This window comes from Bacillus sp. AFS073361, assembly GCF_002567005.1.
Classification (GTDB): domain Bacteria; phylum Bacillota; class Bacilli; order Bacillales; family Cytobacillaceae; genus Neobacillus.
Genome location: NZ_NUZU01000015.1, coordinates 115,343 through 173,013, shown reverse-complemented (window position 1 = coordinate 173,013; position 57,671 = coordinate 115,343). Strand labels below are relative to the sequence as shown.

Sequence of the window (57,671 nt, the reverse complement as noted above, 5' to 3'; positions counted from 1 at the left end):
TAATTATATGGAACTAAGTGTCTCCAATGATAATGAAACAGCCAAAATTGGGGCAACCGTCTTAAACGGGTATGGAGCGAGAATTCTAAAAATCAACCAATACCGAATTGACGTAAAACCGGAAAAATTTTTATTATATATCAAACATCGAGATGTTCCAGGAATGATTGGCAAGGTTGGTTCACTCTTAGGAGAGCATCAAATCAATATTGGGACGATGCAGGTGGGGCGTACAGAAGTAGGCGGTGAGGCAATCATGGTATTAACTGTGGACAAAACATTAAATGCCAACGTCATTCATATCTTAAAATTAATTGATGGACTCGAAGAAGCACAAGTACTGGAGTTATCGAATGTGGATACATTTGAACCTGGGCGAGTGGAATTAGAGAAGATCGAAAATATATAGATAAGAATTGAGGGATTGCGACGGGGCAATCCCTTTTCTATATTTATCATAATATCCTTTTCAAATCGAGGACCGTATCAAGAATGTAGTCTGCTTTATGTTTTTCAAAGTCACCCCTGGCATCTTTTCCTGAAAGGCCGGTTAGAACAGCTGCAAACTGACAGCCAAGTTTTCTTGCCGCTAATAGATCGGCCAAGGAGTCCCCTACGACTAAAACCGTCTCAGCATTTTCAAGCGGTAGTCTTGTATTTAAACACGCTTGAATAGGTGTCTCCTTCCCAAGGAGTCCCATGATATATGTAAATGGATGGGGCTTCGATAGCGACATTCGTTCTGGCAGCTCTAATTCCGCCTTTAGCACATCATCAGCGGTTACGATTCGATTTTCATCAAATTGCTTCAACCAATCTAAATGTTGAAACGGCTGAATAGTTTCCAGTTCTGGTCTGCCTGTCCCGATACCAATCATGTATCCTGATGAGTTCAGGAATTGGAATAACTCGTCAATTTCTTGTCTAGGGGCTAATGTTGTTTCATTGGCCAAGAAGCCCTTTTTCCCATGTTGAACGGATGGCCTTCCAGTCGAAGCGAGGACATGTTCATCCCCCACATACCACTCTTGGGAAACATGCTCACAAACGGACCAAAGCTCACCCTTGTTAAAAATAGAAGTTGCAACCCCCATTTTCTCTGAGGCTAGTTCGTTCAAATAACTAAACAACTCCTGCTTCGTTGCCTCTGAGCGTGCAAACTCCTGCTCAAACAAACTGAAATCTAGTTTCACATGGTAGTTACTTAACACCTTTCCCATCTCAACTAGGGTTTCACGATCGATTGGTGCCTGACACCAGTTTTTAATTTTCTCCAATTCAGTATCTTTAATTTGCGAGAGCAGGTGGATCAGCTGGTGGCTGAATGATAGGTAGATCATGTCCCAGTTGGCGTTTAGGCCGCGTGATTTCATAAACTTTAGAACTTTATCGTTTTCAAATACTAATTCTCTTATTTCCTGAATTTCCTCATCATTATAGTCTGTTTTAAACTGCATCGGTTCGAGCCCTAAGTAATTAGGGCTGATCAGCATTTCCCAAACAGTTAAAGCAGAAGCATCAAAATAATGTTCTTCGCTTAATAGTACCCCATCAACGTCAAATAAAATGGTTTTAATCAAAAAATCTCACCCTCATTTCCTCTTTGCTTTATTACGTTATCGTAACACAGTAGGACAACTTATTTGAAGTAAATTATTTAATAATACAATAATAGTAAAAGAACAAGCCGTGTACCAGTTTTCCAACTGTACGGCTTGTTCTTTTTAAATAAATTTACCCTTTTATTAAACTTTCTTCAAACGGCCAGGCTGGAAGCATCTTCCTTAGTGGTTTATCCTCACGATAGCCTAGGGCATATTCTCCCTGCATGATGGTATGGATTTCTCTTGTTCCTTCATAAATTACAGGTGCTTTGGCATTTCGTAAATAACGCTCCACTGGGAATTCATTGGAGAAGCCGTACGCCCCGTGAATTTGGACCGCATCGTTTGCAGCCTCAAAGGCGGCGTCACAGGAAACCCATTTGGCTAAAGACGTTTCTTGGGTATTCCGTTTGCCCTTATTTTTTAGCCAGCCAGCCTTAAAGACTAGCAAACGTGAAATCTCTAGATTAGCGGACATTTTTGCAATCATTTGCTGAACGAGCTGATGTTTGCCAATTTCTTTGCCAAAGGTCTTCCGCTCCTCACAATATTTGACGCTAGCTTCCAGCGAAGCCATAATCGTACCACAAGCACCTGCAGCTACTGTAAAGCGGCCATTGTCGAGGGCGGACATGGCAATCTTAAAGCCTTCTCCTTCATAGCCCAACAAATTCTCTGCTGGAACCCTTACATGATCTAAGAATATCTCCCCCGTATTTCCTGCCCGAATTCCCAATTTCCCTTTTATGGCTTTAGTGGAAAGCCCTGCAAATGACCGTTCTACTATAAAACAAGAAATCCCATGATGACCAGCTTTCGTGTCTGTTTTTGCAAAAATTAAAAAGTGGTCAGCCACATCACATAGAGAGATCCAAGTTTTTGAACCATTTAAAATATAGTAATCTCCATCTTTGACGGCTGTCGTTTCCATGGCCGCCACATCGGAGCCAGCATTCGGTTCTGTTAATCCAAAAGCACCTATTTTATTACCGGCTGCTTGTGGAAGAAGGTATTTTCGTTTCTGCTCCTCAGTCCCCCACTGTAATAATGTCATACTGTTCAAACCAGTATGTACTGATACCGCGGTTCGGAAGGCCGTGTCGCCTCGTTCTAGTTCCTCACAAACAATGGCGAGGGTATTATAGTCCATGCCCACTCCGCCATATTCCTCAGGAATACATACACCCATTAACTGTAATTCTGCTAATCTTTTTAAAATATTAATTTCAAAATGACCTTTTTCATCCCACTCCTTGATATAGGGCAGAATTTCTCGGTCTACAAATGATCGAACCACCTTTCTAACGCTTTTTTGCTCTTCAGATAAAGAAAAATTCATAATGAGTACCTCCCCTAGATAATATGATCTTGTTTCATTTTTACGATTTCATGCTTGGAATAACCCAGTTTAAACAGGATTTCATCTGTATGCTCACTGTGCAATGGCGGATGCCTATCGATTTTTATTGGGGATTTTGAAAACTTTAATGGTGAACCGACAAGTTTTAAGTTAGAAATCGTTGGATGCTTTATCTTCACAACCATTTCCCTTGCGATCGCTTGTTCAGAATCCAAAGCCTCCATCACATTGTTAATCGGTCCATTCGGGATCCCAGCTTCATCAAGTAACACTTTCCACTCTGCCCTTGATTTCGTTTTTAATTTTGCCGTGATGACTTTTTCCAGTTCATCCTTTTTTTGCAGGCGCCCTGAGTTTTTTTTATATTGGTCACTTAAAAGGATTTCATCTTCCAGCAGAATTGCTAGCTTCTGATATTGCCGGTCATTTCCAACAGCAAGGATAAATTCGCCATCGTTTGCAGCAAACACTTGGTATGGAACTATGTTTGGATGTGCATTACCGAGCCTTTCAGGGATCCTCCCAGAGCATAAAAAATTACTGGCAACATTCACTAACGCAGCCAACTGGGAATCAAATAATGAAATATCTATCTCTTGCCCCTCACCAGTCCTATTGCGATGCTGGATGGCTCCTAAAATACCGATACAGGTGAAAAGACCGGTGAGTACATCTGCTATGGCAACACCGACCTTTGCAGGCTGCCCATCCTTTTCACCTGTAATACTCATCAAACCTGACATGGCTTGAATAATATAGTCATAACCTGGAAGATGGGAATAAGGGCCAGTAGCGCCAAAACCACTGATTGAGGCTAAAATAATTCCTTCATTCACCTTTTTCATTTCCTCATATCCGAACCCTAATCTGTAGAGGGTTCCCGGCTTAAAATTTTGGACAACCACATCAGCATCGCTCACAAGCTTTTTTAAGATTTCAAGGCCCTGAGGGGTTTTTAAGTTTAAAGTAATCCCCTGTTTATTACGATTAGCACATAAATAATAGGCGCTCTCTCCTTCTAAAAAGGGCGGTCCCCACCCCCGTGTTTCATCCCCAATTTCGATACTTTCAATTTTGATTACTTCTGCGCCCATATCGCCTAAGATCATCGTGCAATTAGGACCGGCTAGCACACGTGATAAATCGACAATTTTTAATCGGTGGAGCGGCCCAGGCATTTTTCTACCTCCTTTCTTTTAAATTGGTAGAGTGATTCTATTAAAAAGACTATTAATTTTCATAATAGAGAAATAAATATAAAATCAGCAAAAAGCATTCCTAAGTCCAAAAAAAGCCAGCGCTAACAATCAATATTCAGAAATACTTTGATTGTGCCACTGGCTTTTAGTCATGTCCGTATCTGGATGAAAAAAGGTCTACTAAATATCCAAACCTATCGATATATATTTTACTTCTAAAAACTCTTCAATGCCGTAGTGTCCACCTTCGCGTCCTAGACCACTCTCCTTAAAACCACCGAATGGGGCTTGAACGACTGAAGGCAGGGCATCATTTAGGCCAATAATACCGTACTCTAGTTGTTCCGTTATCCTAAAGGAACGGCTTAAATTCTCTGTATATACATAGGCAGCCAATCCGTAACAAGAATTGTTAGCCCGTTCAATAACTTCTTCTTCGGTACTAAAAGTGGAAATCGGAGCGAGTGGGCCAAATATTTCATCTTTCATACATTCCATCTCATCATTAATATTGGTCAAAATTGTGGGTGCATAGAAATATCCGTTATTTTCAGCTGGGGTAAGCCCGCTATAAATGACCTTTCCACCTTTCTCAACTGCGTCCTTAACCAGCCCATCTACTTTTTTATAAGCGGCATGATCAATTAATGGACCAATATCCGTTCCCGCTTCCAGTCCGTTGCCGACTTTAAGCTTTTCTAATTCTGCTTGAAAAAGCTTAGTAAATTCATCTGCAATCCCTTCCTGTACATAAACACGATTTGTACAAATGCAGGTTTGACCAGCATTTCGAAATTTTGATTGTACAAGTCCTTCAGCGGCCTTCGCTAAATTTGCATCACCCATTACAATAAATGGGGCATTCCCACCAAGCTCGAGGGAAACCTTTTTGACAGTATCAGCGGCCCCACGCATTAACGTCTTTCCAACCTCGGTTGACCCTGTAAAGGTAATCTTTGTTACGCGTGGATCCTTCAGCCACGCTTCGCCAATTTCTGACGACCTTCCAGTAATCACGTTCAGCACCCCTGCAGGAATGCCTGCTTCTTGGGCTAGCTCAGCCATTTTTAATGCTGTAAGAGGCGTTTGGTTTGCAGGCTTCACAACAGCCGTACAACCTGCTGCTAATGCAGGTGCTACTTTTCTCGTAATCATGGCCGCCGGGAAGTTCCACGGTGTAATCGCTGCAATTACGCCAACCGGTTCTTTTCTAACTAGTATTCTTTTATTTGGATGGGCGGCTGGAATCGTTTCACCATATACTCGTTTCCCCTCTTCGGCATACCAGGAGATAAAACCATTTGCATACTGAACCTCACCGAGTGCTTCTTTAAGTGGTTTACCTTGTTCAATTGTCATAATTCTTGCAATTTCATGTTTGTTTTCCTCAATTAAGTAAAACCATTTCATCAAGAGTTGATAGCGCTCATCCGCTGTTTTTTTCGACCAGAGTTTAAAGGCTTTATAGGCAGCATCCACTGCTTGTTCTGCTTCATAAGCACCACCTGTTGGAACAGCACCAATTACTTCTTTTGTAGCTGGATTATTTATTTCAGTTAAAACCTCATAATCATTGCCAACCCATTCCCCATTAATATACATGGGATAGATTTGATAATTTTTATTTACAATATCCATTTTTATTCCCCTCCAACCGATAAGGCAGGATCATTTGTATACACTGCTTCTACCGCCTCTTCCATAATTTGCAAACCTTCTTCGAGTTGATCATCTGTGATGGTAATTGGCATGAGAAGGCGAATCACATTGCTATAAATCCCAGCACTTAGTAACATCAGGCCGCGTTCTCCAGCAGCTTTTACAATTTTCCCCGTCGCCTCTTTATCTGGTGTTTTGGATTGTCGGTCCTTGACTATTTCCATCGCACACATCGCACCAAGACCGCGGACATCACCAATCCCCTCGAAACGCTCTGCAAGAAGATGCATTTTTTCTACGACGCGATTACCAATTTTTCTTGCCCGGTCATTTAGCTGTTCATTTTCAATAATATCTAATACTGTCAGTGCTGCCCTGCACCCGAGCGGGCTCCCAGCATAGGTTCCACCGATTTCACCAACCTCGGCAGTATTCATAATTTCCGCCCGGCCAATCACGCCGCTGATAGGGACACCTGCACCCATTGATTTCGAAATCGTAATTAAATCAGGTACCACTCCAAAATGGTCAATTGCAAAGTACTTTCCTGTCCGAGCGAACCCAGTTTGTATTTCATCGGCTATAAACAAGATACCATACTGTGTGCAGATTTCTCTGACCCGTTTAACAAAAGCGGTGTCAGGCACTATAAATCCGCCTTCTCCCTGCACAGGTTCCATCACGACGGCAGCAATCGTTTCAGGTGCAACTTCTGCCAGTAAAAATTGTTCAAATTGGTCGATCATCATAGCACTATATTGCTGTTCATCCATTCCTTCAGGGCGGTGGTAAGCATATGGGTATGGCGCCTTGTATACTTCTGGAGCGAATGGTCCAAAGCCGAACTTATACGGCTTCACTTTACTTGTCATTGTCATGGTCATTAACGTCCGGCCATGGAACCCCCTTGTGAACGAGACAATTCCTTGGCGCTTTGTATATTTCCTGGCAATCTTTACAGCGTTCTCAACCGCTTCGGCACCACTGTTAAAAAAAGCAGCCTGTTTGTCAAAGTCACCCGGTGCAAGCTGACAAAGCCGCTCGGCTAAAGCGATATACGATTCATACATCATTACATTAAAGCCAGTGTGGATAAATTGGCTTGCTTGTTCCTGAAGGGCTCTAACTACTCTAGGATGAGAGTGACCGACGTTTATCGTTCCAATAGCACCAGCAAAATCAATATAACAATTACCGTCCACATCTTCTACCAGAGCTCCTTGTGCCTTTTTAACAAAGGAATGGCAGTTATTGCTGATTCCTTTTGGGACATATTTATTTCTTCGCTCCAAAATTTCCTTGGATTTAGGACCGGGTATTTCTGTTTGGAGCTTGACGTATTTCTTTTCCACTACTGTGCTCCCCCTTTTAAAAAAATTATTAAGCCTCTAATTGTTCTAAGACGGTTTTGAAGGTGCTAACTACTTTATTAACCTCTTTATAGCTTATGGTCAATGCTGGTTCGATACGAATGGTTTTTGAATTAATTAATGTCCCAGCTACGAGGATTCCTCTGTCAAACATTCCTTTTGAGACCTCGTATCCAATTTCATCTTGATGGAATTCGATGCCAATCATTAAGCCTTGACCACGAATCTCCTGAACCCTATTTTCATGGCCTTGTGCTGCCTTTTTCAATTCTTCAAGGAAATAGGCCCCCACTTCCGCTGCTCTCTCTGGTAACTTATCTTCAATTAATACTCCAATTGTGGCAATCGCTGCGGCACATGCTAACGGATTTCCGCCAAAGGTGGTTGTATGCATAAATGGATTATCAAACCAGCTCTTAAATACTTTTTCACTAGCTACAACAGCCCCAGCTGGCATCACGCCTCCGCCAAATGCTTTTGCTAGACAGATAATATCTGGAACTACTTCATACAGTTCTGCGGCGAACATTTTCCCCGTTCGGCCCATTCCTGTTTGTACTTCATCAAATATAAGCAAGGATCCGTATTGGTCACATAGTTCACGAACTTGCTTTAAGTAGTTTTCCGGTGGAAGAATAATTCCGCCTTCACCTTGAATCGGCTCTAAAAGAACAGCAGCGACATCTTCACCAACCGAGGCACAGACCTCAAAGGTTTTTCGCATCATATCAATATCGCCAAAAGGCACATGACGGAAGCCCGGGATTAATGGTAAGAAGGGTTTACGGAACATCCCTTTCGCGGTACCTGACAACGAACCTAAACTTTTCCCATGGAACGCACGAGTCGTAGAGATAAACGTTGTCCGCTCGCTGTACATTTTGGCAAGTTTCAGGGATGCTTCAACGCTTTCTGTTCCGCTGTTTGTAAAGAAGGCATATTTTAAATCCCCTGGGGTAATATCTGCTAAAATTTTTGCTAGCATTGCACGAAGTGGATCTAGCAAATCCTGACTATGGAGCGCTTGACGTTTTAATTGGTCAGTTACTGCCTTAACCACCTTTGGATTACGATGACCTACATTATAGATGCCAAATCCGCCTAGGCAATCGATATATTCTTTGCCATTGACATCCTTAAAGCACGAGCCATTATCAGACCACTCCACTGCTGCGAATTGGCCGCCTTCAGTAACTGTTTTGCGGTATTCTAAGAATCCTGGATTTACGTGTTCACGGAAGCCGTCAACGGTTTCTTTGGTTATCCAAGCCGCTTCCTCACTATTAATTTCCTCTTTTTCTATTAAGTTTAAAACCTTATTAATATATTCACTAACCTTTTGATTTTGCTCACTTTTTAATTCATTTTTTAAATCGATACTCATAATTTTATTCCTCCTATTAAATGATTAATTAGAAAACCAGCCAATTGGTTCAACCTGTAAATTAATATTTATCTGTTTTATTTCTTGAAACTCTTCAAGTCCAAACGTTCCAAGGCTGCGGCCAATTCCGCTTTGCTTATAACCGCCCCACGGTGCCTCGTTATAGGTAGGATGATAGGAATTTACCCAAGTAATCCCTGCACGCAGCTTTTTAATAACCCTTAGTGCCTTTGCACCATTATTAGAAAATACACCACCGGCTAACCCATAAACGGTACCATTGGCAAGTTTAATAGCTTCTGCTTCGTCCGTGAACTTCTGAATGACTACAACGGGACCGAAGATTTCCTCCTGAACAATTCTCATCTCTTGGGTGACATCGACAAATACCGTCGGTTCAATAAAATAACCTTTTCCTAACCCGTTAGCGACAACCCGCTTTCCACCGCAAGCAACTATCGCACCTTCTTCCTTGCCAATTTCAATGTAGGAAAGGACTTTTTCTAAGTGCTCCTGACTGACAAGCGGACCCATTTCCGTTGCAGGATCATCACCAGGTCCTACTTGAATTTGTTTTGCCCTTTCAACAAAACGCTGGACAAATTGATCATAGATGCTTTCTTCAACAAGGATCCTGGAACCAGCGGAACATACTTGACCAGAACCTGCGTAGATTCCAAATAACGCATAATCCACTGCCGTTTCAAAGTCAGCATCAGCAAAAATGATATTCGGCGATTTACCGCCTAGCTCTAACGAAACTTTCTTCATCGTGTCGGCAGCTGTTTTCATAATATGCTTGCCAGTTTTGGTTCCACCGGTAAACGAAATCATATCAACCTCAGGATGGGAAGCGATTTCATTTCCAACAACTGCTCCAGCTCCCATCACCAGATTAGCTACCCCTTTTGGCAAACCAACTTCTTCAAGAATTTCGAAAAGCTTTTTCGGTGTAACTGGCGTCACTTCGGACGGTTTAAAGACGATTGTATTTCCTGCAGCTAGGGCTGGGGCAATTTTCCAAACACTCATTAACAGTGGATAGTTCCACGGAACAATCAAACCGCATACTCCTACCGGTTCGCGAACAACCATGGCCTGCATTGGATCGGCGACATGATAGGTCTGTCCATCAGGCTTAGTAATCAGTCCTGCATAATAGCGAAAACAGGCGGCTGCATCACCGACATCAAAGCCCGATTCTCTCAATGGTTTCCCATTATCCATCGTTTCCAAATAGGTCAATTCATCGGCATATTCATCAATTTTGTCAGCAATTTTTAATAAATACGAGGATCGTTCCTGTGCAGAAATTCCAGACCAGACACCTTCTTCGAAGGCCCTGCGTGCTGCATAAATTGCTGCACGGGCGTCAGCTCTTGTTCCTTCTGGAGCATATGATATAACCTCACCACTTGCAGGATTTAATACTGGGCGGGTTTCTTGATTTTCGGCATCTTTCCATTCACCATCAATGAACATCTTCAGGTTTACCACTCGTTTTTTTACCTCGACCATTTAAATTCCTCCTTTATTCACCCTCATTAACTATAATTGCAAGAAGCGTGCCAACTTTTAAAACCTGCCAAAATAAATATCTCTCAAGAAATTTGATTGATTACTATTCAAATTTGCATAACCCTATGATTGATTGAATAGGTGAAAAATAGTACGCCTATATTTATTGTTAATTAAAAGGCTGTGTTAAAGGTTAATGTTGATTTTGGAACTCTGTTGATTGGAGAGGAAGGCACGAAGACTCCTGCGGGAGTACGGGGCAGGGGAGACCCCGCAGGNNCCCGCGGAAAGCGAAGTGCCTGGAACGGAAATCAACAGACTAGTTTAACACAGCCAAATAAAAAAGCTGCTTCAGATCATTAGACCTGAAGCAGCTCAATTAAAAAGGTGATAGGTTTTCCATTTTAATATTTTTCTCATTTACTATTTTTTGATACTTTCTACTAACAGATGACTGACTGATTCCTAGGGCCTTTGCTGCTTTCGTTGTCGTTTTGTATTGGTTCATTGCCATCACAATTAACTGCTCCTCGACATGGTCGATAGCCTCCTGTAACGGAATGACCCTTGTAAAGACTGGCTTCATTTTTTTATGTTCCAAGCCCGTGGATAAAAATTGGCTGACGAACTCCGCATCAATCGACGGATGTTCGGCCGTGACTACTAATCTTTCAATAATATTTTGAAGTTCCCTGACATTACCCGGCCACGGATAAAACTCTAGTACATTAATAGCATCAGGAGTTAGATGGTAATTCCGATCATATCTCTCATTCAATTGCTGGAGGAAATGAAAAGCAAGCAGCGAAATATCCTCTGTCCTTTCCCTTAAGGCCGGGATCTGAATCGGTATGACATTCAAGCGATAAAATAAATCTTCACGGAATGTCCCTTCCTCAACCATTTTTTCTAATTTTTTATTCGTAGCTGCAATAATCTGCACATTCACCTTAATGGGGGTAGTACTGCCAATTGGAATAACTTCCTGCTCCTGAAGAACTCGTAATAGCTTCACCTGCAAATGAATTGGCATCTCACCGATTTCGTCTAGAAACAAAATACCGCCATCTGCTTGTTTAAAGTAGCCTTCTTTTCCATTTTTATCAGCACCGGTAAAAGATCCCTTCGCATATCCAAATAGTTCACTTTCTAGTAAACTTTCCGGAATGGCCCCGCAATTTAATTTAAGAAAGGGCTTTGCCTGGCGTCTGCCTAATTGGTGGATCGCTTGAGCAATTACTTCTTTTCCAACCCCAGATTCTCCGTTCAAAAGGACGGTGGAGGAAAAATCAGCAATTTTCTTGGCCTGATTAATCACCTTCTCCATTTTCGGACTACAATAAATGAGCTTTTTCAAAAAACGGTCCTTACTCTTAAAATCATCTAATTCCTTCTTATATTGTTCTGAAATCTTTTTCATTTCCTGCAGTTCACTTTTTAGTCGGGTGGTTTCGGTAATATCACGAGATGCAATGATAATCCGGTCAAGTTCATTTTGATCATTGAAGACCGGATTTCCGACGGCAAGAATTTTTCTTCCCGTTTTGGTTTCTTGAACAACAGAGACTTTTTTTCCTTTCTCCAATACAAGTCTTGTGACCGAAGGAGTAAACAACCCCTGGTCTTCCAGTTCAAGAATATTTTTTCCAATCAACTCTTTTAAATCAACTTTCCAGAAATCTTGGATAATGTTTTCACTAAACCTGATTAGCTCTCCTTTGTTGTTCACCACGAGAATTTCATCATAGATACTAGACAAAATCGCATGCAGGTCCTTATTTAAATCTTTAATATATTCAATTTCCATAGCCATTTCTTCGACCATTGGCAAATCCTGGGCAACAATGATGATTCCATCGACTTCATTCTCATAGTTCAAGATAGGGCTATAATCGACGAGAATCCCCATTTCATTCTTGATAACCAAATGGTTAAGAAGCGTCTTACCGGTGGAAAATACCTGTTCAAGATGGGTGCGGCTAAAAATCTCTCCTGCTGGAAGATTCATAACCTTTTCTGCGGTCGAACGAATCATTTTTAAACCAGCTTCATTATAATTGATGATTCGCTTTTCTTTATCCAATACAAAAATGCCCATCGGAATCGAGGTCAGAATAATTTTAAGTAAGTCGACACTTTTATTTTCCTGTTTAAAAAGCTCAGCAAGAACATCTTCTCTGCTAATGTAACCAGCTGGATGACCATCCACATCTCTAATAATCGCAAAAGGTTCGCCAATAATTTGGAACAGCGCAGGCAAAGAGATTTGTTCACTAAGATAGCAGATGCTCTCTAGAGATTTCGCTTGTTCAAGTAAGGATTCAATCGAGGCATGCTCTTTATTATTGTTTTCAAGCATGACATACGCGTATAAATGATTTTTTCTTTTTAAGAACAAAAAGGGTTCTTTAAGGTTATTAAAGGTTGATTGAAAAACTACTTCACTTTCATCCACGTCTACTGAAATAATTGGTTTCACTTTTTCTTTGGCAACAGAAAACATCGTTTACTTCCCCCTTAACACCTAATCTACCTAATACTATCATTTTCTTTGCAAAATATTAATTTAAATATGACACAAAAAAGAAGATGAGCGACCCATCTTCTTTTTCAAGCCATTAATCACTACCTGTGACAAATAAATCTTCCTTTATATACGCAAGAACCATCCCGGGAATAACATAATCTCCTTCCTGTACTTCGAGCGATTTTACTTCACCACTTAAACATGTCTGAACCGTTTCCTCCTTTCCTGATTCGGAAGTAAGGATAAATAGGGTTTCCCACTCATAAATTCTCGACTCACTCTTGATCCTAATCCTTTCCACCTTGCCAAAACATGGGCTTAGAACAACGCCATAATACATGGAATCTCTCTCCTTTTTCGTTTACTAATATTGCTCGTGAAAAGGTCCTGTCTGTAATACTTGACTAAAAAATTCCTGAAATTCTGGGATATCCTCCGCCTCGATTCCCAATCTTTCTGACCAATGATCGTCTGATGTAGTGTCTTCTTGACATAATAAAACCATGTTCCCTGACTGAATCGAAGTGACCATTGCTTTCCCAAAGAATTGCTCTGAATAGCCAATCATCAAATCGTAGCGGTGGTTATGTGAAATTAAACAAAAGTAATGTAATAGCTGCTGTTCTTTTTGTTCGGCCAATATATCCAGCTTCATTAAAAACTTCCTCCTTTTTCTGGTTCATGTTTTAATATTTCAACCAGCCACGAAGCCTGGAAGCCTCCGCTAGTTTTTGAATTCCTTCAATATAAGCAGCAATTTTCATATTTACACCAAATTTTTTAGAAGTATGGTAAACCTTTAAAAAGCTTTCTGTCATTTTCTCCTTGAGACGTTCATCAACTATCTCCTCGGTCCAGTAATAGCCTTGATTGTTCTGACACCATTCAAAATAAGAGACAATGACACCGCCGGAATTGGCGAGGATATCAGGGACAACAAGGATTTGCTGATCATCGAGAATTTTTAACGCTTCTTTTGTGGTAGGCCCATTGGCAGCTTCAATAATAATGCTGCAGTTAAGTTTACTGGAATTATACTTATTGATTACTCCTGAGATTGCAGCAGGAATAAGGATATCACATTCTTTTTCTAATAAATCTTGGTTAGTAATGGAGCTAGTAAAGCGATTAGAAACAATGCCAAAGGAATCTCTATTTTCAAGTAGAAATGGTATATCTAGTCCGTTCTCATCATATACACCGCCAAGCATATCACCGATACCAATTACTTTTGCCCCAATCTCATATAAATACTGGGCAAGATAACTGCCGACATTTCCAAACCCTTGAATGATGACACGAGTATCTTTTAACTGCATTTTCTTTAATTCACAAACCATTTGCAGCGTATATAAAACACCTTTTGATGTTGCTGTTTCCCTTCCCTTAGATCCCCCGAGTGCAAGTGGCTTTCCGGTGATAAAACCAGGGGAGTCGAATTCACGGATATGGTCGTATTCATCGAGCATCCATGCCATAATTTGCGAGTTTGTATACATATCAGGTGCAGGAATATCCTTTGTGGGACCCACAAGTTGACTAACCGCCCTAACGTAGCCACGACTCAACCTTTCCAATTCATCTAAACTCATTTTACGAGGATCACAGATAATTCCCCCTTTAGCACCGCCATAGGGAAGGTCGGTTATACCGCACTTTAAGCTCATCCATCCGGCCAATGCCTTTACCTCATCTGGCGTGACATCTGGATGAAAACGGATACCTCCTTTAGTTGGACCAGAGGCATCATTATGCTGAGCACGGTACCCTTGGAATATTTCTGTCTGACCATTGTCCATTCGAACAGGGATGCTGACTTCTAAAAACCTCATTGGCTTCTTTAGAAATTCGAATACCTGGGGTGGGTAATTCAGGATGTTCACTGCTTCTTTTAAAATTTCTTGAAACTCAACAAGGGAATTATCCTGTTCTATTCCTTTCATATTCTTTAAATCTAGTGATTCGACTGCCATTCTAACACCTCATTTTTTATTGTTACTTAAGGTAAAAGCAAGTTTCGTGCCAACTTAGAAATAGCGGTTTGAATAGATAATCTAGTAAAAAAAGAAGAAGTCCTATGAAGAAATGAGTCAAGTATTCAATTCTGCATACAAAACTCTTTTGAACAATAAAAAGCCAAGCGTTATCGCCTGGCTCAAGTTAATTTTTATAAGGTAGAGGTTTTCTCCGCATCATCGATATTTAAATCAGCTATTTTGATTTGGAAAAACTTTGTTTGGTAAAGCATATACACTACACCAATAACGATCCATACAATCCCGCCAATGAGCGCATCAAGTTGTAAGTTCGCCCACAAAATTCCTGTTAATCCTGCTCCAATAACCGGCATAATGAGATAGGAGAAAATATCTTTCGCTGTTTTATATCGCTTCTGGCGAAAAATAAAATGAGCGATGACCGATAAGTTTACAAATGTAAAAGCAATTAATGCACCAAAATTTATAAATGAAGAAATGAGCTCTAAACTTGGAGCAATCGCAAGTAATGAGACGCCCCCAACCAAGATGACATTAAAAACCGGTGTCCGGAATTTGGGATGAACATACCCAAACACCTTTTTGGGCAAAACCCCATTTCTCCCCATAACGTACAAAAGTCTTGATACACTGGCATGGGAGGCAAGCCCAGAAGCTACAGTGGCTGCAAAAGCACCGGAAAGGAAAACCAGTTTAAAAAGGGTTCCACCCACAAACAACCCGATTTCAGGTAGTGTGTCATCGGTTACCTTGAAGCCCGAAATATCTGGAAACAGCGCTTGGGCGAAATAGCTGCAGGTGAAGAAAATGGCGCCGCCAATAAAGACCGTTAACATAATCGCTCTCGGCATCGTTTTTTGATCGATAGCCTCTTCTGCATACATAGTTACTGCATCAAAACCAATGAAGGAGAAACAAACTACCGTAGCTCCTGTCAAAATGGCTCCGAGGTGAATATCAGAATGGAAGAGAGGTGCTGTTGTGAAAATGGTTCCTTGTCCCATTCCTTTAGAGAGCTGAACAAAAGCAAGAACGATAAAAGCCGCAATTAAAACCACTTCAAAAATGACAAGCAGGGAATTTAAACTCGATGTTTTCCCCATGCTCCAAGCGTTAATTGCCGTGACGATCGCAACATATGCGACAACCCAGATCCATGCTGGCACCTCTGGAAATACTGAAACCATATATATACGAATAATTAATGCATTAACCATAGGAAGCAAGATATAATCAAGCAACGCTGCCCAGCCGACTATGAATCCAAGATGAGGACTGATGGTCTCTCGTGTATACGTATAAGCCGATCCCGCACTTGGAAACACTCGGACCATTTTCCCATAACTAATTGCCGTAAATGCCATAACTACTAGTGCTGTGAGGTATGCGAGTGGGACGACCCCATTCGTTTCTTCAGAGACAATTCCAAATGTATCAAACACGATCGTTGGTGTCATATAGCCCAATCCAAGCATAACGATTGCCCAAAGCCCAAGTGAACGCTTAAGAGTAGTATTCTCCAATTTTACCATCTCTCCTTTTATATCCGGCTATTTGTTTATTAGCAAGAATTTGTAAGCACTTTCATTTTGTTTTAGCAATGAAAAACTTAAATCACTAAAATAATTGTAGATCTACTCCTCCTTCCATTCTACCTACTAATCTCACTATTTAAAATAGTTGCAATTTTCATGCCAATCATCTTTCCTTTTAAATGTTATCTTTAATCAAAATTTTTATGAAAAAATGCATAACCTACTCAGGTTTGAATAGAAGGACGCATGTCTTGACCTTAATCGAGTCGATTAACCCGCAAAAATAAAATAAACGGAGATTTTCCGGTTAATTTCAGAATGGCGCTTGTTTTGTGGTAAATAAGGGAAGGTTTTCCGGTTATGCAAAGCAAAATCTCACATTTTTGAATTTTCCGAGTAAATAGGCGGAATCTCTCCGCTTATTTACGCCTTTTTTAATAATAATTACAAAATAAGCGGAATTTTTCCGTCTATTGATCCACTCGGGCGTTAACCTGATCTCCCTGGCGTAATTGCGGACCCTTTTATTTTGTAGAAACCCTGATAAATAAAGAAAAGACGTATGCCAATTCATACGTCTTTTGAAACGTTGCAAATCATCCGATCTCTAACTGATTTTCACTTTATTGGTTTTGACTTAGTCGAGGTCTTGCCGCCATATGATCCGACTCAGATTACATCTTTACTGGCTGCCACCATCATCCACGAATTCGCTAGTCTCGTTGCATTAAAAATTAAACAAGGTTCGTAGGTCTATAAAAAAAGCAGTGATTCCATTTTTAGGAAATCACTGCTTCTTTGTTTAGTTTACAATTTTTTTGAAATACTACTATATACTAGCTTTTATTTCGCGAATCTGTGGTTACCAATCGTTACCGTTACTGGTCGAGAATAGACCCACTTACTTACGGCTGTTTTTGGATTATAGAAAAATAATGATCCGTTTCCTTGTCCTCTAAAGGCAAGTGCTTCATTTACAGCTCTTTTTGATGCAGCATCAGCTGTTTTGTTAATGGTGCCATTTTTTACAGGCGTGAAGGCATAGTACCCATTCGACTTTTCATAAATAACACCTTTTACGGTATTAGGGAAATCTGGGCTGGAAACACGGTTAAGGATTACCGTTGCAACAGCCACTTTCCCTGCATACGGCTCACCCACTGCCTCAGCACGAACTAGACGTGCCATTAAATCCTTTTCTGCTGCTGTAATGGAAGAATTCGGGATTACTAGATTAGATCCCGCATAAAGAAGATTACTAGTTTTGTTGTTTGCTTTTTTTAAATTATTAACTGTCACACCATATTTCGCGGCAATTTTCCAATAAGTTTCACCTGATTGTACCTTATGTGTCGTTGTTGCCGCTTCAGTCGTTCCATTTAAAGTAAATGCTGACATGGATAGGATAAGTCCGGTCGCAATTAGTAATTTTTTAAATTTATTCATATTTTATTCCCTCCAATATTTGTTCCGCGCTTGTCATACTAATAAGGCTAACAGTTGTTACAATCGGATTCATTACCCAAAAAGTGGTAACGAATATTGGGATTAAATAGTGCCCAGCATGAAGGGATTTGTCTACTAAAAGGAATTATTCCCCATCAATATATAAATTCCATTAGATGGACGGCATGGAAAGGATAGGTCGAATTATTACAAATTATTTCAGGCTTGTAACAATAAAAAAGAGCGTAATACACTTAAAACCAATGATTCTTCACAAAATTGACAACAAATTCCTTAAATTCATACAGGATTGGACCTCCATCTTTGGTAATAATATAAGTAGAGTTAAAAAAGGAGGCTATTTATTATGGAAAATCAATTAGTAAACGTACTTAACAAACAGATTGCAAACTGGTCTGTACTGTATACGAAGTTACATAACTATCATTGGTATGTGAAAGGTGGACAATTTTTCACCTTACATGTCAAATTTGAAGAGTTTTATAATGAGGCTGGCATTCATGTCGATGAACTAGCCGAACGTTTGCTAGCAATCGGCGGAAAACCCGCTGCTACAATGAAAGAATACCTTGAAATCTCTTCAATAAAAGAAGCGTTCGGTAACGAATCTGCAGATGAAATGGTTGAATCAATTATCAAAGACTTCTCAATTATTATTGGTGAATTGAAAGAAGGCATGAGCTTTGCCGATGAGAATCATGATGAAACAACAGGAGATATGCTGCTTGCGATACATTCTGATCTTGAGAAACATGTATGGATGCTAACGGCTTTCTTAGGCAGATCCATCTAAATTTTAACTAAGAGCCCACAGTTCAATCCACCATACTCACCAAAAAAGACGGCATCTGCCGTCTTTTTTCATGCATCTTATTCATTTCTAAACGAGAATGGTTTCCTTAGTCACTCCATTGATTACGTATAAAGGTGCTTCTCCGTTTAACACCTTTACAATGTTACTGGCTGCCATAATCGCCATAGCATCGCGTGCTTCATAAGTAGCATTTCCGATATGTGGAGTTAATACAACGTTTTTCAGCTTTTTCAAACCGTCACTAATTTCAGGTTCAAATTCAAATACATCAATTCCTGCTCCCTCAATCTGTTTCTCTGATAAGGCCTGGACCAGTGCCTCCTCGTCAACGATTGGGCCACGGGCGCAGTTAATTAAATAGGCAGTTGATTTCATCATTTCAAACTGATTTGTACTGAACATGTGTTTTAATGTTGGATTATACGAACAGTTTATCGTAATAAAATCTGATTCTGCTACTAACTCATCAAAAGATACGTAGGTCGCGTTTAGGGCTTGTTCAACTTCTTGGCTTTTTCGATTTGGACCTGTATATAGAACCTTCATATCAAAGGCAGCTGCTCTTTTTGCAACCGCTTGGCCAATTTGACCAAATCCAATAATTCCGATAGTTTTCCCAGTTACTTCTCTTCCTAGAAAATAAAGAGGGGCCCACCCATTAAAACCAACTGTCCGACAGACATCATCCCCTTCAGCTACTCTCCTTGCTGAGGCAAGTAAAAGGGCAATAGTCAAGTCTGCTGTTGCAGCAGTAGACGCCATAGGCGTATTGGTAACCGGGACTCCTTTAGATGCCGCATATTCAAAGTCAATATTATTAAATCCAGCTCCATAGTTTGCTATGATTTTTAGGTCAGGGGCTTGGTCAATTACCTCTTTTGTTACCGGGGTAGATAATAAACTGAGAAGAGCATCCTTATCTTTGATTCGCTCTTTTAATTCTGTATCAGATATCAATTTCTCTCCTGAAAATACTTCAACCTCGTGATGTTCTAACAACATCTCTAACCCATTTTGCGGGATCTCACCTGCTACTAAAACTCTTGCCATAGCCTAACACCTCTCCTTAGAAAAATGACTTCCTTTTCCAATAATCCAAATAACTGTATATAATTATACTACAATAAAAAGTTCTATTAAATTATTTATTTATCAAAATTCTGCAAACGTTTTTTCTCAATAAATTAATTTCTTTTCTAGTAGTCAACGTTTGTCCATTTCAGCTCCTTCCCTTCTGACATACATTGTAATAACTCAGCAATGGAGGAGGTGATTACTATGGGACATGGAAATAACAGCAGCTTCGCTTTAATTGTTGTGTTGTTTATTTTATTAATCATTGTTGGCGCATCCTTTATGTACTAATTGATGCTTTGCTGACAACTGAAAAGAGCGGGAAACCTTTTGGTTTCACCGCTCTTTTTTATTGATCCCTATTTTCCTCTTTGCTGCGAGAGATAATGATTAAGCAGATTGTAATAACCATAAATGCAATCAAAGCTAATAACGGAATAGTAACAAAGCCAAGCCAGTTAATATAATCCTTGGAACAAGGCACTCCGGTTGTACACATTTCAAATTGCTGTAAATATGGTATTTTCTGTAATAAGGTATGGTATCCAGCGATTAGAAGACCGATGATTGACAACGGAAGCGCGTATTTATAGATACCTTGGTCATTCCGGTAAACTGCCACTCCGAGGATGATCGCCAACGGGTACATAAATATCCTTTGATACCAACAGAGCGTACATGGTATGAAGTGCATCACCTCACTAAAGTAGAGACTGCCTAGCGTGGCAATGATGGCTGCTATCCAGGCAAGAAGTAAGGACTTATTCATGCTTATTCACCCTTTGCAGCTTTTTCAACCATGTCTTTTAAATCATCAATGGTTTGTCCTTCAAACTTTTCCCCATTAACGTAAAGGGTTGGGGTACCTGTAACACCTAATTTTTCAGCGTAATCCATATCTTTTTGCCAAGCATCATTGGATTTCTTAGCATCAAAGTTCTTTACAACCTTGTCAACATCGCTATCGCTAGCCACTTCTTTTAAGGTATTAGTCAAAAATTCTTCTGTAAAAACGTCCATTTTCTCATATTTGGTATCTTCGGGCTGTTTTTCGTAAAGGAGCTCATGGAATTTCCAAAACGTATCATTGCCAAGTTCCGCGAATACGGATTCCGCAAATTTTGCTGATCGTTCGGAATCAACGTTAATAAACGAATCATTCATAAAATAAAACTTTGCTTTACCGGTATCAACTAGTTCCTTCTGAATAATAGGTACAACATCCTTGCCAAAGTTTTTGCAATTAGGACATTTATAATCACCAAATTCAATAATTGAAACAGGCGCTGATTCCTTACCAATGTATGGCTGATTGCTATAATTAATTTTTGTGGATGTGGATTTATCTTGTTGTTTAGAGTGATTGCCTAAAAAAATGAAACCTAAAATAAAAACGGCAACCAATCCAATCATCCAAAAAGTAAAGGCAGATGATGATTTTGCTTCTTTTTTCTTATTTTTATTTTGATTTGCCATTGCTAATCTCCTTCTTAATTTAAACTTTACCTAGATAGTATAACTATTACTTATCCATCTGTATAATGCAAATAAAAGGTTTTCTTATGTATTAGACTTCTTACGATACTCTCGTGGAGCTTGGCCGGTATATCTTTTAAATTGCTTGTTAAAGGCACTTAATGACTGAAATCCGCTTGCAAAGGCGAGATCAATCATACTTTTATTTGTGGTCCGAAGTAAATCGCTTGCACTCTGTATCCGAAGCCGATTGAGAAACTCATTGGGAGTCAGGCCTGTCAACTGGCGGAACTCTTTAAAAAACATGGTTCTCCCTAATCCTACCTGCGATGATAGTTTTTCAATATCAAGAGGCAGATGATAATGATCAAGCATGTACCCCACGGCTTCAACAATTCCAGAAGGCGGCAGTTTGTGAACGTCCGTAGATTGAGATTCTTTTACATACTGATTCACCTGTAACAAAATATCAATCAAATGCATGAATTGATGAGTCACCCAGGCTTCCTTCCCCTGTTCCTGAGCTTCCACAGCTAAAGTCGCTGCTTTACTTATTGTTTTTGCAAAATTCGTGTTAGCAGGTATTAAGGGCTGAACACCTTTCGTGGTGTAGAAGGGCTTAATCAGCTGATTACCATCTGGAATTTTATGGACGGAAGAGGGTGTGAACAGAACTAGAATACATTCGAACGGTTGATCAGGTTTAGAAAAACTCCAATGAGGCTCGAAAGGACGGCACAAGAACACGTCTCCTGGCCTGCCAATGTAAGTATGATCATTAAACTGATATTTCAACTCATTTTTAAGCACAACCCCAATTTCTAAACAATCATGAATATGTAAATCATGCTCTTCATCTGACCCCCAGACTCGGCAAAATGCAAACGAGCGTTGTAATTGTAAATGTTCAACGTACATTTTTCACCCCTATACTATTTTAACAAATTTTCCTCTGTACAATTTGATTAGTTTTTATCCTAATTGGAGGAGAATCTAATTTTTTGATTATGTTAGAGTGGAACCATTAATTCTAACTGAGGTGATTGTTTTGAGATTATATATTATAGGCGCGGGTGTCATCGGTCGTACACATGCAGAAACGGCAAAGAAACTTTCCGAACCGGTTAAATTGAGAGTGGCTGATACAAATCCTATCGCGCTGGCTGCTTTCTGTGATCAGTTCCCTGATGCAATTGGTTTTACAAACATGGAAGAAATGCTTAACTCTGAAGCGGCCGAAAATGATGATATCGTAATCATCTGCACCCCTCCATTGGCGCATTTAGATCCAGCAAAGTTGGCACTCAAGTCTGGCCGCCATGTCCTTTGTGAAAAACCTCTTGCTATGAATCTATCACAAGCCGAAGAGATGGTGGAGCTTGCAGAAAAGCATGATCGGTTACTAGGCTGCTGCAGCGTACGCTTTAAGGGAATGCCTCACATGGAAGCAGTCAAAAATATCATTCGCTCCGGCTGTCTCGGAGATATTTATCATGTTACATTTGTAAACAAATGGGAACGAAGCCGTTCCGGAATTGAATACCAGCCTGTAAGCCGCTGGTTTCTTGATTCAACCCAAAGCGGCGGAGGTGTTCTAATGGATTGGGGACCTTATGACTTTGCCACCTTGAATGACATACTCCATCCGGACGTTATTGAGGTAAACTCCGCTTGGACGGCCAAACCCATAACAGAAATTGACCCCTCTGATACACCATTTGATGTGGAAACACATGTTGGAGCATCTATGACATACATCTCCGATAATCATCCTGTCCATGTTCATTATGAACGAGCCTCATGTGCTCATGGTGAGGAATACGTACGGGCGGAAATCGAAGGGACATTAGGCTCAGTTCGCTGGACGCCATTCGATTCACGACAGCCTGTCTTCAGACGATACGATAAGCAGGGAAAAATTGTTGAAGAACAAGTTGAAACCGGACCTCGAAGTGAGTTCACTATTTTTGAAAACCCTCTTCTTCACTTTTATCGAAAAGTGAGAGGACTTGACTCACACGCAAACGTCAATCAGCAGGTTCTGAATAATTTCCACTGTATTACCTCCCTATATAATGCCGCGAGAATGAGTGAAAAACAAACGATTAATTTAATTCAGAAGGGGGTAATTATTTGAACATTCGAGGATTTTCATCAAATATGTATGGCTGGGCTGAGCGTTGGAAAAGAGATGGAAAGACACCTGAATGGGATGAACTTTTCCGTGCTTGTGCTGAAGCAGGACTAGATGCTGTTGAAATTGATGCTGATACAGAAAAACTTAAATTAGCACGTTCCTATGGTTTGGCAGTCTCAGCCTCCTATATTGGCCTCCCATTACATGTACCATTTAACACTCTTGATGTGGAGCGGTCTGTTTTGCCAATCGCCGAACGTTTAGCAGCAGCTGAAGGTTCTGATTTGTTACTAAATGCTGACCCTATCAATTGGAAAAATGTTATTGCCAAGTCGTAGGACCATTTTAAACAGCAAGGTGAAAACTTATCCCGTATTTCTGAACTTGTTTCCCCGTTGGGGCTAAGGGTTTGCTTGCATAATCATGCTGCTGACAATCACAATGCATCAGGTGACCTGCGATCGGTCGTCCAATATGCAGATATGAGTGTAGGACTTTGCGTTGATACTGGCTGGGCTTTTGTTTCTGGATGCAATCCGATTGAGTGGGTCAACACCTATCCAGAAAGGATTTATGCTTTTCATTTACGTAATCAACATGGGAACCTGCCATCCGAAGACTTGCTTGAAGGAGATATTGACTTCTCTTCGCTTATGACTTCTGCAGATTCCATTCACTATAACGGTTGGCTGGCACTCGAACTATGGCATCCCGACAGTATTCAGCCGCGCCGGACGATGGGTGAGGATGTTCAACGTTCGATAGACTATTTACGTGGTTTTATTTCCTAAATAATAGGCATGAATCCAGCTAAGTGGATTCATGCCTGTTCATCGTGAAAGTTTCTCTAATTTCGTCTATAGACCATTTTTCCATTCACAACAGTCCACAACACTTCGAATTGGTCATTCATAAGGACTAAGTCCGCATCTGCCCCTGGGTCAATCCTGCCTTTATTGGACAATCCCAAAATATCTGCAGGTGTCTTTGTTGCCATTGTAACAGCATCTTTTAAAGGGATTCCCGATCGAACTGCTTTCTCTACTGCTTGATTCATTGTGACAGTACTTGATGCAAGTGTACCGTCACTTAATGTAGCAACTCCGTGACTCACCTTCACCTCATGCCCTCCGAATAAGTAGGTTCCATCCCCCATCCCCATAGCCTGAAGAGCATCTGTAATGAGCACCATATGATCTGGGCCTTTTTCCCGATACATTAACCTTACAATGGCTGGGTGGAGGTGCACATCATCAACAATAGCTTGTACACTAACAGCACTATCCTCAAAAGCAGCGATGACCGCCCCTGGGTCACGATGATGAATAGGCCGCATTCCATTAAAGCAATGAGTTACATGGCTGGCACCAATTTGAAATGCAGCTTTTGCTTCTTCATAGGTTGCGTCAGAATGAGCAATCGACGCAATGATTCCTTGCTTCTTTAAAAAACGGATCATTTCAAGACCGCCCGGCAGTTCCGGAGCTAGGGTCACCATTCGCAGCAATGAACCAGATGCCTCTAAAATGATTTTCATTTCATCCAATTCAGGATGCCTTAAATATAGCTCATTTTGCATTCCTTTACGCTTCACATTTAAATAGGGTCCTTCTATATGGAGGCCAACGATCCCGGCGCCGGGTTCTCTCCCGGCCGCCTCTTTTACATTTCTTATCATTTTAAGCAGGTCATGTAATGAAGACGATACGGATGTTGCTAAGAAAGACGTACAGCCTGTTCGAGCGCAGGCTCTGGAAACGGCTTCCACACTACCGATGTTGCCGTCCATCATATCAAAACCATCCGCCCCATGTATATGTACATCAATCATGCCAGGGATCAGCAATTGCTCATTTCCATCAATGACAGAATCAGCCTTACGAACTAAGGATTCTTCATCATTATGGATCGATTCAATTTTACCATTACGAATAAGCAGGGATTTACGATTAAGTTCAGGTTCGTTTACGCAACGAACATTACGGATTAATATAGTACTCATAATTTCATAGCCCCTTATACATAGTTTAAGCCTTCAGGGAATGGAAGCGGTATGGGAAAAATATCGTTTAAATAAGCGTCAAGATTTGGATCGCCTTGAAGGATTAATTTTTCTAACGAAACATTATCTAAGACTACTGACTTCTGGTTAAATATTAGTTCTTTGCTTCTCATATCATGATTTATTATTTTGATTTTTCCATGAAGGAAAGGTTGTATTTGTTTTAATAACAAATCTAGGTCCATAATTTTACTAGTGCCTGGAAATGGTGCTGCAGTTTTCTCAATCGTGTCTAGGAGTCTATTAAGCTCTTTTTCGTATGCAGGAATGGAAAATTTCAATGAACTTATTCCTTTCCCGAAGGCTTGAGCTAAAATAGCTTTAACCGCTTCCGGCTCCCCTCCCCATTCAATCACCCGTGCTGGCTGCTCTCCAGATTTTGATGATGAATTTGGAACACCAAAAACGATAAAACCCTTTAATTCATTTTCAGATTCAGCAGCCAAAATCTTGTGTTCCATCTTAAGGATACTGGCAAAGCCAGCCGCCTTATTCAGGATAGAAAAATCATTTATACTTTGTTCAAAATAAACAGGTCGAGATTGACCTAATTTCCGTAAATAAAACCAATCAAATGGGGATAATTCTCTTATTAAGAAGTCACCCCTTACTTGTAAATCTCCCTTATTTATTTCATATTTATTTAATTTACCGTAAAAGGAACAGCCAGCTTTTATATATATTGGTAAACTGCCTGATACAAATAAAATGGAAGCATCCGCCCTCTGAACATGTGTAAACACCTTATCTAAAAGCATGCTGGCAAAGCCTTTTTTACGATAGCCTGGATGGGTACAAACGGCACCTATTAAATAGGCCTGAATCTCAGCAGCATCTAGATGAATCACTGAAGGCACTAGCCCAATAAAGGAGACTAGTTCATTATTAATGAATACTCCATATGATTGATTTAGTTCAGGTGAAAATACTAGGGGGAAGGCCTCCCCCATTGAGATATGATCCTCATCCCGGAAGACTCTATCCGCTAATTGAATCGCTTGTGCGTACTCGAATTCCGATTTTAGTAATCTTAATTCTACCATCGTTGTCTCCATTTCTATTTTGACTTTCATTTTAAGTTAGAACCAGATTTTAAATGTCTTAATTTCATATGGAGAGACAGAGAAAGAAAGGGTCTGATTCTGATATTCTGCTTCCTTTTCTTCTTCTTCAATTAAGTTGCATTCCACAGCTTTTTTAATTGTTTTTGCAAAGGAGACATTTGTTTGATTCCTATATTGCTTATATTCATAGAAACGTACAATGATTGCTTCATCATCCTCCGCTTTTTTGACGGTTTCCAGGAGAACATGGTCATTGTAAATTTCTACAAATTGATGTGTTGCTGGTAAGCTCCCAGTCTGATTCGCTTTAAGTTCACCTGCTAATAACGGAACATTTAGGTTATACGCTTCTTTCACAATATTTCCTTCGCGCCAATCCCCTGTATGCGGTACTAAGCTATATGTAAATTCATGAATGCCACGGTCCGCTGTCTCATCAGGGCTGATCGCAGATTTGATTAATGTTAACCGTAAAACATTTTCTTTAACATCGTGACCATATTTACAGTCATTTAATAAACTCACCCCGAAATTCCCTTCGGAAAGGTCCACCCATTTATGTCCGACCACTTCAAACCGGGCATGGTCCCAGCTGGTGTTCCAATGAGTAGGGCGTTCTATATTCCCAAACTGAATATCATAGGTTGCTTTGGTTGAACGAATATTAACTGGGAACGCTGCTTTTAATAAGGTCTGTTTTTCCTGCCAATCCACCACCGTGCGGAAATCAATTCTAGGAGAATTTTTATAAACACTTATATATTGTGTAATAGTAGAATCATAGAATTTCCAAATGAATTTTAAGCTTCCGCGAACAGGACCTTCTTCATGAACCTCAACTGCCGCTAAATTATCAACCTCGCGCATTTTTTCTTGGTAATAAAGATCAATATCCCAAGCATCAAAATTCATCGGTTTATCTTCAAATGTTTGTAGGATGTTCCCCCTTGCACCTTCAGCAAGAACTTCTCTGGCTGCGCGTTTATCAAATAAGGAAATAATCTGGCCTTTCTCATTAAAACGAATCTGATAAAAATCATTTTCAATATAATCCTTCTTCACCACAATTCCAGACTGTAAAATGGAACCCTTGCTTAATTTAAAGGTTTTATATCCTAGTGCTGGTACGTTATTCGCATGAATTAACACCTTTTGTGTATTCGCCTCTTGGATTACTTGTGCTGGGAGTGCATTTCCTGCTTCATCAACGATGGTGGTTTCTTCTGTAAAGAATCGTGACACTGGCAATTCAATGAACCCATCACGTTGATAAGAAAGAGAATTGTAAACCACTATGCCGTCCTGCTCTATTTGAATGTTTTGTTCAATCGAACTTTTGGCTTCATTAAGAACCTTTTCCCCAATATTTTGGACAATAGCATAATCCTTCCGCGCATCCTCATTCACTTGACGAATGGATGAACCTGGCAATATGTCATGGAATTGATTAAGAAGCAACATCTCCCAGCCTTCATTTAATGCTGTATGTGGATAATTTGACTGATGAGTTAATTGATCAGCAAGGACACTTAACCATTCCGCATTGTGATAGGTAAACTCCGCTTTTCGGTTAGCCCGTTTTAATGACGCTTGCGATGTATAGGTCCCCCGGTGATACTCTAGATATAATTCCCCATCCCAAACTGGTATTGTTTGATCCTTCACACGGTCTCTTAACCTTTTGAAATAGGGTTCAGCTGTATCCATTTGAACTCTTGGAAGACCCGGCAGATTTTTCATAGCCTCGGCTGCTTCGATCATTTCTTTTGTTGGTCCGCCGCCGCCATCCCCCCAGCCAAAGGCAAGTAATAGCTCATCGTTTACTTCCTTTTGCTGGTAGGCATCCCAAATCCCTTTCACGCTGGCCGGTTCGACCATGCCATTATACGTATACTGCTTTGCCCCCTCTTCAGGTGTGGTAATAAAGTGAGTAAACATTTCTGTTCCATCGATGCCGCGCCAATTAAACGTATCAAATGGGAATCGATTATATTGACTCCAGCTAATTTTTGTCGTCATGAAGCTGTCAATTCCACTCTTTTTCATGATTTGCGGTAATGCCCATGAGTATCCAAACACATCCGGAAGCCAAACGACCCTTGTATCAACCCCAAACTCTTCTTTCATAAACCGTTTCCCAAACTGAATTTGACGGATTAAGGACTCTCCATTTGGTACATTTGTGTCGGGCTCGATCCACATACCACCTGTTATTTCCCATTCACTGGCGGCTATTTTCTCTTTGACTTTCGCATAAATTTCAGGGTAGTCTTCTTTCAAATATTTGTATAATTGCGGAGAAGTATGGATGTATCTGTAATTAGGATATTGGCGCATTAAATGTAATACCGTTGAAAATGTCCGCGAAGCTTTTTCACGCGAATGAACTAAACGCCATAACCATGCCATGTCAATATGTGAATGGCCAAGTGCTGTGACTAATGGCTTTAATTCATTCAATTCCCCTAATTGATCGACCTTTGATTTTAGAAATTCATATGCTTCCTTAATCGATTGATAGAAGAAATCGGTGCCAGGCTTTAAGAAATCAACCTTTAACATCGATTGATTTAATAATTGAAGCATTTTTGTTCTTCTTAAGTCATGTTCATCCAAAACTTTCACCGTATTTACGAGAGTGTGCGCTAAATAATAGTATTTTTCTGTTGCTGCATCGACACAGGCGAGCTTTGCTGTTTTAAATCTTCGGCGGTCAGGTGGATTTAACACCCCGCTCCAGGCTTTAATAGCAATTTGAATTTGATTGTTTTGCAGAAGCTCTGGCGGCAGCCATGCTTCTTCGTGCCATACATCAATGCCTTGTAATGGAATACCATTCACATATAATAATGACTCAGCTGTTGACCCGCCGCCGTCACGAGGGCCGACTAATAAGTGGATGACTATTCGTTCATTCTTCCATTCTTCAGGTATAGAGACGGTAGTACGAAACCAAGCAGATTTATCATAGCCGCCCCAGGAATCTCCAATTTGAAAATTCCCCCAGTTTTTGTCATCAAAATCTGTTTTGTAGGCATATTTATCCTCTTCACCAAATTCCCACTCTTTATATTGAAAAACCGGAATTGCTTTTGTTTCTTTGTAAATATAACCCTTCAATTCTCCTAAATATTTCTCGATTTTTTCAATTGTAAAATACAAACAAAACACTCCTGTCATCGTTATTCAGCAAAGGTCAGCTTCCTACCCTCATTTATATTACGAATGATATTGAGATCAACTTTAGCCTGTCGGTCATAGGTTAATAGTCCATTGATTTCTTGCTCGATGTCTGTGAATTGGGTATAACAAAAACCTTGGACTAGTGGAGACTCCAACAATGCCGAGACCACATGATAGTACCGTCTAATAAAATCATCAGCATTTGATGCTGCGGTATAACCCCACCCCTGCCAGTCGCTTTTCTGATAGGCGATTCCGCCAAACTCCGTTATCATAATAGGCTCATTATGATATTGAAAGCCGTTTACATATAAAGAACGATCCGCTGGAGTATACTTTAAGACATTCTCCAATGCTGAATAACGTTCTGTTAGAACTTCCTTTTCCCCTTCATAGTCATGAATGGTCAGGATATCTGAAATGGTATGCTCCCAGCCATCATTTGAAATCACTAAACGGGAGGAATCGATCGATTTTGTTAAGGAATACATGCTGACTAAATGATGGGCTTGGCGCGGATCCCTTTTTAGTCGCGGTACTCCCCAGCTCTCATTTAACGGCACCCAGGCAACGATAGACGGATGGTTATAATCCCGTTCAATAGCTTCTTGCCATTCCGAGGCCAAACGTTTTACTGACCTGTCTGTAAAGGTATGACTATTGGCCATTTCCCCCCAAACCAGCAGTCCTAATTGATCTGCCCAGTATAAGTACCGCGGTTCCTCAACCTTTTGATGCTTTCTGACCCCATTAAAGCCCATTTCCTTCGTTAATACGATGTCTCTTTTTATATCTTCATCTGTTGGGGCTGTTAGCAGGCCTTCAGGATAATACCCTTGATCAAGGACAAGTTTCATATAATATGGCTTATTATTGAGCTCAATTTTTCCATCCTGTATAGATATTTTTCTCATCCCGATGTAGCTTTGCACTTTATCTAAAAGTACATCATCTTCTTTGAGACGGAATTCTACATGATAAAGATGTGGAGTTTCTGGACTCCATAACTTACCTTCGCCGTTTGCAAAATCCACAAGAGAAACTATGTGCTTGTTTTTCCGTTGAACCAAATGAACTTGGACCTTATCATTGACAACAATTTGGCCATGGGATGTAATTTCGATTTCAAGTTCTTGTTTGCTCTTCCTATTTTGGACAATATATTCTATCGAAACTTCACCTGTATCAATATTCGGAGTAAGTTTCACACGGTCAAGGTAGGATGGACTTACCGGCTCAAGCCAAACTGTCTGCCAAATACCTGTTGTTCTTGTGTAAAAGATTCCGCCAGAATCGACTTCCCAATATTGTTTCCCCCGCGGCTGTTCCAAATCAGTGGAACTATCCTCTGCCCTTACAACTACTCTATTTTCTCCGCTAATTAGAGCGTCAGTAATATCGGCATAAAACGATGTATGCCCGCCTTCATGGGCACAAACAAATCTTCCATTAATCCAGACTGTTGCCCGGTAATCAACCGCTCCAAAATGAAGATGGATCTTTTTTTCCTGCCATTCTTCAGGAATGGTAAAGCACCGTTCATACCAAACAACATCATGGAATTCTTTCGTTTCAATACCGCTTAATTTTGATTGAAATGCATATGGAACGATAATTTTATTAGAAAAATGGTGATTTAAATACCATTCTTCTCTTAAACCACGATTATGATCATCAAAATCAAAGTTCCATGGTCCGTTAAGATTGAGCCATTCATTTCTTGTGAAATCTGGTCTTGGATATTCCGAGCGGGGAGTTAGTGATGTCATTTTATCGCAGCCTCCGCCAGTAAATGTTTAAGAGTGTCTACATTTATCGCAAGACTTTCATAAGGATCACCTTCAAATTCTTCCTGCTCAACTGTGAACCACTCCACACCATATTCATTCGCTGCTTTAATAATAGAGGCATAATCAAAGATACCCCTGCCAACTTCTGTGCCGGCCTTCTTACCGTTTACAATTTTCATGTCTTTGATATGGAGTGACACGACTCTATCTCTATACTTTCGAATAATTTCTATCGGGTCATATTCTGCGAAACTAGCCCAATAGCAATCTAGTTCCATTTTTACCAAATCAGGCTCTGTGTTACCAAATAGCAATTCAAGACCCGTTCTATCTCCAAATTTCTCAAATTCAAAGTCATGGTTATGATAACCAAAAATGAAGCCCGCTTTTTTGCATGCTTCCCCAATTTTGTTTAATGATTCTGCTGTTCTCTTATAATCATCAGCGGTCTCGCGCATTTCCTTTGGAATAGCCGGGCAAATAATTAAGTTATTTCCAATGGTTTGATGATAGTCAAAAATATTTTCTAATCCTGGTTGTAATAGTTGGTGAATCCCTACATGTGCACCGGCAGACGCCATTTCATGTTCATCTAATAGCTGTTTAACTTTTTTGGCTGGAGTATTATAAAAGCCTGCAAATTGAATACCTTCATATCCAAGATCAGCTACTTTTTGGAACGTTCCCAAAAAGTCTTTTTCTGCATCTTTCCAAACAGAAAATAACTGTAAGCCTATTTTACTCATTTAACAAACAACCCCTTTTTTTAAAGCAGCGGTTAAATTTCTTTAACCGCTGTTCTTTGATTGGACTATTTATACAGTTACATCTTCACTTAATTTAATTGCTTCGCCCTTTTCTGCTGACTCATACAGTCCATTAATGATTTTCTGAAGGTAGACACCTTGTATACCTGTACTTATCGTTTTTGTTCCTTCTAAACACGAATCTACAAATCTCTCAAGTTCAAGTTCGTGCCAGTCTCTCTTAGGCAAATGAGAAGGGGTAATATCTATTAAAGTATCATGCTTTTCTTGATAGATTTTCAGTGGAAACACATCTGCTCCCCCTTTATCCCCCATTAAGGAAACATTCATCACATCATGCTTTTCCACATTCGCAGCAAAAGCAGTCTCTAATAAAATTGACGCCCCATTTTTAAACGTGATCATGCCACGTGCCATGTCTTCCACTGAGAAGTTTTCCCAATCCCATGTTCCCATGAGACCTACTCCTTTTTTGTTGCCAAGCTTCTGATACGTCACACCAAAAACAGTATCCGGCTCAGGATAACCCATCAAATATAAAGCGGTATCCAACATGTGAACCCCGATATCAATTAAAGGTCCCCCGCCCTGAAGTTCTTTATTTGTAAACACACCCCAGCCTGGAATTCCCCGGCGTCTCATAGCCGTCACACGTGCAGCATATATTTCCCCTAGTTCTCCTCCATCAATAAAGCGCTTTAACACTTCTACATGTGGAGCATGGCGGAAGTGGAACCCATAAGTTAAGATTTTTCCAGCCTTTTCAGCGGCGATGGCCATTTCCTCAGCTTCTTTTGCTGTCATAGCCGGCGGCTTCTCGCATAAAACGTGACAACCTTCAGATAATGCAGCCATTGTTGCAGGATAATGGTATTTATTTGGTGTACAAATACTTACCGCATCTATTTGAACGCTTTGAAACATTTCTTCATAGCTTGAAAAAACATGTGGAATATTAAATTCTAATGCCGCCTTGTCAGCCATTTCTTTCACAACATCACAAATTGCAACAATCTCTACCTTTTCCCCGCATTTTAAATAGTTTGGAATATGGGCACCCGTTGCAATACCACCAGCACCAATAATGCCCACTCTTAATTTTTTCATTGGATTTCCCCCTAATTTATTCCTATTTTTTCACAGTCAATATTTCATCTTTTTCTACTCTTCGACCTTGTGTTTGTGATAGGATTGCGGCTTGATTGATCAATGTTAATCCCTGCACATCCTTCTCTGTAATGGATGGAATTTTTCCTTCAATAATGGAGCTTATCCATTGTTCCATTGGCAAAGGCAGTGCGGTTGGCAAAGTATCAGGTGTATGCCACCCCTCACCCAGTTGTTTAGATTTTAAGCGGATTTTATCATCTTCTATTAATAATGCTCCTTCTGTTCCATACAATTCTAGCTGGAAAGGGCTTCCACTAGAAAGAAACCCTGTTTCAATTGTTCCTAACGCTCCGTTTTCATACTCGATAATCGCCACTGAATTAACATCAACTTCATTTTCCGATTGTGGCTGTAAGCGAGCTATCACAGCTTTTACTGGTCCTGCCAGGCGGTTCGTTAAATAAATCGGATGGGCACCAAGGTCAATAAATGCACCTCCACCGCACTCCTCTTTATTAAAAAAGTGCTTAGGCAGCCAGCCGTTTGGATTCCCCTCTAAAGGAACCGCACCATTATGTGCAAGCCGGCATCGAATAGACGTTAGTTTCCCTAATAGCCCTTCATTTAGAACTTGTTCTGCATATAAATAATAATTCTCAGTTAGCCGAGGCAGCGAAACCATCAGCTTTACCTGATTCTGATTCACTGCTTCATAGATTTCATTACATTCCTCTACTGTAAAAGCGAGTATTTTTTCAGTAAAAATGTGCTTTTTATATTCAGCTGCCAGAATAATAATCTCTTTATGGAGGTTTGTCGGTGTATCTACAATAACGGCATCAATTTCTGGGTCAGCCAAAACTTCCTTTAAGTCTGGTTCAAAAGGTACAGTAAGTTGTTTCGCCCATTCTTGACCACGTTCCACATTTTCATCCCAAACGACCTTAATTTGAATGTGTTCATTTTGATTGGCTTGACGTGCGTAATCGTCTGCATGGACATGCCATTTACTTAACAAAGCAACATTAACCATGGGATCTCCTCACTTTTAAGCTTTATATTTCATTTATCACTTCTGATACCGGTACAACAATCACTTCAACGCCCTTTTTTTCAATTTCCTTAAGGATATCTTTATCGGCGAGTTCACTAGTAATAAATATATCTATTTCATTAAAATTACAAAAAGAGGTTAACCCTGCCCTTTGAAGTTTACTATGGTCAGCTACTACTACAATTTTTTGTCCTGAGGAAACCATTGCCCGTTTAATTTCTGCTTCATACAAATCAGAACTTGTAAAACCCTGGCGCAGTGAAATCCCTGATGTTCCTAAGAATACATAATCGGCATTGTAATTTTGTAATTCAATTTCTGCCTGTGGACCAACCAGACTCATTGAATTTCGTCTTAGTTTCCCGCCTAATAAGTAAATCGAGGCAGTTTCATCTTTGCTGCATTCTTCTGCTACATCCATGGCATTAGTAATAATCGTTAAATGACTATTTTCCGGTAAGTTTTTTCCCACATACCAGTTGGTTGACCCTGCATCAAAAATAACAATTTGCCCTTCCTTTATTAATTGAGCAGCTGCTTTCCCAATCGAATCTTTTTCATGTGAATATTGTAGTTTTCGTTTATTAACTGGAGGAATCAGGGAATGATTCTGATACTGTTCTTCTTCAATCAGGATGGCTCCCCCATAGTTTTTCTCTGCAATTCCTTCTTTTCCCAGCTGGGTGAGGTCCCGTCTAATCGTTTCCTCGGATACATGCAATAATTCGACTAGATCAGAAACTTTTACACTTTTATTCTTTATCAATAGTTCTTTAATAACCTTCCTGCGCTCTGCCACAATCATTTTGAAATACCCCTTCTTGCTCAAATAATTACTCTTTTTCTTAATCTTCCCATTCCAGTAAATTGTTTTCAACTATTGGTTTGGATGGATCTTTAGGAATACGGAATGTCTTTATTTCTGATGGCTTAAACTCCGAAGTGATTGTCCGGCCCCACTTAGGAAGACTTATGACGGCAACTGTAGCTTCATTGGAGGTTTCATAAACCCGCAGAATGAGGTCTTCATTATCCTCCGCTTGCTTGATCACACTGACAATGACATTTTCCACATCTACAGACAAAAAGGAATCTTTTTGTGGCAGTGATCCTTTATGATAGCTCTCAATAATCGAAATAGGTTTTTGGTTTAACTCAGCCGCTCGTTTTACCGTACCCGCTGTTTCCCAATTCCCTGTATGAGGCAAAAGTGAGTAGGTAAATCTTTGAATTCCCTGATCAATAAATGAATAGGATTGGTTTTCCTCCGGAACGATTGGGTCATGGTGTGCATAGATAGGGCTGCGCAGAACGGTCACACTCATTTCCTTGTTATGTATATCAAAGCTGTATTTCCCGTCATTTAATAGGCTTAAGCCGTAACTTTCCCCTGTTGAAGGATGGGTTCCAGAGATATCAATCCAATTTTGACCCGGTTCTTCTTCCCCATTCCCCTCTCTTACAATATGTCCATACGGAATTTCATAGGTTGATTTTCTAAAAATCAGATTGACTGGAAACTTCAGTTTTAGTGCTTTAAATTGTTCCTGCCAGTTTATTGTGCAATGAACATCAATCTGGCCAAGCTCCTGGTACATTGTAAAGTCTTGGGCCAAAATAGATTTCCCATATTCACTGACCACGCGAATCACAGATTTTACAGGCCCCTGTTCCACTAGTTTTACACTTGTTGCTTTAAATGCACCTGCTTTTTCATTAAATCGAAGGACATTGTGGGACCAGGTGTCACTCTTATCGTGGATGACGACTGGTCTTGCTGCTGGTCCGCTTAGTAGCTCAAGGTTCTTTTGTTTATCAAATAAACTCGTTACAAAGCCGGTATGTGAATCGATTTCAACCCTGAAATGAGCATTTTCTAAGAATGCTTCACTTGCTGGGAGCGATGGGAATTCTTTACCTTCATGACGGCTGACAATTTTATAAACCCTGTATCCCATTGAAGGAAGGTCGGCAATGAAACTAACCCGTGAACGTCCTCCGGCTGTAGCCTGGGATTGAACCGTCTGCATCGCAATTTGATTACCCTCTTCATCTACTAAAATATCGCTTGACTTTAATCCGCCTACTTCCTGTTCAACATTCACCTTGCTGTTCCATGAATGAGGATTAAAGATCACAAGAGGCTTCATTCCTTTTTCTTCTTCTATATTAATTCTCCACGATAACGATTGAATCGCATAGTTTACTCCTCTTTTGGCGATTGACATCGCTTCCCCATGCATATCTCGTGCATCATCATATGCAGCCTCTAAACTAGTTCCTGCTAATATGTCATGGAATTGATTGAACAATACATTTTTCCACGCCAGTCCGTATTCAGAAGATGGATAATTTTGACCTGTGAGCCAGTTCGCCAGAGACGAAAATTTTTCTGCTTTGATCAGTGCATTTTCTGCTTCTCGGTTCCATTTTTTTATTCCAGAATGAACGGAATAGCATCCACTCGCATGGTGCTGAAGGTCATCATGAACTACCGGGAACGGAAGATTCTTATTCATGAGCTCATCAAAAAATTTATTAGGTGTGCTGAATACAAGATTCGGGTATGATGGGTCTTCATTTAATTGTTTAATGCTTTCGATATTTTCTTTTGTCGGCCCGCCGCCATGGTTGCCTACACCGTAAAAGGTCATTAAATCATTAAATGGTGCTTTTAATTCATCTGCATTTCGGCGTATATGTTTCTTGAGTTCCTTGCCCCATGTGCAATATTCAAATGGAATACGGTAGGATAAAACACGTGATCCATCATCTGATTCCCACCAGAATAACCTTCCAGGCAGTCCTTTTTCCTGCGGACTTGGACGCATGAAAATATAATAATCCATGCCGCTCTTCTTTAAAATTTGCGGAAGCATTCCATGATGTCCAAAGCTGTCCACATTATAGCCAACTTTTGCCGTCACCCCGAATTTTTCTTCGAAATAACGCTGCCCATACAATCCCTGGCGGACAAAGGATTCTCCGCTTGGTATATTGCAATCAGGCTGAACCCACCAGCCTCCAACAATTTCCCAGCGTCCTTCTTTAATGCGCTGTTTGATTTCTTCAAACATTTGCGGTTCGTTGTTTTCAATCCATTCATAGTTTGCAGCGGAACTATTTGTAAACACAAATTCCGGGTACTCCTTCATTCTGTCAAGGGCCGAACGGAATGTTGCTTTTGTCTCCTGAAACCCTTCCTGCCATTGCCAAAGCCAAACTGGATCCAGATGAGCATTTCCAATCATATGTAAAGTCTTCACTTTTGTTTTTGGCAGTTGTTTTTCTTTTTCAGCAATCGTTTTTTCTGTCATTAATGGTCTCCTCCTTCAGCAGGCAGATTATTAATTGTAACCAGTGCTTCAGCATGCTGCCCAAAATGATGTTCCCCTATGGTTAGATCAACGGCTATTCGTTCTCTATAGCCTTGGGTTTCTATTGGAACTGTCATGGATGCCGTAAATTGTATGGTTTCCATGCTTGTTAATTTCGCTTTGAAATCACTATTATCGACCTGCCAGTTGGTTGGTGTGATCATCTTTGCTAATACCTCTTTTTCTTCATAAAACGGATTCTTTATTTCGACCGTTACCGAAAAAGTATCACCTGTCTGAACCATCGTCTGGTATGGATGAATAATGGCTCCAAATCCATCTGCCCCTAAATCCAGTTCATCTAATGGCAAAAGGTCACGATGAAGTTGTTCAAGCACCTTCCCTTTTTCTTCAATTAGTTGAAGAAATTCCTCAGTAACCACTATTGGCTCCCAATGCCCTGAAATGAGAAGATCTGGTTGTAATTCTCTATAAAGCTTGGCACTATCTATGTAATCCCAAATTCTAAATTGGTTTTGATACACATAATTGAATTGTCCATCCTCCCCTTGATATTGGTCTCCGATTGCAAGAACTCGTTTTCCATCAATGATAAATTCAATAACAGCTGCATATAAAGTATGACCTGGCTGCTCATAAAGTGTGAATTCGTACTCTTCCCACTTAATTTTTTGTTTTAACGGCAGCTGTCGATTCACTGGGATTGGATCATACCACAAACATGGTAAGTTAAACTTTTCAGGATTTTCGAGGACATGGGAAAAGTTTTCAGGGCACCAAATTTCCGTTCCCTCGATATCCCTCAATAAGTTAAGACCTGCCACATGGTCATCATGGTAATGAGTCGGGATGACTACATCAATCTTTTCCACCCCATATTGTTCTTTTAACTTCGAAAGTGTGTATAACCAAGGCCTCCTTGAAGCTCTGTCACTTCCAGCTGCAATCCCTCCTATAAAATCGTAGCCAAAATCAATAAACAGGGCTTTGCCGCTTTTTGATAGGATGACGTATGCATTGGACATGCTTGTTTTGTTAAATAACAAATGCGGTGTAATTTCTTCATAGGGGTTTTCCCTCAATTTGAGTAACCTTGGGTTATGATTTCTTTGATTCATTAATTTCACAAGTCGCCCAATAAGGAGGTCAATTGCAACTGAAGGGTGCTCCATTAATTGCCCATGTGATGGCAAAAGCAGGTCGGGGGTTCGGTCTTTTATATCCAAAAGGGAAAGAACACTTAATGCAATCCCCTCTCCACCGTTATACGTCCATTGGGTAGCAGACAAGGACCAAACTTTGCCAGGTCCATAAATTAAATCACCAGTAAATGCGGTTCTCTTCCCCTCTATTTCTGCTATGACAGTAATCGAACCAACGGTATGTCCTGGAGTAGGAATAATCGTAAAAGCTATCCCGTTAATCACATGTGAGGAATAATCTTTTAACGAGCCATAAACAGGCACTGATTGCAGAAGGGAAAAGCGATCCTGCCGCATATTGTAGTTATTTGTGATCGCTCGAGCCTTCCAATGTTCATCGATATGATGAAATAGGTCTTGTTCTGTATGAGGCACCCAAATGCGTATCCCTTCCTGGACTGCACTATGCAATCCCTGAACTTGGTCCCGGTGATGATGGGTTATAAGAATATCTGACACGTTGTCAACTCCGATTGAACCCAGGTGTTGAAGAACATTCCCATCCCCAAAGTCAATTAAGACCGCTTTTTTTCCGGTCTTGATCACGTAGACATTACATGTATCTTCATATAGGAAAAGATTTGTTGAGATTTTTTTCATCTCTCTATACAACTCCCATTATTGTCTTTAATTAAAGATATTGCTTTTTTTCTTATCTACTTTCGTCTCAACAAACTCAATTAATGGGAGTAGTATGCTTCCTGCATATCTTTTCGGATGATTCCGTATTTCACCGGCCGACTCCTTAAGCCAATTGAGAGGAGCAGTAATATCTTCGTTGTTTTCCAAAGCCCTTAAAACCGTAATGGCCCTTCTCCCTGCCCATGCCATGCTTTCCATCAGTTCAATCCATTGAACCAGATTATTACGCAGGGCATAATTAGACATTCTGTATTTAAGATGGTATCCGGCTTCATCAAGTGAATCCAAGTAGTCAAACAGCTTTTGGACATCTTTGCTAACGGATGCAGTTTCACCTAAGTGAAGGCTAGAAAGTGCTTTTTGAACTAACTGTTCCAATATTGGTGCTTCCGGATAACCAAGACAAGAGAACAATGAATTCTCAGCGAAGAGTTTGATAGCTTCATAGTTTTCATTACCAGCGATTGTTTTCAATGCCTTTTCCCACGATGACCAGGGTTCATAGCAAGCTGGATTTTTAAAATAATCCGCAAAGGTTAGCAAAGCTATTTTTGAAGCCTCAGCCTGACTCATTGTATTGACGATAAACCCTTTACACACATGCGGAAGTCTGCCGTCACGTCCGGTAATTGGACCGATATGCATCTCATTTGTCATCGCTAAGTCATTTACAGGATAGTTATCCCAAATAATCGGTTTTCTTTGTACTGCTGCTGCAAATTCAGCAGCAGCTTGTTCGGATATAGTTTCAGAACAAATCTCTGGACCTGTATAAAAGATATCAATCTCTTGGTCTAGTTCTTTTCCAAGTTCATGAATATAGTCACTAAATGGTGCCTTCCCGTGATAATCAGTAGGACAAAGTGATAATTTACATGATTGATCCAGCGATTTTAACCAAAATAGCAATCTGTTCGCGATATGTATATGTGCCCCAGCATAACTGTTAAACATTCGCTGTTCTTCTTCATGATGAAATTCAGCAGCAATGTCATCGAGCATAATCATAAAATGCCTGACTCCAATATCATAAAATGCTTTATACTTCGTGGTAATCAAGTGGAAATCTTCTTCGGATGCATAATTGATTGAAACACCAGATCCGAGCGAGTAGCAGAATTCTACTCCATGGTTCATCGAATGTTTCACCGTTTCTGCAAATTGTTCCATAATGAAATCGGGATATGGCTCCCGCCAGCGGGCACGATGCTGGCGGTCATTTTTAGGTCCATAAATGTATAGATTAAAGTCATTCTCTGCAATAAAAGAGATTAAATTATTCCGTTCGGGAGCCGTGTAAAACAAACCATAAAAACCTTCAATGACCCCTCTAACTGGAAAATAGGATGTGTCTGTCATTTAAGTCCTCCTTTATTAAGTAGTTTAATTGCTCCTTTTATTAACCCTGAAAGTTTTCTGCCTGATTTGAACTGCCCAGAAAATGCTGAATTTTTTCAATTACTGTTGCCTCAACGGCTTTTTGCGCCATTTCTAACTGCTCGTTTGATAGTGATTTGCATTCCTCGTTTGTCATCCGTTCTTCTTTTCCTAGCGATTTTAGAAGGGAAATCTCCAAATCTGTTGCAATATTCACTTTACTAACACCGCCATTTGGAAGCTTCGTAGCTGCAATAATCATCTCAGCAGGTACACCTGATCCACCATGAAGAACTAAATGAACCGGTGTTAATTTCCGAATGGCTTTTAGTCTCTCAAGGTCTACCTTTGGCTGTCTAACAAGATAGACACCATGGGCCGTACCGCATGAAACCGCCAATGCATCACAGCCAGTTTCATTTACAAACTGCAAAGCCTCAGCTGGATCGGTGTAGAGCTCCTCATCCTTGTCAGTTTCCACAAAATCAGTTGTTCCGATTTTTCCTAACTCAGCCTCTACGGAAACACCTTTCGCATGGGCATAGTCCACAACCTTTTTGCTGATGGAGATATTTTCGGCTAACTCGTGCTCCGAAGCGTCAATCATCACGGAAGTAAACCCAGCCTCAATCGCATCTTCAAGAACAGAGATTTGCTTTGTATGGTCAAGGTGAAGAACGACCGGAACTGTAATACTCTCTTCTTCGACTGCTCGGTAAAATTCTTCTGCGAATTCGAACGGAGTAATGCCATACCGTTCTAATTCTTTTTGTGAAATTTGGACAATTAACGGTGATTTTGTTTTTTCACCCGCCCTTAAAACAGGGCGGATCATAGGAGTATACCGTGGAGAGAAAGAGCCAATCGCATAGCCCTTTTTTTCTGCTTCCTCCAGGGCTTCTTTTAACGTCAATACATTGATTAAATCTGTTTTATTAGTCATCATCATAAGCTCCTCTATTTATCTAATTACTCATTCATTTGTTAGGGACGATGGAAAACGGCGATAAAAATTCCGTAGTTGTTCCTGCAGCCCCATATACCCTTCTTCATATAAGTGTTTATATTCCTGATGGAATTCCTGATTTGGCACTATTTCCTTGCTGTGCGTATAGCGGACTGCCGAAACCGCCTCTTCCTCGCTCTTATAAACCCCGATGCCAATTCCTGCTGTTATAGCAGCGCCAAGCATGGTTGCTTCATTAATTTCTGGGATAGTTAACTGGCAATTGGTGATGTCTGCTTTTATTTGCATCCAGTATTTATTTTTCGTCCCTCCGCCAACTGAAGTCATTCGGTTTATCCGATATCCAGAAATCCTCTCAGCAGATCTGCGAATTGATTCCAATTCATACGCTGTCCCCTCCATCATTGCTTTCAAAAGATCTCTCCGTTGATGAGATGTCTTGAGACCAATGAAAGCCCCTCTTGCGTATGTGTCTGGCTGCGGTGAGCCGCTTCCGGACAAGTATGGATAATATAAGATACGTGACGGTCCTGCTTTTACATTAGAAGAGAGGATCATAATTTCTTCGTAGGTCATTTTTTGATCTGCGAATTGTTCCCTGAACCATTCAATCGAACCTCCGGAGGCTGAAATTCCTCCCATCCAAAAGAGGCGGTTCCGGACGATATGACAGCCGAAGGTCATACCTGAAGCGTATTCTATATCTGTAAGCTGCCTTTTCTCAAACGCACCTACCATTGTCTCGGCGGTTCCAATTGAATTAAATACATTACCTGGATTGACAGCACCAACGGCAATGGCAGCAACAAGGTGGTCATGACCTGCAATAGCAACAGGAATTCCCGGAGAAAGTCCTAGATGGTCACACACTTTTGATTGGGTCAGACCCATTAGTTTTCCACTTGGCATTGCTTCTGGAAATAATTGTTCCGGTAACCCAAAGTGCTTTATCCACGGTTGGTCCCATGTTAGTTGGTCAATCCGGAACGCATAGGTCCTTGCAGCCAGGGTATAATCTGTCGCAAGATTCCCGGTTAGCAAGTAGGCAATATAATCTGATGCCGAAAGCCAGACTGCCTCTTCCAAAATATCCTTATCCTGTTTTTTCAATTGTAATATTTTTGCCAGCCCGTACTTGTAGCTATTATGAAGACCTGTTTTTTGAAAGCGATCAAAGGGTCGATCCTCTTTTGATATTTCCTCTGCTTCGGTTTCCGCACAGCGGCTGAACCATGGAATGAAATTCGTTCTTGGTCTTCCAGTTCTCCTGTCCAACAGTAGACCAGTTTCGGCCATACTAGTTATACCGATAGCCGAAACCTTTTCCTCACAGCCGGATAAAATCTCCTTTAGACAGCTTGCAATATTTCTCCAAATTTCTGATGGAGAGAAAAACGGTTCACCTTGTTGGTTATAGTGAGTAATAGTTGGACGAACAGCAATTTTTAGGATTGATCCATTTTCTTGAAAAAAACCCGCCTTACAATGTGTTGTCCCAATATCAATACCAAGCAATCCCATTGTCTAAACAATTCCTTCCACTTTTTCCTTGTACACCTTTATCCTTTAGACCCAGCTGTTAAATTCATTCCCTCGATAAAGTAACGTTGGAAGAAGAAGAACAGCAGGATAACCGGTAATAAAACCATGATTGATCCAGCCATCAAAAAGTTCCATTGGGTGTCATTTTGTCCTTTAAACACTTGCAAGCCAAGCTGCAAAGTATACATTGATTCATCATTTAAGAATAATAATGGTCCAAGAAAATCATTCCATGCGCCGTTAAAGGAAAAAATTGCAACCGTAGCAATGGCTGGTTTGGCAAGCGGAATGATGATTTTCCACCAGATATAAAGATGATTAGCCCCATCTATTTTGGCTGCTTCAATTAATTCATTTGGTATCGTCAAAAAGAATTGACGAAGTAAGAAGATAAAGAAGGCACTTCCAAAGAAAGCCGGGAGAATTAATGGAATATAGGTATTTAGCCAACCCAATTTGGCATAAAGCACATATTGAGGAATTAACGTAACGAAACCAGGAATCATCATCGTTGCCAGCACTACTGCAAACAAAAAGTTTCGTCCTTTAAACTGAATTTTGGCAAATCCATAAGCGATGAACGAATTGGCGAGAACATTCCCTAGTACAACGAAACTTGTAATAAATAAAGTGTTCCAAGTGTATCTAAAAAAGGATCCCTTTTCTAAGGCAATACCATAGTTTTCCCAGTGCCACTCTTTTGGGATAAAGGTTGGCGGGTATGTCATAATTTCTTTCATATCTTTTAAAGATGTGGCGAACATCCACCAGATTGGCGATAATATTAACAAGCTTCCAAGAATGAGGATGGTTAAGATAATGCCTTGACCTACTTTTTTCTTGAATCGTAAACTTTTAAAATAGTTATCTTTTTCTTGGACGACTTCACTCATTTGTGTTCCGCTCCTCTTTTGGACCACTTCGCTCATTTTTGATCCTCCCCTTCATAATGTACCCAGCGTGGGGCAAGCTTTAGGTTGAATACCGTTAACACGAGGATGATGATAAATAAAACCCACGACATCGCCATCGCGTAACCCATATCGAAAACTTCAAACGCTTTGTTCCACATATGTAAATTATAAAAAACTAATGAATTTGCCGGCCCGCCATCTCCACTTTCACTCATTACATAAGCTTCTTGGAAAATTTGGAACGCTCCAATTGTACTAGTTACAAGATCGAAAAAGATAACTGGTGTAATCATAGGCAGGGTAATATGAAAAAACTTCCTAAATGTACTTGCCCCATCAATCTCTGCTGCTTCATACAGAGAAGGTGAAACACCTTGTAGACTTGCCAGGTACAATAGCATACCGCCGCCGACACTCCACATTTTCATAAAGATTAATGCGTTCTTTGTCCAAGATGGATCCGTCAGCCATGCCGGTCCTTCAATTCCAACAAAACCAAGCAATGTATTAACCAATCCTGTGGAAGGACTCAGTAATTGCATCCAAAGTAAATAGACACCCACACCAGATAAAACCGCCGGCAAATAGAAAATCGTTCGAAATACTCTCATTCCCCGAACACCTTGATTTAAAAGAACAGCGAGCAGAACAGCACCAGCTGTTGTTAACGGTACAGAAACGACGACAAAATAGAGGGTATTTCGCAGTGAAAGCCAAATTATCGGGTCATTTGTAAACATCTTTTTAAAATTATCCAGCCCGATGAAATCCATACTTGAGGTGATATTATAATTGGTAAAACTACCATAGAGGGAAAATAGTAGTGGTCCTGCAAGGAAAAATAGAAAACCAATTATCCATGGAGCAATAAAAAGGTATCCTTGGAGACCTTCCTTTCGCTGTAATGAAACCATTGTCTTTGAGTGTTTACTATTCCTTTTTATATCTGATTTTCCTAAAATCTTTGGTTCCATTTGAATCATCCCTTCTTCCCAGTTTAAGCAATCAGGGAGCGAATTGATGTCACTCCCTGAAATACTGCTTAAAACTATTTGTTATTCTTAACCAGCTCTTCTACCGCTTTTTGTGCATCATCCAATCCTTCTTTCGGTGATTTTTTCCCTAATAGAACGGACTCAATCTCTGGCTGGATTAAATTGATATAATCTGGTGCTTCGATTGGTGTTGGCGTTAGCAAGGTTTGTTTCATATTTTCATTCGCTAATGAATATACCTTCTTGCCATCCTCTGTAAATTCTGTACTGGTAGAAGCTTTTTCTGCTGCTTCTTTGTTTGCAACAATATCAAAGTTTTTAACCGCCCAGTATTCTTGTGCCTGAACATCCGTTAAATACTTCAGGAATTCCCAAGCTTCATCAGGATGTTTCGCTCCCTTAGGAATCTCGGCGACAAATCCACCGCCCCAGCTTTCATTACCTGTTCCTGGTTCCATTTCAGGCAGTGGCGCCACGCCAAATTCCATACCTTCACCATAATCTCTTATTTTTGTGAAGAAATTTGCATTATCAGTAGTCATAGCCAATTTACCAGCAACAAATGGATCTGCTGTTTGCTCACCAAATTCAGCTTTAAAGTTATTAATTGTTTTATCACCGTAATAATCATAGTAATTTTTCATCCAAGTTAACGCTTTTACATTAGTTTCATCATTGATAACTGCTTTATTTGCATCAAAGTCCCAGTAACCTTTTCCGTCTGCATTGATCATCCAGACATCTGCTCCGATTCCCTGATTTGGCAAGTAACCGATTCTTTCATATTTATTGCCTTTTTTCACATCAAGCTTTTTACCCATTTCTTCTAACTCTGCCCATGTTTTTGGTGGTGTATTTGGATCAAGACCTGCTTCTTTAAACATTTTTTTATTCCAGAATAGTAGACGTGTATCTGTGTTAAATGGCAATGCATATGGATCCCCTTTATATAGACTTGCATTATAAAGTTCTGGGAAGAAACGATCTTTAACTGCTGGGTCCTTCTTTAAATATTTTGCTAGATTTGTATTTTGATTGTTTTTCGCACGGTGGCCTACTGCATTGATATCATTTATGATTAGGTCTGCAGGATTTCCGGCAGCAATGGATGCTAAGTTCTTAGTCCAAACATCTCCCCATGGCAGATATGTATGTTTGACTTCGATTTTATCCTGAGATTTATTAAAATCATCAATAATTTTTTCAATAATTGGACGGCGGGTTTCAGATCCCCAAAAAGTCCAAAAATCAATTACTACTTTTTCGCCATTCTTAGATTTACTTCCACTTTCATTTGCACCGGATTCTTTGCTTGAACAGCCAGTTAGGATTAAAGAAAAGCTCATGGCTAGAATTAACAGCGTCATTAATGTTTTTCTTACTGTCTTCATTCAAAATCCCCCTTGAAAATTTTTTAATTGGTCGCAACCTCACATTTCTGTTCAACTAGATTTTGTAAACTTTCTCTCCTTCCGTGTTTTTTCATAGAATTATTTAAAGATTATGACTGTTATTGTGGAATTTGTTACTGTTTTTGTGAGGTTTTGTGGACTTATCCCTATTATTATATGAATGCGTTTACAAGTCAATCATTTTTGAATATTCTATTTATATTTTTTATAAGTTTTCATCAGCCTCTTTTAAGGTTATTTTTGGCAGTCTATTTATGATATAGTGTGCTGAAACAGTACTAATTAGTGCCGTTAAACTTGCTATTAATAATACTCCAATGCCAGTAACAAACAACAACAGTAATAGAATCAACAAAAAACCACACGACATGAGAAAAGTGATAACAGGCTTTCGTACTCCCAGCATGAAAGAAAAAAATAGAGTCTTATACCATGGATATTCATAGCGAAGAAATACAGGAAAACTATACGAAACAGCAATTAGGAATAACAAGGTAAATGCTAATACGGCAACTCGAATAATTTCTGTCATATCAGAAATTGCGTTTCTTAGGATTAAAAGATCAACAAATAGCAGCCCGCCAATAATCACTATGGAAAGTCCAAGTGGATAGCTTTTAAGGAATAACCTTTTGAACTCTCGAAAAAAGACCTTAAAGTCCGGCTCATCTTGATCCTCTCTAACCAATCTGTCCATTACTCCAAACATTGCTGCTGTGGCAGGAATAATAGTAACAATAGGGAGTGAAAATAATAGCCAAATAGCGTTCAGAAATAATAGTCTCCACAGCCACTCCATTATAAATAACAGTGTTCTACGCATAAAAACGCTCTCCTTAAAAAGACTTAATGATCATGGAAACCCAGGGTGCCTTTATCTTGCGAGTGACACCCCTGGTTATACTAAACTATTTAACTAAGTTTTTTGTACTTAACTCGAGGGCATCACTTGCTTTTAAGGCAACATCAAGAGATTGAATACTATCTTTATAAGTAGAGAGAACAAAGGAAGGATTCTTTTCTTCTATCGCCTTTGCAAATGCCGCTAACTCCCGCTGGTATAGTGCATTTTCATCCGATTGAAAGGAAATAGGCTCTCCTTCTACCTTTCCGGTTACACTTCCATTGACAAGGTCCAGTACTAAATGGAGTTGGTCCGAGATGAATTCAATTTGTGTAAAGACATCTGGATAGGACCAAGTATGTGTATGATTCTGCAAGATTCCATTCTGGTATTTCATTGATAGATTAAAACTATCTTCAACAGTAAAGTCTTCGCCTTTTGGCACAACGAGATTGTCTTGATAACCTGTTACTCGCTCCACTTCTCCAAGCAGGTAGCGCGACAGATCAAAAATATGAATGGCCTGGTCAAATACAGGGCCTCCCGATATTTCTTTATTAAAGAACCAGCGCGGCCAATTTGGACGAAGCGCTAACCCATCAAGCATGGCACTGCGAACCAGGGCAATCCTTCTGCCTTTAATCAGCTCTTTTAAATAGGCGACAGCAGGGCTGTACCTGTACATAAACCCCACACTATTAATGACACCGGTTCGCGCTAAAATATCTTCCACCTTTTGTGCCATTTCAAGACTTTTTGCAGGCGGCTTTTCAATAAAACAGTGGATTCCCCGCTCCGCGGCTTCACGAACAAGAAATTCCCGGACCTCTGGCGGAGTACAGATTACTACTCCTTCAGGCTTGCTTTCTTCCAGCATGTCCACATAACTGGTATAGCCCTTCACAGCAAATTTATTAACTGCTTTTAGAAGTGTTTCTTTATTTAATTCACAAACACCAACCACTTCAATTTCCGGCATATTCTTCATCGTGCTTAAATGCCCTTGGCCTTGCCAGCCTGTGCCGACCACTGCAATTCGTACCATGATTGCATTCCTCCTTACTGATATTAAAAATATTGGAACTAGGATTAGTCTTCATTAAGTAAACTCTTCACCCATACAAGAGCTTTCGCGCAGTCATCGGTTGGATCATGCTTAACTGCTTCTTGTTCAATTGATACTGTCCGATCATATCCGATTTCTCTCAAAGCTTTTACACACTCTGCAATTCCAGCAATTCCTGTTCCGAGCGCAACAGGGTTATGCTCCCCGATCTCCCTGACATCTTTAAGATGAACATTCAGTAAATAATCCTTTAATTTCCAGATTGCTTCAGCTGCGGAAAAGCCCTGTGTCCCATACCAGCCTGTATCAACTGTTGCACCAAGTAAGTCACCATAATCCCCAATCGCTGCCTTTATCTGATCAGGGTGCTTTTCGGGATGGTTTTCAACGCCAACCTTGATTCCATATTCATTACAAAGGCTATAAATGACGGGAGCTGATTCTTTGGTAATCCCGCTGGTAATTAACTCTATTCCAAGCATCTTGGCGGTTTCGAAACAAAGACGGGTCCATCGAGGATATCGAACTGGATCACCTAGCGAACATGAATAAGAATAGACACTTAATCCATAACTCTTCCAAATTTTCTGTAATTCCTCTGCAAAATATGGAGTCATAAATTTAGGAAAGGCATGCCCCATCCATAGTTCGATATCCCGGAATCCTGCACTTTGAATATCCCTGCATATACGGTCAAATTCTTCTAAACTAAAAGTCTCAATTACTTTCCGTTCGGCTTCTCCCCAATTTTCCATAGTAGTCTGGTAATTCATTGCCCGGGCAAAATAATTTGCCGTTTGAAACCCAATAATCACATGAATCCCTCCATTCAATTTCTAATTGCGACTGTTTATACAGAGAATCCTCCTGCTGTTACAATTCGATGGTACGTATTTCTACCTAATGCACCTTCAGGCATTTTCCATGGTGCGTCAAAGAACAAACGCTCTTCTGCTAATTCCTCAATGCTACTGATGCTTCCATTGAGCCACGAATGCAGCCGATATTCGACTGTATCTAATCGGGACAAAATCCCGCCGTATCGAATATCGATTACTTCCCAGCCGAAAGGCTTTAAAGATGAAAACCATAAAGAGCGGTGCAGTTTACGGAGCTCATCCACCATGCTTCTTAATAATGGAAGCTGGTCCTTTAATTGCGTTAACTCCTGTTTATCCCGCCGGTCGTAAGCAGCTTTTAAATGGATGCCAAATTCTGCTTTTACACTTAGTACTCGGGCCAATTGGGAATAAAAAGAAAACATCTCTGACCAATTTTTATTCCGTTCTTTCGCTTCTTCCATACGAGACGCTAAGTTTAAATAATGCTGTCCTAACGGCAGACTGCGGATATTTTCATCATATAAACCGAGTAGAACATCCTGCCATAACAAAAATTTAGATGGATGTGATTCATGAAGGTTATCTTTCGAAACACCAGGGGTTTCATCAAATTCATTTAGGGCAATGAAGTCGTCCCAATCTCCACCGGTACAAAATGAAAACCGTTTGGCTAATTTCTTGTGATCTACTTCTCTTCCATATCCGTGTTCAGCAAATAGCTGTAGTCCGGCCAATCCTGTGAATGGATGTGTTTCCGCACCATTATCTCCCCACATGGTCGCGAATACCTCAGTGATACCCTCTTTTTTACATGCCTCCAATGCAGCATTTGTAGTTGCCATTGTTTTTCCATAGTTCGGAGCCATTCCATTCCACGTCCAAACTCCGCCGGCAAAGATGGGCTCAGAGCCAAATTCTTTATGTTTTTGTAAAAATGTTCGATAAAATTCCTCGTCCGTATGGTAATAATCCCAATACACCATTTGAACATCCTTAGGCATGGAATCAATGACATCCTCTGGTATGTGGGCATTTAGATCGTAGTAATTACCATTTTTCGAGCCAAGTCTAAAATACATATCGCTCCATATCATTGGTGTTAAAGATAACTTTTCAGCAAGTGCGACAACCTTATGCAAGTGTTCATTCATGATGGAGAAACGTTTTTGGTAGCCATTCTGTTCCAGATATTTTCCTAGGCCCAGCTGGTGGGCTTCATCCATACCAATATGAATTCGATTGCTTCGAAATGGCTTGGATGCAGCCTTTAATAAGTTTTCAATAAATTCATAGGTTTCTTCCTTACCAACCAATAAAATATCGGCCGTATCTTTTATGTTTGCTGCATAATTCCATTTCAGTGCCTCGGTTAAATGGGCAAGTGTTTGGATACAAGGGACCATTTCTATTCCAAACTGGTGGGCATAATCATCACATGCCCGCAATTCCTGCTCACTATACCGGCCACGCATATACCCGAAATAAGGATATTCTTCAACTGTAAATGTATCCTCTGTATACACCATCACGACATTTAGACCCATTAATGCCATTTTTCGCAGAAGATTTTGAATTCCTTCTACAGTCATTACCCCATTACGGGAAACATCGACCATCACACCATTGGTTTTAAATTGAGGTTCTTCCATTACCTGAAACGTCTTATTTTCCTTAAACTCCTGTATCCATAATCCTACTGCACGAAAAAAGTGAATCTTCTCCTCAAAGAAAATCTCCCCGCGTTCCGGATTGCAGTTGACCTTTAACGAACCAGCTATTTGTTTCACATGAATAGGAAATCCTTGTTCACTTTGTTCAATCTTAAGCTCATGACAAATAATTGATAATCCTTCTTCAAGTCCTTGGATATCGCCGTAAAAGTGTAGTTTCATAGGGGCCTACACCTCAAACCAATAATTTTGATTCAATTTACTGTACCAATAATAGCTATCTTTCTTTGTTCTGTTTAATGTTTGGTAGTCCACATGAACAAGACCGAAACGCATGCTATAGCCGTATGACCATTCATAATTATCCATCAATGACCAAATACAATAGCCCTTTAAATTAACCCCTGAGTTAAGGGCACGACTAATTTGTGTTAGGTGCTGTTTCAGGTATTTAATCCGTTTATCATCTCGTACGCGTCCATCTATTGGGTCCTGATTATACGTTGCACCATTTTCAGTAATGTAGATAGGGACATCACCATATTTATTTTTAATATCCATTAACACTTTATAAAAGCCTTCAGGATAGATGGTGAAATCAATATCCGTGTGATCAAATCCAATATCAATGTGTTCACAATCAAATGTTCCCTGACCTTCTTTATATCTAGAGACGGTTCCCGTATAATAATTGATTCCTAGGATATCGATAGGCTGATTAATGAGTTCCATATCGCCTTCTTCGATGTTTACTTTTGCCCCTTTTGCTGCAAACCAATCAACTAATATTTGTGGATAACTGCCTTTAAACACCGGATCAAAAAACCATTCCGTAAACCAGGCAGAGATTCGCTTGCAAGCCTCGATATCTTCTGGGCGATCACTAAATGGTTCGTACCAAGTAACGTTTGGCGCAAAACCGATCTCTCCAGGAATTCCAAGCTCTTTAAAACGCTTAACCGTTTTTCCATGGGCTAGTAATAAATGATGTGCTACATCAAGAGCTGATTGGAGATTCTTTTCTCCTGGTGCTTGTTCTCCAATGAAATATCCTAAGAATGAAACACACCATGGCTCATTAATCGTTAACCATGATTTAATTTTTCCAGAGAACTCATGGAACAATAAATCTGAGTACTCCACAAATGCCTCAATCGTTTGGCGATTCTTCCATCCGCCTTCATCTTGAAGTGCTTGCGGCAGGTCCCAATGATAAATGGTGCACAGAGGTTCAATTCCATTTTCTAACAATTTATCAACAAATGTATGATAGTGATCCAGACCCTTTTGATTTACTTCTCCTCTTCCATTAGGAAAAATTCTTGGCCAGGCAATTGAGAAGCGGTATGTATTGACACCTAATTCTTTTAATAAGGCGATATCTTCATCGATGCGATGGTAACTGTCACAAGCGATATCGCCATTATCTCCGTTTCTGACTTTTCCTGGAATCCGACTAAATGTATCCCAGATCGACATTCCTCTGCCGTCTTCGTTATATGCCCCTTCTATTTGATAGGCAGCCGTAGAAACCCCAAAGCGGAAATCTTTAGGGAATGTAATAATTGACACGATTGTTAACCCCTTTCAAAAGTTATTTTTCTTAGAATCTTTTCGTTGTCGACACCAATATCTGTATGTACTATATATGGCTGCGGTTTCAACCTAGCTTTTTCACGCTCAAGCCACTCGCTCCAAATCCTTTTATCCTTAGAAAGGTTACTCGCACTTAAGCGCTTTAATTCTGTATGTGCCTGCTTACTAAGCAAGGAACGGACATCGTCGAGATAATTGACTAATATTTCATACCCTTTGGCACTTCCGCAACGTGCCAAAGCTCTTCCAATGGCTAGTTCCAGAAGGGCCCGTCTCTCAAGGAAGAAGTCGGCTTGATGGCCAGCATAGCACTGTTGATTGTTGACAGATGGGATGCGCAGTAATTGCTCTAACATTGGAATGGCATCCACATCACCTAATCTTTCAGCCCCAACACATATTGCATGGATATAATAAAAAATTCCCCACAACTTATCTTTAAAATCTTCTTCTGTTGGTTGCAGTAAATCAGCAACCCGCTGCCAAACTTTAATACTGCGTTTATCTCTGGTAAGTCCTAAGGAGTAAAGTAAATAACAGGCATCTGACATCGCTCCGTGGTCAGGCGGCATCGTTACATACAAAATATCCGCCGTCCGTTTCGGCAGTTGTTCTCCTTGCAGCATGGTCATTAGTTCAAAGATTAAAGTCGGAACGCCTGAGTTTGACCCATACATGGCTAATGCTTGTGCAAGCCGGACCTTACGAATTCCATCCGCGTCCTCATATGCCTGTTCCAGAAACGGAATGATTCTCTCTCCCGCCGTACAAATTTCAACAAATGGAATCTGCTGCTGATAGATTTCATTCATACGCATATGAGAGTATTCGTACAGTGGCTCTATCTCAATTGAATCAACCAATCTCTTTAGTTCTTCATCTGTATATTGAATAGCCTCTAATTTTCTCGTTAAAATACTTTCAGGCATTAAGCCCTCTTTTATAATTCTTTCTTGTAAAAGCCGGTAATCTATCTTTCTAGGATACTGCTTTTCTTTCACAGCCATCGCTGCGGCAAGTGCAGCAATACCTCCTAAGTTTTCCAAATCTGATTGCATGCGAATTGCTGGGAGGGCATCGTGCGTTGCCGAGACCGCCTTGCCAACCACTAATATTCCGTCCAGTCCTTTTGGGAGAAGCATTCGATACGGAATTTCAATTTCAAGGTTTGGCGGGATTAAGCCGGCATTTAACCAGTCAGCCTCACTAATTCCCTTCATATCATGGTTGCTAAAATGGATGTTAATACAATCCGTCCAGCTTCGATGCAACAATTGATCGCTCATGTTCATGACAACATCACCAATGATGTGACGACTTTCACGCGGAGCTACATAAATGCCGTGGTCATGGCAGCCATCAACGTCAGCACTCCATCTTCTTCTCCCAGCAAGGATTGCTCTTGTATAGTCTTGAACATCCGACACATTCACCATACTCGTGAAGTTATTTTGTAATTTACCTGGCTCTTTGTATTGAGCAAGTGAATACCACATCACGACATGGTCGCGGACAGAGCCATATTCAAATTCAGCTCCCGCAAATGCGGCAAGATCGCCATCACCAGTAGCATCAATTACACAATCGCTCCATACAGTGCCAGCTCCCCATTTCGTGGCCACAAGGCTGCCGCAAACCCTAGTTCCTTTTGTAATCGCCCCGAACGTGATGGTGTTAAACAACCATTCAATTCCTAAACGATCAGCCATTTCGATCAGAGCAAACTTCTTTGCCTCAATATTCCACTTATGGCCTTTGTACTTAATTCGTTGCTGGACATCATGGACAAGTTTCGTAATTCTCTCAGCATATCCATGGCGCTTACCAAACCAATAGCTGTCCACACCCCCAAAAGTACCTGTTCCGCCAAGTCCCGGATTGAGGTCAACAAGGATGGTATTGATACCTTCTTCTGCGGAAACAATCGCGGCTGATGCCCCGCTAGAGCCTCCTCCTGCCACTAGCACACCTGCTGTTTTACATAAGTACATTTCCTGTTCCGGAACAAACTGCTGGTTAACATGACGATCTAATAATTCAACAGGGATTTTCATTTCAAAACTGTCATCTTGAATAGAAACCTGGGCTTTTGTCTGTCCTGAATTCTCCTTTTTGAAAGTAAGATCATTCAGTAATTCTGCAACTTGTTCACCTAATGCAGCTGCTTTGGCAGGGTCTAGCCAATCCGTATTCCCATGCTTATAAAGATCTTGATAAAAACACCATGTATTTGGGTAATTTACCGATAATTGATCAAGATTCAGCGGTCGTTGCGTTTTGGGATACTCTTCCATTTCTTGAAACGGGCCTTTTAATTCATATGAACTTGCACATAACAAGGCTTTATTGAAAGCCGGTATGTGCTGAACCAGATATTCAGCTAGAGACATTCCTGCTTTTTGAGCGGCTAATTCCCGCTGTTGATTGGCTTCTAAACTGTTGTCCGCAGGTAACAACATTTCATATTCTACATAGAAATGTCCATTTCCGTGATAGCCGCTGTAGAGGTGAATCTTGTTGTGTTTTATCCCTAATCCGGACGGAACCGTAAATTCTATTTCATCTATTTCTTGGACATTGGTAAACTCTAATACTCGCTTAAAGTAACCCGTTTTGCTCTTCTCTGATGATGTCCATACTTCATCGTTAAAAAAAGTAGTAATAGCCGTTTCACTCGCATCAACAATTCCTTGGCATCGAATTAATTGTCGTCCTGATTTATTGGCTATTATCAACCCATTGTAATTGTCAGCAAGATTCGTGATCCCAATTGGGAGCGAGGCATACAATAAATGGATTCCCGCACCCAACAATTCCTCTTCCAACTGTAATTTCAATCGATCGACGTGAAAGACGATCGATTGAGAATCTCTATTGCTAATTGTTCTTCCACAAGCTTTTACACAAGCCTCCAATATTCTAGGTATTGGCATGGTTGTATGTGGCATCGTTATCCAAGGACGGAGGGCAGCGGTTAATTCACTTCCTAAATAAGTCCTTGATTCAACCACCATAACCCGTTTACCCTGTTTGGCCAATTGCAGGGCACTTGATAAACCTGCAAAGCTTCCACCGATAATGACGACATCGACTTCCGCCAAAATCGGGATTTCTTGTGCAGGCAATCGATGATTAGTCAAAATGACAGCCCCCTTTACATTAGTGTCCTTTTTTTATTTCAAGGAACACTTCACCCTCAACGTCCTGGCAATCAATGGTAAACAGCTGCTCGTTTGCAGAATCTTGGTGTATTAAGACCAATTCACCATTAACCGTTGCTTTAACTGGTGTTTCTTTCGACAAGAAAGCAAAAACTCCACCTTCTCTTAAGGTTACTTTCAGTTCTTTATCCAGGTTCCAAACCTTTACAATCCCATCATTGCAAATGAGTTTATTTAAAAGACCGATAGGTGTAAATGGCTTTTCAACTGGAATAATTAAATAAAGGGAGGTCCCGTTTTCCTCGATTTTAATATTCATTCGTTCATCTTTGCTTACAACCACATGTTTCTTCGTGAATACGTCAAAAATGATGAACGATTCTCCCACTAAATTTGGTACGTCATTTGGACCAATCGATCCTTGAATTGATCCAGTTCCTTCATTAATATTAAATGCGGCTATAACTCCTGCACCCTTGCATTGGTTCCAAATCTTTAATGGCTTTTTGGCTTGAGTTGGATCAATAAAGAGGCAATCTTCGGTTGGTACTCCAGGTTGTTCACAACGAATGATTTTTCCATCCTTATAAATTAACGGCCAAACCATGTCTGGATTGGTTTGATCAACCGCATCGCTAAAATAAATAGGCCCGCCGCTGACTACTCGTAAGATCATATTTTGCAGATCATCATGGTTTTTCGTCCAATACATATCCCAATCGCCCCAATAAAACGCACCATGGTATAGGGAATTATAGGCATTTTGCAAGGCATGTTCTTTGAATCCGCGCTCTTCTTGCGGCACAAAGTCATCACTATTGCGAGAAACGGCTGAGTATGGACGATGCCATATATTTTCCTCAGCCATTCCCATACAGTTAATGACTGTATTATCAAAATGTAAGGAACAGGAGGCTTCGAGTGCTGTATGGGCCCCGCTTGCTGCTTCGCCAACAGATTGGTTATTCACTGTAAAGTTTGAAATAGCACTTTGACTGTCGACTTTTACAAAGTCGATGCCATCTTTCTTTAATTTCGAGTGCCAAGCATGCCAAAAACCAAATCCATCTTCCGCTTTGGGTGATGGTATTAAACTGCCGTTTTTGGCTGTAAATAAATGTTTATCTAATGACTTAGCCAACGGTCCATTCGGTGAAATTCCCTCCCAATAACCTGCAAGGGTATGCCAAACTCCTACCCAATTGACACCAAAGTCATTTTTAAGGGATGAAACGGTATTGGCCAACCCCTGAGGAAATTTCTCCTGGTCTGCATCAAAGGAGTAAAGCTTTCTATTTTCCACTTCGGACCAGCCATCATCAATCATCATCCATTTAACAGGAAGTTTTTTTTGTTTTAGTTCCTCAGCCTTGGTTAGGATTCCTTCTTCATTAACCTCATGATAAAAGGCATCCCAACTGCACCAGCCTAAGTAATCCAGAATCTCAGGATACTTTTTTTCTTCTCTTGACATGATGCTTTGTCCACAAAGCGTGATGGCTTTCTTAACATTTTCATTCACTAAAGAGTAAGGATTATTTCCCGTTCCTAAAATAAAAGCAAATGTGGATATATGATTATAGCCGCCATGAAATGGTGAGATCGAGATTTGCAATCCATCTTTTGTACCGCTTAAATCTGTCCGTACTACTTCATCACAAACTGGCAGCAAATGATAGTATTCTTTTTCAGTTCTAAGTAATAACGATTGGGTCCGTTCTGGGATTTCTTGAATATTATCTGTAAAGAATGGCCGCGTCCACCACTCTTTATGTTGATAGTTTGCCATAATCTCATAATCTTCCATTAGGTTGTTAATCGTTATGTTGATGGCACGCTGTGGTGAAAAAAATACTTGTTTTTTAAACAATTCTTCATTTTTAACATCTGCATCCACAAATGCAGTAATAGATGAAGCGTAGCATCGGAATCGTAATTTCGTGAATACTGTA

General features: G+C 40.3%; 45 protein-coding genes and 2 pseudogenes (2 of these 47 running past the window's edge). 7 read left to right on the top strand and 40 right to left on the bottom strand.

Annotated elements, in window-relative coordinates; translation table 11 throughout:
• Positions 1-409, top strand: partial view of a phosphoglycerate dehydrogenase gene (gene serA / locus COJ96_RS10580; protein ID WP_098572905.1) — the 3' end only. The gene continues 1,235 nt to the left of window position 1, outside the view; 409 of the gene's 1,644 nt are visible here — the last part of the coding sequence; its start codon lies beyond the left edge, outside the window; its stop codon occupies positions 407-409.
• Positions 410-455: 46 nt separating this feature from the next.
• Here the strand turns inward: serA and COJ96_RS10575 are convergent, their stop codons facing one another.
• The 12 genes from COJ96_RS10575 to COJ96_RS10515 all read right to left on the bottom strand — a co-directional run bounded on the left by COJ96_RS10575 (position 456) and on the right by COJ96_RS10515 (position 16,150).
• Positions 456-1,580, bottom strand: coding sequence for an HAD family hydrolase (locus tag COJ96_RS10575; protein WP_098572904.1), 1,125 nt, complete (start codon positions 1,578-1,580; stop codon positions 456-458).
• 154 nt (positions 1,581-1,734) lie between these two features.
• Complete coding sequence (locus tag COJ96_RS10570) at positions 1,735-2,943, bottom strand: acyl-CoA dehydrogenase family protein (protein WP_098572903.1); 1,209 nt, start codon at positions 2,941-2,943, stop codon at positions 1,735-1,737.
• Between the two features lie 14 nt (positions 2,944-2,957).
• Entirely contained in the window at positions 2,958-4,142 is a 1,185-nt protein-coding gene (locus tag COJ96_RS10565; RefSeq protein WP_098572902.1) for a CaiB/BaiF CoA transferase family protein, read from the bottom strand.
• Positions 4,143-4,343: 201 nt separating this feature from the next.
• Positions 4,344-5,765, bottom strand: coding sequence for an NAD-dependent succinate-semialdehyde dehydrogenase (locus tag COJ96_RS10560; RefSeq protein ID WP_142332984.1), 1,422 nt, complete (start codon positions 5,763-5,765; stop codon positions 4,344-4,346).
• A gap of 38 nt (positions 5,766-5,803) precedes the next feature.
• Positions 5,804-7,174, bottom strand: a complete 1,371-nt coding sequence (gabT, locus tag COJ96_RS10555; protein ID WP_098572900.1) for a 4-aminobutyrate--2-oxoglutarate transaminase — start codon at positions 7,172-7,174, stop codon at positions 5,804-5,806.
• 28 nt (positions 7,175-7,202) lie between these two features.
• A complete protein-coding gene (locus COJ96_RS10550) occupies positions 7,203-8,576 on the bottom strand; it encodes a putrescine aminotransferase (RefSeq protein WP_098572899.1) in 1,374 nt (457 codons plus the stop codon).
• A 24-nt stretch (positions 8,577-8,600) separates the two neighbouring features.
• Positions 8,601-10,073, bottom strand: coding sequence for an aldehyde dehydrogenase family protein (locus COJ96_RS10545; RefSeq protein ID WP_098572923.1), 1,473 nt, complete (start codon positions 10,071-10,073; stop codon positions 8,601-8,603).
• 400 nt (positions 10,074-10,473) lie between these two features.
• Positions 10,474-12,597, bottom strand: a complete 2,124-nt coding sequence (locus COJ96_RS10535; protein ID WP_098572897.1) for a sigma 54-interacting transcriptional regulator — start codon at positions 12,595-12,597, stop codon at positions 10,474-10,476.
• 115 nt (positions 12,598-12,712) lie between these two features.
• A complete protein-coding gene (locus COJ96_RS10530; protein ID WP_098572896.1) occupies positions 12,713-12,961 on the bottom strand; it encodes a biotin/lipoyl attachment domain-containing protein in 249 nt (82 codons plus the stop codon).
• A 24-nt stretch (positions 12,962-12,985) separates the two neighbouring features.
• Entirely contained in the window at positions 12,986-13,276 is a 291-nt protein-coding gene (locus COJ96_RS10525; protein ID WP_098572895.1) for an SAV0927 family protein, read from the bottom strand.
• Between the two features lie 31 nt (positions 13,277-13,307).
• On the bottom strand, positions 13,308-14,594 hold the full coding sequence (locus tag COJ96_RS10520; protein ID WP_098572894.1) for a Glu/Leu/Phe/Val family dehydrogenase: 1,287 nt from the start codon (positions 14,592-14,594) through the stop codon (positions 13,308-13,310).
• Positions 14,595-14,788: 194 nt separating this feature from the next.
• Entirely contained in the window at positions 14,789-16,150 is a 1,362-nt protein-coding gene (locus tag COJ96_RS10515) for an APC family permease (protein ID WP_180230053.1), read from the bottom strand.
• A gap of 577 nt (positions 16,151-16,727) precedes the next feature.
• On the opposite strand from COJ96_RS10515, the pseudogene COJ96_RS10510 reads away from it, so the two are divergent.
• Positions 16,728-16,904, top strand: a pseudogene (locus tag COJ96_RS10510) (arginase family protein); the annotation flags it as partial.
• A 92-nt stretch (positions 16,905-16,996) separates the two neighbouring features.
• On the opposite strand, the gene COJ96_RS10505 reads toward COJ96_RS10510, so the two are convergent.
• Positions 16,997-17,599 (bottom strand): cell wall hydrolase, encoded by a 603-nt coding sequence (locus tag COJ96_RS10505; protein WP_098572892.1) that lies wholly within the window; start codon positions 17,597-17,599, stop codon positions 16,997-16,999.
• Between the two features lie 367 nt (positions 17,600-17,966).
• On the opposite strand from COJ96_RS10505, the gene COJ96_RS10495 reads away from it, so the two are divergent.
• Positions 17,967-18,413: a Dps family protein gene (locus COJ96_RS10495; protein WP_098572890.1), complete on the top strand. Its 447-nt coding sequence runs from the start codon at positions 17,967-17,969 to the stop codon at positions 18,411-18,413.
• Between the two features lie 87 nt (positions 18,414-18,500).
• Here COJ96_RS10495 and COJ96_RS10490 read toward each other — a convergent pair whose 3' ends face one another.
• A complete protein-coding gene (locus COJ96_RS10490) occupies positions 18,501-19,484 on the bottom strand; it encodes a 2-hydroxyacid dehydrogenase family protein (protein ID WP_098572889.1) in 984 nt (327 codons plus the stop codon).
• A 210-nt stretch (positions 19,485-19,694) separates the two neighbouring features.
• Between COJ96_RS10490 and COJ96_RS10485 the strand changes: the two genes are divergently transcribed.
• Positions 19,695-19,799 carry a YjcZ family sporulation protein gene (locus COJ96_RS10485; RefSeq protein WP_098572888.1) on the top strand — a complete coding sequence of 35 codons (105 nt, stop codon included), beginning with the start codon at positions 19,695-19,697 and terminating at the stop codon, positions 19,797-19,799.
• A gap of 58 nt (positions 19,800-19,857) precedes the next feature.
• Here COJ96_RS10485 and COJ96_RS10480 read toward each other — a convergent pair whose 3' ends face one another.
• The 3 genes from COJ96_RS10480 to COJ96_RS10470 form a co-directional block, all read right to left on the bottom strand.
• Positions 19,858-20,277, bottom strand: coding sequence for a disulfide oxidoreductase (locus COJ96_RS10480; RefSeq protein ID WP_098572887.1), 420 nt, complete (start codon positions 20,275-20,277; stop codon positions 19,858-19,860).
• Between the two features lie 2 nt (positions 20,278-20,279).
• Positions 20,280-20,984, bottom strand: a complete 705-nt coding sequence (locus tag COJ96_RS10475) for a DsbA family protein (RefSeq protein ID WP_098572886.1) — start codon at positions 20,982-20,984, stop codon at positions 20,280-20,282.
• An 84-nt stretch (positions 20,985-21,068) separates the two neighbouring features.
• Positions 21,069-21,902, bottom strand: a complete 834-nt coding sequence (locus tag COJ96_RS10470) for an AraC family transcriptional regulator (RefSeq protein ID WP_098572885.1) — start codon at positions 21,900-21,902, stop codon at positions 21,069-21,071.
• 130 nt (positions 21,903-22,032) lie between these two features.
• Here COJ96_RS10470 and COJ96_RS10465 point away from each other — a divergent pair, with 130 nt between their 5' ends.
• The 3 genes and pseudogenes from COJ96_RS10465 to COJ96_RS10455 all read left to right on the top strand — a co-directional run.
• On the top strand, positions 22,033-23,121 hold the full coding sequence (locus COJ96_RS10465) for a Gfo/Idh/MocA family protein (protein WP_180230052.1): 1,089 nt from the start codon (positions 22,033-22,035) through the stop codon (positions 23,119-23,121).
• On the top strand, positions 23,118-23,459 hold the full coding sequence (locus COJ96_RS10460) for a PHP domain-containing protein (RefSeq protein ID WP_098572883.1): 342 nt from the start codon (positions 23,118-23,120) through the stop codon (positions 23,457-23,459). The genes COJ96_RS10465 and COJ96_RS10460 overlap by 4 nt, the downstream gene beginning before the upstream one ends.
• Positions 23,460-23,477: 18 nt before the next feature.
• Positions 23,478-23,912 (top strand): annotated as a pseudogene (locus COJ96_RS10455) (sugar phosphate isomerase/epimerase family protein); the annotation flags it as partial.
• A 56-nt stretch (positions 23,913-23,968) separates the two neighbouring features.
• Here COJ96_RS10455 and nagA read toward each other — a convergent pair.
• The 23 genes from nagA to COJ96_RS10340 all read right to left on the bottom strand — a co-directional run.
• Positions 23,969-25,123 (bottom strand): N-acetylglucosamine-6-phosphate deacetylase, encoded by a 1,155-nt coding sequence (gene nagA / locus COJ96_RS10450; protein WP_098572881.1) that lies wholly within the window; start codon positions 25,121-25,123, stop codon positions 23,969-23,971.
• 14 nt (positions 25,124-25,137) lie between these two features.
• Entirely contained in the window at positions 25,138-26,226 is a 1,089-nt protein-coding gene (locus COJ96_RS10445; protein WP_180230050.1) for a GNAT family N-acetyltransferase, read from the bottom strand.
• Between the two features lie 36 nt (positions 26,227-26,262).
• Positions 26,263-29,409: an alpha-mannosidase gene (locus COJ96_RS10440; protein ID WP_218936507.1), complete on the bottom strand. Its 3,147-nt coding sequence runs from the start codon at positions 29,407-29,409 to the stop codon at positions 26,263-26,265.
• Positions 29,410-29,429: 20 nt separating this feature from the next.
• Positions 29,430-31,199, bottom strand: a complete 1,770-nt coding sequence (locus tag COJ96_RS10435; protein ID WP_098572878.1) for a glycoside hydrolase family 2 protein — start codon at positions 31,197-31,199, stop codon at positions 29,430-29,432.
• Positions 31,196-31,966, bottom strand: a complete 771-nt coding sequence (locus COJ96_RS10430) for a sugar phosphate isomerase/epimerase family protein (RefSeq protein WP_098572877.1) — start codon at positions 31,964-31,966, stop codon at positions 31,196-31,198. Before COJ96_RS10430 ends, COJ96_RS10435 begins: the two co-directional genes overlap by 4 nt.
• Before the next feature lie 69 nt (positions 31,967-32,035).
• Positions 32,036-33,094 carry a Gfo/Idh/MocA family protein gene (locus COJ96_RS10425; protein ID WP_098572876.1) on the bottom strand — a complete coding sequence of 353 codons (1,059 nt, stop codon included), beginning with the start codon at positions 33,092-33,094 and terminating at the stop codon, positions 32,036-32,038.
• A gap of 22 nt (positions 33,095-33,116) precedes the next feature.
• On the bottom strand, positions 33,117-34,130 hold the full coding sequence (locus COJ96_RS10420; RefSeq protein ID WP_098572875.1) for a Gfo/Idh/MocA family protein: 1,014 nt from the start codon (positions 34,128-34,130) through the stop codon (positions 33,117-33,119).
• A 22-nt stretch (positions 34,131-34,152) separates the two neighbouring features.
• A complete protein-coding gene (locus COJ96_RS10415) occupies positions 34,153-34,956 on the bottom strand; it encodes a DeoR/GlpR family DNA-binding transcription regulator (RefSeq protein WP_098572874.1) in 804 nt (267 codons plus the stop codon).
• A gap of 40 nt (positions 34,957-34,996) precedes the next feature.
• Positions 34,997-37,468, bottom strand: a complete 2,472-nt coding sequence (locus tag COJ96_RS10410; protein WP_098572873.1) for an alpha-mannosidase — start codon at positions 37,466-37,468, stop codon at positions 34,997-34,999.
• On the bottom strand, positions 37,468-39,291 hold the full coding sequence (locus COJ96_RS10405) for an MBL fold metallo-hydrolase (RefSeq protein WP_098572872.1): 1,824 nt from the start codon (positions 39,289-39,291) through the stop codon (positions 37,468-37,470). Before COJ96_RS10405 ends, COJ96_RS10410 begins: the two co-directional genes overlap by 1 nt.
• Positions 39,292-39,318: 27 nt before the next feature.
• Positions 39,319-40,692, bottom strand: a complete 1,374-nt coding sequence (locus tag COJ96_RS10400; protein ID WP_098572871.1) for a beta-N-acetylglucosaminidase domain-containing protein — start codon at positions 40,690-40,692, stop codon at positions 39,319-39,321.
• Positions 40,693-40,732: 40 nt separating this feature from the next.
• Positions 40,733-41,653 (bottom strand): class II fructose-bisphosphate aldolase, encoded by a 921-nt coding sequence (locus tag COJ96_RS10395; protein WP_098572870.1) that lies wholly within the window; start codon positions 41,651-41,653, stop codon positions 40,733-40,735.
• Between the two features lie 30 nt (positions 41,654-41,683).
• A complete protein-coding gene (locus tag COJ96_RS10390) occupies positions 41,684-43,198 on the bottom strand; it encodes an FGGY-family carbohydrate kinase (RefSeq protein WP_098572869.1) in 1,515 nt (504 codons plus the stop codon).
• Between the two features lie 38 nt (positions 43,199-43,236).
• Positions 43,237-44,148, bottom strand: a complete 912-nt coding sequence (locus COJ96_RS10385; protein WP_306460586.1) for a carbohydrate ABC transporter permease — start codon at positions 44,146-44,148, stop codon at positions 43,237-43,239.
• Positions 44,145-45,047 carry a carbohydrate ABC transporter permease gene (locus COJ96_RS10380; protein ID WP_180230056.1) on the bottom strand — a complete coding sequence of 301 codons (903 nt, stop codon included), beginning with the start codon at positions 45,045-45,047 and terminating at the stop codon, positions 44,145-44,147. Before COJ96_RS10380 ends, COJ96_RS10385 begins: the two co-directional genes overlap by 4 nt.
• Positions 45,048-45,181: 134 nt before the next feature.
• Positions 45,182-46,519 carry an ABC transporter substrate-binding protein gene (locus COJ96_RS10375; protein ID WP_098572867.1) on the bottom strand — a complete coding sequence of 446 codons (1,338 nt, stop codon included), beginning with the start codon at positions 46,517-46,519 and terminating at the stop codon, positions 45,182-45,184.
• 226 nt (positions 46,520-46,745) lie between these two features.
• Positions 46,746-47,363, bottom strand: a complete 618-nt coding sequence (locus COJ96_RS10370) for a YesL family protein (RefSeq protein ID WP_098572866.1) — start codon at positions 47,361-47,363, stop codon at positions 46,746-46,748.
• Between the two features lie 85 nt (positions 47,364-47,448).
• The gene (locus COJ96_RS10365) at positions 47,449-48,429 is read right to left on the bottom strand and encodes a Gfo/Idh/MocA family protein (protein WP_098572865.1); all 981 of its coding nucleotides are present in this window, start codon (positions 48,427-48,429) and stop codon (positions 47,449-47,451) included.
• Positions 48,430-48,473: 44 nt separating this feature from the next.
• Positions 48,474-49,265, bottom strand: a complete 792-nt coding sequence (locus tag COJ96_RS10360; protein ID WP_142332982.1) for a sugar phosphate isomerase/epimerase family protein — start codon at positions 49,263-49,265, stop codon at positions 48,474-48,476.
• A gap of 35 nt (positions 49,266-49,300) precedes the next feature.
• Positions 49,301-51,184 carry a beta-N-acetylhexosaminidase gene (locus COJ96_RS10355; RefSeq protein ID WP_098572863.1) on the bottom strand — a complete coding sequence of 628 codons (1,884 nt, stop codon included), beginning with the start codon at positions 51,182-51,184 and terminating at the stop codon, positions 49,301-49,303.
• Between the two features lie 6 nt (positions 51,185-51,190).
• Complete coding sequence (locus COJ96_RS10350; RefSeq protein WP_098572862.1) at positions 51,191-52,534, bottom strand: GH1 family beta-glucosidase; 1,344 nt, start codon at positions 52,532-52,534, stop codon at positions 51,191-51,193.
• A 5-nt stretch (positions 52,535-52,539) separates the two neighbouring features.
• A complete protein-coding gene (locus COJ96_RS10345) occupies positions 52,540-55,698 on the bottom strand; it encodes an FAD-dependent oxidoreductase (protein ID WP_098572861.1) in 3,159 nt (1,052 codons plus the stop codon).
• A 19-nt stretch (positions 55,699-55,717) separates the two neighbouring features.
• A protein-coding gene (locus COJ96_RS10340) for a Sip1-related alpha-galactosidase (RefSeq protein ID WP_180230049.1) crosses the window boundary here: on the bottom strand, positions 55,718-57,671 show its 3' portion. 200 nt of this gene lie beyond the right edge of the window; the window shows 1,954 of its 2,154 coding nt (coding positions 201-2,154); its start codon lies off the right edge, out of view — the gene reads right to left on this strand; it ends in the stop codon at positions 55,718-55,720.

Excerpts from the sequence above, each read along its gene's own strand:
- COJ96_RS10375 (WP_098572867.1), bottom strand. The coding sequence starts at position 46,519 with ATGAAGACAGTAAGAAAAACATTAATGACGCTGTTAATTCTAGCCATG.
- COJ96_RS10365 (WP_098572865.1), bottom strand. The coding sequence starts at position 48,429 with ATGGTACGAATTGCAGTGGTCGGCACAGGCTGGCAAGGCCAAGGGCAT.
- COJ96_RS10420 (WP_098572875.1), bottom strand. The coding sequence starts at position 34,130 with ATGGTTAATGTTGCTTTGTTAAGTAAATGGCATGTCCATGCAGACGAT.
- COJ96_RS10445 (WP_180230050.1), bottom strand. The coding sequence starts at position 26,226 with ATGGTAGAATTAAGATTACTAAAATCGGAATTCGAGTACGCACAAGCG.
- COJ96_RS10405 (WP_098572872.1), bottom strand. The coding sequence starts at position 39,291 with ATGAAAAAAATCTCAACAAATCTTTTCCTATATGAAGATACATGTAAT.
- COJ96_RS10380 (WP_180230056.1), bottom strand. The coding sequence starts at position 45,047 with ATGGTTTCATTACAGCGAAAGGAAGGTCTCCAAGGATACCTTTTTATT.
- COJ96_RS10435 (WP_098572878.1), bottom strand. The coding sequence starts at position 31,199 with ATGACATCACTAACTCCCCGCTCGGAATATCCAAGACCAGATTTCACA.
- COJ96_RS10370 (WP_098572866.1), bottom strand. The coding sequence starts at position 47,363 with ATGCGTAGAACACTGTTATTTATAATGGAGTGGCTGTGGAGACTATTA.
- COJ96_RS10495 (WP_098572890.1), top strand. The coding sequence starts at position 17,967 with ATGGAAAATCAATTAGTAAACGTACTTAACAAACAGATTGCAAACTGG.
- COJ96_RS10505 (WP_098572892.1), bottom strand. The coding sequence starts at position 17,599 with ATGAATAAATTTAAAAAATTACTAATTGCGACCGGACTTATCCTATCC.
- COJ96_RS10530 (WP_098572896.1), bottom strand. The coding sequence starts at position 12,961 with ATGTATTATGGCGTTGTTCTAAGCCCATGTTTTGGCAAGGTGGAAAGG.
- COJ96_RS10490 (WP_098572889.1), bottom strand. The coding sequence starts at position 19,484 with ATGGCAAGAGTTTTAGTAGCAGGTGAGATCCCGCAAAATGGGTTAGAG.
- COJ96_RS10535 (WP_098572897.1), bottom strand. The coding sequence starts at position 12,597 with ATGTTTTCTGTTGCCAAAGAAAAAGTGAAACCAATTATTTCAGTAGAC.
- COJ96_RS10470 (WP_098572885.1), bottom strand. The coding sequence starts at position 21,902 with ATGTACGTTGAACATTTACAATTACAACGCTCGTTTGCATTTTGCCGA.
- COJ96_RS10430 (WP_098572877.1), bottom strand. The coding sequence starts at position 31,966 with ATGAGTAAAATAGGCTTACAGTTATTTTCTGTTTGGAAAGATGCAGAA.
- COJ96_RS10355 (WP_098572863.1), bottom strand. The coding sequence starts at position 51,184 with ATGAAACTACACTTTTACGGCGATATCCAAGGACTTGAAGAAGGATTA.
- COJ96_RS10415 (WP_098572874.1), bottom strand. The coding sequence starts at position 34,956 with ATGATTGTGGCAGAGCGCAGGAAGGTTATTAAAGAACTATTGATAAAG.
- COJ96_RS10480 (WP_098572887.1), bottom strand. The coding sequence starts at position 20,277 with ATGAATAAGTCCTTACTTCTTGCCTGGATAGCAGCCATCATTGCCACG.
- COJ96_RS10485 (WP_098572888.1), top strand. The coding sequence starts at position 19,695 with ATGGAGGAGGTGATTACTATGGGACATGGAAATAACAGCAGCTTCGCT.
- COJ96_RS10410 (WP_098572873.1), bottom strand. The coding sequence starts at position 37,468 with ATGACAGAAAAAACGATTGCTGAAAAAGAAAAACAACTGCCAAAAACA.
- COJ96_RS10395 (WP_098572870.1), bottom strand. The coding sequence starts at position 41,653 with ATGACTAATAAAACAGATTTAATCAATGTATTGACGTTAAAAGAAGCC.
- COJ96_RS10570 (WP_098572903.1), bottom strand. The coding sequence starts at position 2,943 with ATGAATTTTTCTTTATCTGAAGAGCAAAAAAGCGTTAGAAAGGTGGTT.
- nagA (WP_098572881.1), bottom strand. The coding sequence starts at position 25,123 with ATGAGTACTATATTAATCCGTAATGTTCGTTGCGTAAACGAACCTGAA.
- COJ96_RS10475 (WP_098572886.1), bottom strand. The coding sequence starts at position 20,984 with ATGGCAAATCAAAATAAAAATAAGAAAAAAGAAGCAAAATCATCATCT.
- COJ96_RS10515 (WP_180230053.1), bottom strand. The coding sequence starts at position 16,150 with ATGGTAAAATTGGAGAATACTACTCTTAAGCGTTCACTTGGGCTTTGG.
- COJ96_RS10520 (WP_098572894.1), bottom strand. The coding sequence starts at position 14,594 with ATGGCAGTCGAATCACTAGATTTAAAGAATATGAAAGGAATAGAACAG.
- COJ96_RS10560 (WP_142332984.1), bottom strand. The coding sequence starts at position 5,765 with ATGTATATTAATGGGGAATGGGTTGGCAATGATTATGAGGTTTTAACT.
- COJ96_RS10400 (WP_098572871.1), bottom strand. The coding sequence starts at position 40,692 with ATGACAGACACATCCTATTTTCCAGTTAGAGGGGTCATTGAAGGTTTT.
- COJ96_RS10390 (WP_098572869.1), bottom strand. The coding sequence starts at position 43,198 with ATGGGATTGCTTGGTATTGATATTGGGACAACACATTGTAAGGCGGGT.
- COJ96_RS10385 (WP_306460586.1), bottom strand. The coding sequence starts at position 44,148 with ATGAGCGAAGTGGTCCAAAAGAGGAGCGGAACACAAATGAGTGAAGTC.
- COJ96_RS10425 (WP_098572876.1), bottom strand. The coding sequence starts at position 33,094 with ATGAAAAAATTAAGAGTGGGCATTATTGGTGCTGGTGGTATTGCAACG.
- COJ96_RS10550 (WP_098572899.1), bottom strand. The coding sequence starts at position 8,576 with ATGAGTATCGATTTAAAAAATGAATTAAAAAGTGAGCAAAATCAAAAG.
- COJ96_RS10565 (WP_098572902.1), bottom strand. The coding sequence starts at position 4,142 with ATGCCTGGGCCGCTCCACCGATTAAAAATTGTCGATTTATCACGTGTG.
- COJ96_RS10525 (WP_098572895.1), bottom strand. The coding sequence starts at position 13,276 with ATGAAGCTGGATATATTGGCCGAACAAAAAGAACAGCAGCTATTACAT.